This window comes from Methylocystis sp. (genome assembly GCF_021731785.1).
In the GTDB taxonomy this organism is placed as follows: Bacteria; Pseudomonadota; Alphaproteobacteria; order Rhizobiales; family Beijerinckiaceae; genus Methylocystis.
This window is the reverse complement of sequence record NZ_JAKFWS010000012.1, coordinates 57672-115342: the sequence shown is the minus strand read 5'-3', so window position 1 is coordinate 115342 and position 57671 is coordinate 57672. Positions and strand designations below refer to the sequence as shown.

49 protein-coding genes and 1 riboswitch (2 of these 50 cut by a window edge) are annotated in these 57671 nt (G+C 64.6%); of the genes, 23 read left to right on the top strand and 26 right to left on the bottom strand.

Translation table 11 applies throughout. From position 1 onward, the window contains the following. Positions 1–168: the end of a hypothetical protein gene (locus tag QZ964_RS02605; RefSeq protein ID WP_292528535.1), read on the top strand. 240 nt of this gene lie to the left of the window's left edge; 168 of the gene's 408 nt are visible here — the last part of the coding sequence; the start codon falls outside the window, past its left edge; its stop codon occupies positions 166–168. Between the two features lie 113 nt (positions 169–281). Then, entirely contained in the window at positions 282–419 is a 138-nt protein-coding gene (locus tag QZ964_RS02600; RefSeq protein WP_292528534.1) for a hypothetical protein, read from the top strand. Between the two features lie 3 nt (positions 420–422). Here the strand turns inward: QZ964_RS02600 and QZ964_RS02595 are convergent, their stop codons facing one another. Together QZ964_RS02595 and QZ964_RS02590 are read right to left on the bottom strand one after the other, a co-directional pair. Beyond that, the gene (locus QZ964_RS02595) at positions 423–1628 is read right to left on the bottom strand and encodes an O-succinylhomoserine sulfhydrylase (protein WP_292528532.1); all 1206 of its coding nucleotides are present in this window, start codon (positions 1626–1628) and stop codon (positions 423–425) included. 76 nt (positions 1629–1704) lie between these two features. After that, positions 1705–1783: riboswitch (SAM riboswitch) on the bottom strand. Between the two features lie 102 nt (positions 1784–1885). After that, the gene (locus tag QZ964_RS02590) at positions 1886–3379 is read right to left on the bottom strand and encodes a vanadium-dependent haloperoxidase (protein ID WP_292528531.1); all 1494 of its coding nucleotides are present in this window, start codon (positions 3377–3379) and stop codon (positions 1886–1888) included. Between the two features lie 169 nt (positions 3380–3548). On the opposite strand from QZ964_RS02590, the gene QZ964_RS02585 reads away from it, so the two are divergent. Further along, positions 3549–4706 carry a 2'-deoxycytidine 5'-triphosphate deaminase gene (locus QZ964_RS02585; protein WP_292528529.1) on the top strand — a complete coding sequence of 386 codons (1158 nt, stop codon included), beginning with the start codon at positions 3549–3551 and terminating at the stop codon, positions 4704–4706. 4 nt (positions 4707–4710) lie between these two features. After that, complete coding sequence (locus tag QZ964_RS02580; RefSeq protein ID WP_292528527.1) at positions 4711–5712, top strand: c-type cytochrome; 1002 nt, start codon at positions 4711–4713, stop codon at positions 5710–5712. Positions 5713–5781: 69 nt separating this feature from the next. On the opposite strand, the gene QZ964_RS02575 is transcribed toward QZ964_RS02580, so the two are convergent. From QZ964_RS02575 to QZ964_RS02550, 6 genes are all read right to left on the bottom strand, one after another. After that, on the bottom strand, positions 5782–6534 hold the full coding sequence (locus tag QZ964_RS02575) for an MBL fold metallo-hydrolase (RefSeq protein WP_292528525.1): 753 nt from the start codon (positions 6532–6534) through the stop codon (positions 5782–5784). 26 nt (positions 6535–6560) lie between these two features. Next, entirely contained in the window at positions 6561–7895 is a 1335-nt protein-coding gene (locus QZ964_RS02570; protein ID WP_292528523.1) for a TldD/PmbA family protein, read from the bottom strand. Between the two features lie 3 nt (positions 7896–7898). After that, positions 7899–9434, bottom strand: coding sequence for a TldD/PmbA family protein (locus QZ964_RS02565; protein WP_292528521.1), 1536 nt, complete (start codon positions 9432–9434; stop codon positions 7899–7901). Between the two features lie 61 nt (positions 9435–9495). Continuing rightward, positions 9496–10185 (bottom strand): RluA family pseudouridine synthase, encoded by a 690-nt coding sequence (locus QZ964_RS02560; RefSeq protein ID WP_292528519.1) that lies wholly within the window; start codon positions 10183–10185, stop codon positions 9496–9498. 35 nt (positions 10186–10220) lie between these two features. Next, complete coding sequence (locus tag QZ964_RS02555; protein WP_292528518.1) at positions 10221–10988, bottom strand: SGNH/GDSL hydrolase family protein; 768 nt, start codon at positions 10986–10988, stop codon at positions 10221–10223. A 172-nt stretch (positions 10989–11160) separates the two neighbouring features. After that, the gene (locus QZ964_RS02550; RefSeq protein WP_292528516.1) at positions 11161–12240 is read right to left on the bottom strand and encodes an acyltransferase; all 1080 of its coding nucleotides are present in this window, start codon (positions 12238–12240) and stop codon (positions 11161–11163) included. Positions 12241–12523: 283 nt separating this feature from the next. On the opposite strand from QZ964_RS02550, the gene QZ964_RS02545 reads away from it, so the two are divergent. After that, a complete protein-coding gene (locus QZ964_RS02545) occupies positions 12524–13324 on the top strand; it encodes an enoyl-CoA hydratase-related protein (protein WP_292528515.1) in 801 nt (266 codons plus the stop codon). A gap of 45 nt (positions 13325–13369) precedes the next feature. Here the strand turns inward: QZ964_RS02545 and QZ964_RS02540 are convergent, their stop codons facing one another. Further along, positions 13370–15073, bottom strand: coding sequence for a hypothetical protein (locus tag QZ964_RS02540; protein WP_292528513.1), 1704 nt, complete (start codon positions 15071–15073; stop codon positions 13370–13372). Positions 15074–15212: 139 nt separating this feature from the next. Between QZ964_RS02540 and QZ964_RS02535 the strand changes: the two genes are divergently transcribed. Both QZ964_RS02535 and QZ964_RS02530 read left to right on the top strand, forming a co-directional pair. Continuing rightward, positions 15213–15749, top strand: coding sequence for a histidine phosphatase family protein (locus QZ964_RS02535; protein WP_292528511.1), 537 nt, complete (start codon positions 15213–15215; stop codon positions 15747–15749). Positions 15750–15778: 29 nt separating this feature from the next. Then, complete coding sequence (locus QZ964_RS02530; protein ID WP_292528510.1) at positions 15779–16882, top strand: hypothetical protein; 1104 nt, start codon at positions 15779–15781, stop codon at positions 16880–16882. Here the strand turns inward: QZ964_RS02530 and QZ964_RS02525 are convergent. Both QZ964_RS02525 and QZ964_RS02520 read right to left on the bottom strand, forming a co-directional pair. Further along, positions 16846–17640, bottom strand: a complete 795-nt coding sequence (locus tag QZ964_RS02525) for a hypothetical protein (protein ID WP_292528509.1) — start codon at positions 17638–17640, stop codon at positions 16846–16848. The two genes, QZ964_RS02530 and QZ964_RS02525, sit on opposite strands and share 37 nt — an antisense overlap. A gap of 74 nt (positions 17641–17714) precedes the next feature. Then, positions 17715–18044: a DUF6477 family protein gene (locus tag QZ964_RS02520; RefSeq protein WP_292528507.1), complete on the bottom strand. Its 330-nt coding sequence runs from the start codon at positions 18042–18044 to the stop codon at positions 17715–17717. Between the two features lie 121 nt (positions 18045–18165). On the opposite strand from QZ964_RS02520, the gene QZ964_RS02515 reads away from it, so the two are divergent. Together QZ964_RS02515 and QZ964_RS02510 are read left to right on the top strand one after the other, a co-directional pair. After that, a complete protein-coding gene (locus QZ964_RS02515) occupies positions 18166–18510 on the top strand; it encodes a chromosomal replication initiator DnaA (protein WP_292528505.1) in 345 nt (114 codons plus the stop codon). Further along, positions 18507–19352 carry a DUF6456 domain-containing protein gene (locus QZ964_RS02510; protein ID WP_292528504.1) on the top strand — a complete coding sequence of 282 codons (846 nt, stop codon included), beginning with the start codon at positions 18507–18509 and terminating at the stop codon, positions 19350–19352. Before QZ964_RS02515 ends, QZ964_RS02510 begins: the two co-directional genes overlap by 4 nt. A 107-nt stretch (positions 19353–19459) precedes the next feature. Here QZ964_RS02510 and QZ964_RS02505 read toward each other — a convergent pair whose 3' ends face one another. Continuing rightward, positions 19460–19882, bottom strand: a complete 423-nt coding sequence (locus QZ964_RS02505) for a SufE family protein (RefSeq protein ID WP_292528502.1) — start codon at positions 19880–19882, stop codon at positions 19460–19462. A 138-nt stretch (positions 19883–20020) separates the two neighbouring features. Between QZ964_RS02505 and QZ964_RS02500 the strand changes: the two genes are divergently transcribed. From QZ964_RS02500 to QZ964_RS02460, 9 genes are all read left to right on the top strand, one after another. Beyond that, positions 20021–20617 (top strand): LemA family protein, encoded by a 597-nt coding sequence (locus tag QZ964_RS02500; RefSeq protein ID WP_292528500.1) that lies wholly within the window; start codon positions 20021–20023, stop codon positions 20615–20617. Positions 20618–20619: 2 nt separating this feature from the next. Continuing rightward, positions 20620–21471 (top strand): serine O-acetyltransferase, encoded by an 852-nt coding sequence (gene cysE, locus QZ964_RS02495; protein WP_292528498.1) that lies wholly within the window; start codon positions 20620–20622, stop codon positions 21469–21471. A 135-nt stretch (positions 21472–21606) separates the two neighbouring features. Then, a complete protein-coding gene (gene gshB, locus QZ964_RS02490) occupies positions 21607–22584 on the top strand; it encodes a glutathione synthase (RefSeq protein ID WP_292528497.1) in 978 nt (325 codons plus the stop codon). Next, entirely contained in the window at positions 22581–25391 is a 2811-nt protein-coding gene (locus QZ964_RS02485; protein ID WP_292528494.1) for a [protein-PII] uridylyltransferase, read from the top strand. Before gshB ends, QZ964_RS02485 begins: the two co-directional genes overlap by 4 nt. 66 nt (positions 25392–25457) lie before the next feature. Continuing rightward, positions 25458–26042: a nucleotide exchange factor GrpE gene (grpE, locus tag QZ964_RS02480; RefSeq protein WP_292528492.1), complete on the top strand. Its 585-nt coding sequence runs from the start codon at positions 25458–25460 to the stop codon at positions 26040–26042. A 14-nt stretch (positions 26043–26056) separates the two neighbouring features. Then, positions 26057–27061, top strand: coding sequence for a magnesium/cobalt transporter CorA (gene corA, locus QZ964_RS02475; RefSeq protein ID WP_292528490.1), 1005 nt, complete (start codon positions 26057–26059; stop codon positions 27059–27061). A 126-nt stretch (positions 27062–27187) separates the two neighbouring features. Beyond that, complete coding sequence (locus tag QZ964_RS02470) at positions 27188–28699, top strand: Do family serine endopeptidase (RefSeq protein WP_292528488.1); 1512 nt, start codon at positions 27188–27190, stop codon at positions 28697–28699. Between the two features lie 174 nt (positions 28700–28873). Further along, positions 28874–29557, top strand: a complete 684-nt coding sequence (locus tag QZ964_RS02465) for a response regulator transcription factor (RefSeq protein ID WP_292528486.1) — start codon at positions 28874–28876, stop codon at positions 29555–29557. Further along, positions 29541–30953, top strand: a complete 1413-nt coding sequence (locus QZ964_RS02460) for a HAMP domain-containing sensor histidine kinase (protein WP_292528485.1) — start codon at positions 29541–29543, stop codon at positions 30951–30953. The genes QZ964_RS02465 and QZ964_RS02460 overlap by 17 nt, the downstream gene beginning before the upstream one ends. Here QZ964_RS02460 and QZ964_RS02455 read toward each other — a convergent pair. Both QZ964_RS02455 and pepN read right to left on the bottom strand, forming a co-directional pair. Beyond that, entirely contained in the window at positions 30845–33286 is a 2442-nt protein-coding gene (locus QZ964_RS02455; RefSeq protein WP_292528483.1) for an ATP-binding protein, read from the bottom strand. The genes QZ964_RS02460 and QZ964_RS02455 overlap by 109 nt on opposite strands. 126 nt (positions 33287–33412) lie before the next feature. After that, positions 33413–36049, bottom strand: coding sequence for an aminopeptidase N (pepN, locus tag QZ964_RS02450; protein ID WP_292528481.1), 2637 nt, complete (start codon positions 36047–36049; stop codon positions 33413–33415). A gap of 137 nt (positions 36050–36186) precedes the next feature. On the opposite strand from pepN, the gene QZ964_RS02445 reads away from it, so the two are divergent. The 3 genes from QZ964_RS02445 (at position 36187) to QZ964_RS02435 (ending at position 42029) form a co-directional block, all read left to right on the top strand. Continuing rightward, entirely contained in the window at positions 36187–37506 is a 1320-nt protein-coding gene (locus QZ964_RS02445) for an efflux RND transporter periplasmic adaptor subunit (RefSeq protein ID WP_292528479.1), read from the top strand. A gap of 9 nt (positions 37507–37515) precedes the next feature. Continuing rightward, positions 37516–40662 carry a CusA/CzcA family heavy metal efflux RND transporter gene (locus tag QZ964_RS02440; RefSeq protein ID WP_292528477.1) on the top strand — a complete coding sequence of 1049 codons (3147 nt, stop codon included), beginning with the start codon at positions 37516–37518 and terminating at the stop codon, positions 40660–40662. Positions 40663–40877: 215 nt separating this feature from the next. Then, positions 40878–42029: a TolC family protein gene (locus QZ964_RS02435; RefSeq protein WP_292528475.1), complete on the top strand. Its 1152-nt coding sequence runs from the start codon at positions 40878–40880 to the stop codon at positions 42027–42029. A gap of 24 nt (positions 42030–42053) precedes the next feature. On the opposite strand, the gene QZ964_RS02430 is transcribed toward QZ964_RS02435, so the two are convergent. After that, the gene (locus QZ964_RS02430; RefSeq protein WP_292528474.1) at positions 42054–42932 is read right to left on the bottom strand and encodes an alpha/beta hydrolase; all 879 of its coding nucleotides are present in this window, start codon (positions 42930–42932) and stop codon (positions 42054–42056) included. A 173-nt stretch (positions 42933–43105) separates the two neighbouring features. Here QZ964_RS02430 and QZ964_RS02425 point away from each other — a divergent pair, with 173 nt between their 5' ends. Continuing rightward, on the top strand, positions 43106–44071 hold the full coding sequence (locus QZ964_RS02425) for an acetyl-CoA carboxylase carboxyltransferase subunit alpha (RefSeq protein WP_292528472.1): 966 nt from the start codon (positions 43106–43108) through the stop codon (positions 44069–44071). A gap of 159 nt (positions 44072–44230) precedes the next feature. Further along, on the top strand, positions 44231–45478 hold the full coding sequence (locus QZ964_RS02420) for a murein L,D-transpeptidase family protein (protein WP_292528470.1): 1248 nt from the start codon (positions 44231–44233) through the stop codon (positions 45476–45478). Positions 45479–45715: 237 nt separating this feature from the next. On the opposite strand, the gene QZ964_RS02415 is transcribed toward QZ964_RS02420, so the two are convergent. The 11 genes in view from QZ964_RS02415 to QZ964_RS02365 are tightly spaced (at most 6 nt apart) and all read right to left on the bottom strand, a layout consistent with a single transcriptional unit that may run on beyond the window. Then, positions 45716–47128, bottom strand: coding sequence for a cobyrinate a,c-diamide synthase (locus tag QZ964_RS02415; RefSeq protein ID WP_292528468.1), 1413 nt, complete (start codon positions 47126–47128; stop codon positions 45716–45718). After that, positions 47125–47889 carry a precorrin-4 C(11)-methyltransferase gene (cobM, locus tag QZ964_RS02410; protein ID WP_292528467.1) on the bottom strand — a complete coding sequence of 255 codons (765 nt, stop codon included), beginning with the start codon at positions 47887–47889 and terminating at the stop codon, positions 47125–47127. The genes QZ964_RS02415 and cobM overlap by 4 nt, the downstream gene beginning before the upstream one ends. Beyond that, entirely contained in the window at positions 47886–48302 is a 417-nt protein-coding gene (locus QZ964_RS02405; protein WP_292528465.1) for a cobalamin biosynthesis protein, read from the bottom strand. Before QZ964_RS02405 ends, cobM begins: the two co-directional genes overlap by 4 nt. Then, positions 48281–49483, bottom strand: coding sequence for a precorrin-6y C5,15-methyltransferase (decarboxylating) subunit CbiE (gene cbiE, locus QZ964_RS02400; protein WP_292528463.1), 1203 nt, complete (start codon positions 49481–49483; stop codon positions 48281–48283). Before cbiE ends, QZ964_RS02405 begins: the two co-directional genes overlap by 22 nt. Beyond that, complete coding sequence (cobJ, locus tag QZ964_RS02395) at positions 49480–50232, bottom strand: precorrin-3B C(17)-methyltransferase (RefSeq protein WP_292528461.1); 753 nt, start codon at positions 50230–50232, stop codon at positions 49480–49482. The genes cbiE and cobJ overlap by 4 nt, the downstream gene beginning before the upstream one ends. Continuing rightward, positions 50229–50993, bottom strand: coding sequence for a precorrin-2 C(20)-methyltransferase (locus tag QZ964_RS02390; RefSeq protein WP_292528460.1), 765 nt, complete (start codon positions 50991–50993; stop codon positions 50229–50231). Before QZ964_RS02390 ends, cobJ begins: the two co-directional genes overlap by 4 nt. Further along, a complete protein-coding gene (locus tag QZ964_RS02385) occupies positions 50990–51622 on the bottom strand; it encodes a precorrin-8X methylmutase (RefSeq protein ID WP_292528457.1) in 633 nt (210 codons plus the stop codon). Before QZ964_RS02385 ends, QZ964_RS02390 begins: the two co-directional genes overlap by 4 nt. After that, positions 51619–52899, bottom strand: a complete 1281-nt coding sequence (gene cobG, locus QZ964_RS02380; protein WP_292528455.1) for a precorrin-3B synthase — start codon at positions 52897–52899, stop codon at positions 51619–51621. Before cobG ends, QZ964_RS02385 begins: the two co-directional genes overlap by 4 nt. Further along, positions 52883–56371 carry a cobaltochelatase subunit CobN gene (cobN, locus tag QZ964_RS02375; RefSeq protein ID WP_292528453.1) on the bottom strand — a complete coding sequence of 1163 codons (3489 nt, stop codon included), beginning with the start codon at positions 56369–56371 and terminating at the stop codon, positions 52883–52885. The genes cobG and cobN overlap by 17 nt, the downstream gene beginning before the upstream one ends. 6 nt (positions 56372–56377) lie before the next feature. Beyond that, a complete protein-coding gene (gene cobW / locus QZ964_RS02370) occupies positions 56378–57412 on the bottom strand; it encodes a cobalamin biosynthesis protein CobW (protein WP_292528451.1) in 1035 nt (344 codons plus the stop codon). Then, positions 57409–57671, bottom strand: partial view of a CbtA family protein gene (locus QZ964_RS02365; RefSeq protein WP_367119203.1) — the 3' portion only. It continues 382 nt past the right edge of the window; only the last 263 of its 645 coding nucleotides appear in the window; its start codon lies off the right edge, out of view; its stop codon occupies positions 57409–57411. The genes cobW and QZ964_RS02365 overlap by 4 nt, the downstream gene beginning before the upstream one ends.

Genomic DNA, 57671 nt, shown 5'->3' with positions numbered 1-57671 from the left:
CTCTGCCAGGCGTTTTGCAGCGGTCTTGCGCCTCTTGCGGCGCGGCCCGGCCCGATCGGCGCGACGCCCGTCCCGAGCTTCAAGCTCGCGCGGACGGTGGCGGACTGCGTCGCGCCGACGCCCCGTCCCAGCCCAGCTCACCGCCCGCGCGCGCCGCCGGCGGCTTAGCTTGTGTGGCGAACGGCTCGCGTCGGCGTCGAACCTCTTCTCGCGCCGCCGCCGTGGGCCGCCGCGTCGATTTTTTCGCATTTCCGCAGCGAACGCTTCTCGAGGGCATACTGATGAACGAACTGATCACCGGCGTCGTGCTTGAGACGCTTAGCGCCATACTCGCCGCATCCTACTTCGTCGCCGAATGCGCGATGCAGGAAGCGAAAATTCCAGTCCGAAAAGAAAGACGGGCCAGCGCGCCGCGGTGATGCTCAGGCGCGCGCGGCGGCCCAAAGCCCCCGCGCGAGATCGTCGATGAGATCATCGGCGTCCTCGAGACCCACCGAAAGACGCAGCAGACCGTCGCCGATGCCGAGCGCGGCGCGCGCCTCCGGCGTCAGCCGCTGATGGGTCGTCGTCGCCGGGTGGGTGATGAGGCTTTTCGCGTCGCCGAGATTGTTTGAAATCTTGATCACGTCGAGCGCATTGGCGAGGCGGAAGGCGGCGGCCTTGCCGCCCGCCATATCGAAGCTCACTAGCGTGCCGCCCCCCGACATCTGGCGGCGCGCCAGATCGACCTGGGGGTGATCGGCGCGGAACGGATAAAGCACGCGGCTGACGGCCTTCTCTTCGGCCAGGAAGTCGGCGATCCTAGCGGCGCTTGCGGTCTGCTGGGCGACGCGCAGCGGCAAGGTTTCCAGCCCTTTAAGCATCACCCAGGCGTTGAACGGCGACATTGCCGGTCCGGTCTGGCGCAGAAAATTGTGGACGCTCTCTTCGATCAGCGCCTGCGAGGCCAAAATCACGCCGCCAAGACACCGGCCTTGGCCGTCGATGTGCTTGGTTGCCGAATAGACGACGACGTCGGCGCCGAAGTCGAAGGGCTTCTGCAACAGCGGCGTCGCGAAGACATTGTCGACGACGAGCTTTGCGCCGGCCTCATGCGCAATGTCGGCGATCGCCTTGAGGTCATAGACCTCAAGGCCCGGGTTGGTCGGGCTTTCGAGAAAGAACAGCTTCGTTTCAGGACGGACGGCCGCCTTCCATTGTTGGAGGTCGGCCCCGTCTACGAGCGTCGAAGGGATTCCCAGCCGCGGCAGCAGGTCCTCGACGACATAGAGGCAGGAGCCGAAAAGCGCGCGCGCCGAAACCACATGGTCGCCCGCCTTGAGCTGGGCGAGCAGGCTTGCGGTCACCGCCGCCATGCCGCTCGCCGTGGCGCGGGCGGCGTCGGCGCCCTCCAAAAGGCACATGCGCTGCTCGAACATCGCCACGGTCGGGTTCGAAAACCGCGAATAGATGAAGCCCGGCTCGTCGCCCTTGAAGCGCGCCTCGGCCGCCTCCATCGTCGGATAGACGAAGCTCTGCGTGAGGTAGAGCGCCTCCGACAGCTCGCCGAATGAAGAGCGCTGCGTCCCGCCATGCACGAGTTGCGTCGCGGGTTTGAGCGGCCTGCGCGGCGGGGCGTCGGCGGACATTGGTTCTCCCTTGGGCGCAGTCGCGCCATTCCCTTGATGCGCGCCGAATGGCGCAGCTGCGCAAAAAGCGGGGTTTCCTTGGGGAGACCCGGCCTTTTAGCGCGTTGTTTTTCGTGGCGGCAAGCCGGCCGGCTCAAATAACCACGTCGATCCGCAAAATTGCCGATCGGCCGGACTCTGTCAACAGACAGCCCGACCGACCCCTCCTAAGAGGAAGGATGTGGCGCCGCGAGCGACGCCACTTCGTTTTTGCGCAGCTAAGGAACGGCCGGCAGATTGATCGGCGTCACCACCCCTTGCGCAGCGGCGCTCTTCGTCATTCCGTTCTCGAAGATGTTCTTTGCGATCGCCCGGCCGATCGGCACGCCGCCTACATTGGACGAATCCGTGAGAATGTCGCTCGGGTTCGCGACGCTTTCGTCAATGCCGTCGAAGCGCCAGTGAACGCCCAGGTAGACCCGGCTCACGGAGTTGTCGAACATCGCTTGCAGCAGCGAGTCATAGTGGCGCCGGTGGAGCGCGCGATACGCGCCATCTTCGTTTATGGCGCGTCCGTCAAGCTCGTCGGATACAAGGTTGAAAGCGAGATTGTCGGCCGCGGTCGGGGCCACGCCAAAAAACCTGCGGGTAATTTCGAAACAGGCCGCGCCAAACGTCGCATGCCCAGAAGGATAGGCGGGGAACGGCGGCGTGAAACTGCGCTTTCCGGGCTCATTGGTCCGGGGCGCGCCGAGCGGAAGCCACCAAGGATCACAACGCCGATGGAGGTGATATGAAACAATGTCTCTGTTGTACCAGAAACTATTATCATATTCACGGATGCCGAGGATGGGCCGCCAAAACTGATAGCGATACTTCCAATACCAGGCGGCTATGCCTGCATCGCCCATCGCGACATTGATCAGCGCCAGTAGGCGCGCCGATGCGGCCGCACGATCCGATCCGGTGATATTGCGCGCGATGATGTCGCGCACGATCTGGTTATAAAGTCGCGGAGGCGTGCCGATCTGCGAAGCGCCGTCGTAGGCCCAGTAAAGGCCGACGATCGTTTCAAAAGGCGAGCGCTGACTTATGGTGACGCCTGGCGTGCCGGGGGTCGGAGTCTTACTACCCTTCACGCGGACTTCATCATGCGCTTTGTTATATGCGGCCGCGCGCGGCACGGGATGCGCGGCCTGCGGCGGGATCGCGGCCGCCGAGAAGAGCGTGACGGCGCCCCATTTCGGTCCGAGCAGCCCCTGGGTGAAATCGGTGGGATCTTCGCGATGGCGCCAATAGGCGTCGATTGGATCGACCCCGCCGGAATCTGCCGATCCATCGTTTTTGCGGGCCGCCACAATCGATGCGCCGACCTTGAAGCCGAAGTCGAAAGCGGGATTGCCGGCGCCGAACTGAAATCCTCGCAACATGTCGTCCACGAGCGTGCGGAAATCGGGGTAAAGCGCGGTCAATGTCGCGGCTGCGGCGCCAGAAACGGCTGCGCCTTCATTGTCGGCGCTCCACGGCTGGGGAGCGTGTGGCGCGACATTGGAATATGCGTTGATCGCGCCGGACAAACCTGCGAGCGCCGAGCCAATCGGCGGCCGCCCGGTCAGCCCGAAAAAAGCGTCATGCATCGCTAGGTGAATGATGGCCAGGGCGCGAGAACTTGCCGTTGGACCGCGGTTGTTCTTAGCGTTCATCCTGCCCGTGTGATCGCGCCGATTCATCTCCAAAGCGACTGCGTTCCAAAGCATTACGTAATCGCGCATAATGCTGCCTCCCGAAAGTTAGAAATCGAACGGTAATCACGCTCGTTTGAAATGATGTTGCGCGCTTCGCGCACAGGGCGCGTCATGCGAATGAATGATCGTTATGCTTTTAGGCTTGTCGATTGCGGAGTAAGCTCCCGCCATTTCACGAAACACGGCTAGGACAAAAATGAACGCGCCCGCCGCGCCAATCGAAGATCGCGCGAATCAAACTCTCGTCACGGCCGCCGCCGGCGTGCTCTCCAGCCGGCAGATTCAGGCGATGGCCGACGCCGGCCAAATCCGCCTTGTGGCGCCTTTGGCGCATGGGCAGATTCAGCCGGCCAGTCTCGATCTGCGGCTCGGCGCCAAGGCTTACCGCGTGCGCGCGAGCTTTCTGCCCGGCAAGCATCGCAGCGTCGACGAACTCCTCTCCGCGCTGAAATATGACGAGATGTCGCTGGAGGGCGAGGGCGCCATTCTCGAGCGCGGCTGCTTCTATGTCGTGCCGCTGATGGAAAGCCTCGCGCTTGATGATTCTGTCGTCGGCGCCGCCAATCCGAAAAGCTCGACGGGGCGTCTCGACATTTTCACGCGGCTGATCACGGATCGCGGCGACCGCTTCGACGAGGTCGCGACCGGATATTGCGGGCCGCTCTACGCGGAAGTATCGCCGCGCAGCTTTTCGGTGCGCGCGCGCATGGGGTCGCGGCTCAATCAATTGCGTTTTCGCGGCCAAGCGCCCGGCGAAACTCTAAGCGGCGCGTTGGGCGATGCGGCGCTAGCGGCTTTGCACAAGAAGTCGCCGCTCGTCGACGGCCCGCTCAATCTGCGCGACGGCGTCGTGCTGCGTGTTGCGCTCGACGCGGACGCCTTCGGCGGCGTCATCGGCTATCGCGCGCAGAAGCACACCGACGTGATCGATGTAGATCGCATCGGCGCCTATCGCATCGACGACTACTGGGACCGCTTGCCGTCGCGCGACGGAAGGCTGATCCTCGATCCCGGCGACTTCTACATTCTCGCGTCCCGTGAGCGACTTGCCATTCCGCCCGATCTCGCCGCCGAAATGGCGCCGATGGACGCTGCGATCGGCGAGTTTCGGGTGCATTACGCCGGTTTCTTCGATCCAGGCTTCGGCGCCGGCGCGGACGGGCGACCGTGCGCCCGCGCCGTTCTTGAAGTCCGCTCGCGTGAAGTGCCCTTCATCCTCGAAGACGGCCAGTTCATCGGCCGCCTCGTCTATGAACGTATGGCCGAAACCCCAGAGGCGCTTTACGGCCAAAGCGGCGTATCGAATTATCAGGGGCAGGGGCTCAAGCTCTCGAAACATTTCATGATGGAGTGATCTGATGCGCAACGCGCATATTGGCGGCGCGCTCTTCGCGCTTTCACTCACGACAATCGTCGCCGCCGAAGAGATCGGCGCATCGAGCCCGACGTTCTGGTCGGTTCCGCAAGTCGACGCTCTTCCCTACGACGCCCGCAGCCGGCTCATCCGCAAGGGGCGCGATCTCATCACCGCGACATACTCCCATATCGGTCCGGACATGCCCGACCCCGCGCAGCGCTTTGCGGGCAATAATCTTGCCTGCGGCAACTGCCATCTCGATGCCGGCGTGAAGAAATTCGGCCTGCCGCTCTTTGGGCTCGCCGAGGACTTTCCCGCCTATAGCGCGCGCACGGGCGCCGAGATCACGCTACAGGAGCGCATCAACTCCTGCATGACGCGCAGCATGAACGGCCGGCCTTTGCCGGCGTCTTCCGAACCGATGCGCGCCATCGTCGCCTATATCCAGTTTCTGTCGAAGGGCGTGCGCAAGGATGAGAAGCTTTCGGGACTCGGCGCTGGAACGATGCCGGAACTCGATCGCGCCGCGGCTCCCGCGCGCGGACGCGACATCTACCAGTCGCGCTGCATCGGCTGCCATAACGTCGACGGCGCCGGCGTGCAGAACAGCCTACCCGGTCATGGCGCCGGCTACGCCTTTCCGCCGCTCTGGGGATCGGACAGTTTCAACGACGGCGCCGGCATGGCGCGGCTGATCACGGCGGCGAATTTCATCCATTCCAACATGCCGGACGGCGTCGATTATCTGCATCCACGGCTCTTGCCAGAAGAGGCTTGGGACGTCGCGGCGCTGATGATCTCAAAGCCGCGGCCGCATCGCGCCGGGTTGGAAAAGGATTTTCCCGACCTTTTGAAAAAGCCGATCGATACGCCTTACGGTCCCTACGCCGACGGCTTTTCTGAGCAGCAGCATAAATTTGGGCCTTATGGGCCAATTCGCGCGAAGCTGAAGGAAATCGAGAAGGAAAGGGGGGAAGTGCGCAATCCAAACAGCGGGCGGTGAATTAGATTTTACCCGCCCCGGCGCTCGGCGCTGACCCTTCCTTTTCAGGAGAGGGTACGTGCGGCGGACCTAGATTATACCCTTCCCTTTTTGATGGCCGCTTTTCGCTGCAAGCGCCGCTTCAAGATAATCTGCGAGCCGCGAAAGAAGGTCGGCGCAATCGCCCTCATAACTCGAGCCGTGCATCACTGCGAGGCGACGGGGCTCGAGCGTCGCAAGCATGCGAATCGTCGGGCCTGTCGCCGGCGTCAGCGAGGTGGCCTGAAATGCGTCCTCCGCCGCAATCGCGGCTTCGAGCACGCTTTCCGTGACGAGCGCCGGCCCTTGGCCGATCTGCGTGAAGAGATCGCCGCAAAAGAGGGTGCGGGTGGTCTCCTCATAGATCAGCCCCGATTCCCACGCATGCGGAACATGCGGCGTATCGATGTAGCGCGCGCGCCTTCCGCCGATGTCCATGGTCTCGCCGTCGGCGAGCGCGCGCGGCGGCCGGTCGGCGAGATCGTTGAGCGACACCATGCAGGCCGTTTGGCCGTGAACCACTTGCGCCCGCGGTGCAGCAGCGAGCCAGAGATTCATTGCGCCGCATTCATCGGCTTCGACGTGGCCGAAAGAAATCCAGCGCAGCCGCTCAATCGGCATGATCGCGCCGAACGTCTTCGATACCAGCGGAAACAGCGAACGTGGGCCGCAATGAAAAAGGAGCGGCTCATCCGCGTCGATAAGGAACTGGTTAAAGGTGAAACCGGCCGGGGCGGCGATCTCCGGCGCAAAAGTCGAAAAGCGATAGATGCGTTCAGCGATTTCGTCGACCTTCGTTTCCATGCTTAACCTCAGATGCTGATCGCCTTCTATATCCCGCTCGACTTCGACGAGAAATTGAAGCCTTCGACGAGCATCGTCGGCGCCGCCGGCGCGCCGCCTTCGCCCGCCGCGCGCCAGGTCCGGCGCGTTGGACCGAGCGCCTTAATGTTGGCGAAGAGCTCGCCCAGTCGCTGATTGAAGCGCATGTTGCGCATCGGCGCGACGATGCGCCCGTTTTCGATGAGAAAATTACCGTCCCGCGTGAGGCCGGTGAGCAGCAGGCTCTTGGGTTCGACGACATTGGTGTACCAAAACCTCGTCACCAGAACGCCACGCCGCACCGAGCGGACCATGTCGTCGATCGAAGCATCGCCGCCCGACATCACGAAGTTGCGCGCGAAAGGAATTGGCTCAGCGCCCGTCTTCTGCGCCCAGGCGCGCGACCGATAGAGCGTCGCAACAACGCCATTTTCAACGAAGGCGCGGGCGCGATGCGGCAGGCCTTCGAAGCCGACCGCGGCTTCCGGCGCCAAGGGATCGGCGGGATCGACCCGGATCGTGAGCTTTTCGTCGAACAGCTTTTCGCCGATCGGCGCGCCGCCGCCAGGACGCGCAAAGAAGCTTCTGCCCTCGTCCGCCGCGCGCGCCTCCATCGCTCTGATAAGCCAAAAGGCGAGTTCGGCCGTGGCGTCCGGCTCGAGAACCACCGTATAGGCGCCAGGTTCGAGATCGACAGGGGTTGCGTCATGCGCGCCCTTGGCGCAAGCGACGCGCGCGATTCGTTCGGCGTCGAGACGATCGGCGAAGAAGTGATGCGCGCCTGCCCAGCCCGACCAGGCGTCGGCGCGATTGCGCGCCGTCGCTGATAAATCGATCTCGCTACGCCGCTCATAGGCGAAGAGGCCTGCGCTTGTGGCGAAGGCGCCGAACCGCCTTGCGGTCGTCGCGCAGCCGAAGGTGTCGACGCCGATTCGGGCGCCTTCCTCGATGACCCGCGCCGAGGCGTCGGCGAGCGCGTCGAGGCGCAAGTTCGCGGTCGCCTCGTCATAGCGGTTGGAGAAGCCGTAATTCTGCGGGCCGAGCGGCCCGACATAATCGGGATCAACAGGCAACATGCGCGCGATCTCTTCCGAGCGCGCGACAGCGGTCGCCAGCGCCTCGTCGTCGAAACGGGAGATGCTGCAGGCGCCGATGCGCCCGCCAATATGTGACGAGATGCGCAGATTGGCTTCCGCGCTCGCAAGATTGGTCGTGGCGCCGCCGCGCGCGAAGCGCAGACTGTGGTCCAAGCCGCCCTGAATCTGCACGGTGCAGGCGTCGGCTTTGGAGCGCGCAAGAACCTTGTCGGCGATCGACTTTGCGTCGTCTGAAGAAAGAAACATGCGCTATGCGTCGTCGCTCGTATTCAGCACGCGCACGTTGCGAAAGAGCGCCGGTGGGCTGCCATGCGAGACCGGAGCCAGCTGCACTGGCTCGGCCTTGCCGCAGGTGAAGGTGCCGTCGAGATGATAGGCGCTCGCGTCGCACAGGCCTGATAGAGAATTCCAGAATTGCGTGGTGCGCCCCTGATAGGCGCCATCGCGCAGCAGAGCGCCAAGCTTGCCGTTCTTGATCTCATAAAAGAGCTGTCCGCCGAACTGGAAATTGTCGCGCTGCTGATCGATGCTCCAACTGCCGGCCCCGACGACGTAGATTCCATTCTCTACGTCGCTGATGAGATCATTGAAGGCGCATTTCTGAGGGTTCGGCTTGAGAGAAATATTCGGCATGCGCTGAATCGGGAACGTCGTCGGGCTGTCCGCATAGGCGCAGCCGTTCGAATGCGACAGGCCGATGAGATGCGCCTGTCCCAGCGCCATCTGGAAATTCTTAAACACGCCTTCTTCGACGATGCAAAATTCGGCAGCCTCGGCAGGGGCCCCGTCGTCGTCATAGCCGATCGTGGCGAGCGCGCCGGGTTGGGCGCGGTCGGCGACGATCGTCATCAGCTTCGAGCCGAACCGCAATTCATTGAGCATATGGGGTTTGATGAAGCTCGTTCCGGCGAAATTCGCCTCCCAGCCGAGCACGCGATCGAGTTCGGTCGAATGGCCGACGGTCTCATGGATCGTCAGCCACAGATTCGTCGGGTCGATTACGACGTCGTAATCGCCCGGCGTCACCGTCTTGGCGTCAAGTTTCGCGCGCGCCTGTTCGCCCGCCTGCGCGGCCTCCTCGATCAGGCCGGCGCCGACGACATAGTCCCAGCCGGCCCCGCGCGCCGGCGTAAGGCAGTCGCGCGTCGCGAAACGGCCGCTCGCGCGATCGATGGCGGTCGCTTGAAAGTTCGGCGCGACGCGCGTGCGCGTCTGATGAATTCGGCTGCCAAGGCTGTTGGCGAAGAATCGCTCTTCGCAGGCCGCCGAGAGCGACGCCGAACAAAAATCCGCGCCATGATCGCGCGCGCTGGCGATGATCGAAAGCAGCAGGTCGGCTTTTTCGCCAGGGGGCACGTCGAATGGGTCGACGCCCATGGGCATGATCCATTCGGCCTCACGGGCGGGCAGGCGCTCGAGCTCGATCGGCTGGAATTGTATCCGCTTCACGGCGCGGGCGTTCTCCAGCGCCCGCTCGACGCCGTTGCGCAGACTGAGCGGATCGAGCCGGCGCGCGCCATAAAATCCCCAGCAGCCGTCGAGCAGCACGCGCAGGCCAAACCCCTGCGAGGCGCGCTCGTCGAAACTCTCCAGCCGGTCGTCCTTGGCGAAGGCGTATTCGCGCCGCGTTTCGCCGATCCTGAGGTCGGCGTAGTCGGCGCCGCTTTGCCGCGCGGCGGTGAGCGCAAGATCGGCGAGATCGTAGAGCAGCGCGCGGTCGAGCGCAAAGGCGCTACGGCTCCGGCAAGAGGAATCCAACGGTGAATGCGTGGCGGCCGCCGCCATGTGTCGCTCCAGACTGCCCCGAATATGTTGGGCGCTTCAGCCGGGATTTGCAATCGCTGCGTTACGGGTTCGCTTCGCCGCGCCAACCGCAGTCGGCGAGCGCATCTGACATATGTGTGGGCGGCGCGGCGACAGCTTCGACGGGCGGCTTGCCGTCCTGCATCGGTACGCTCACTGCGCGCGCATGAAGATGTAGCGGCCCTGAATTCTCGCGTCGACCTGAGCCATAGATCGGATCGCCGAGAATCGGCCAGCCCATCGCTTGCGCATGCACGCGAATTTGGTGCGTGCGGCCGGTGTGTGGTGCAAATTCGATCATGGCCAGCCCTCCGTCGGCGCTTCTGCCAAGCACGCGCCAGGATGTGCGCGCCGGCAAGCCAAGTGGGTCCGGCCGCATCCACCAGCCGCGCGCTGCGTCAAGCCGTCCGAGCGCTAGGTCGATCTCGCCTTGCTCGCCCGCCGGCGCGCCCTCCACCACCGCCCAATAGGTCTTGCCCACGCGGCCAGCTTTGAACAGGCTGCCGAGACGTTCCAGCGCTTTGCGATGGCGCCCGAGAACGAGGCAGCCGGAGGTGTCCTTGTCGAGCCGGTGCGCCAATGCTGGCGGTCGCGGCAGGCCGAAGCGGAGCTGATCGAAGGCGTCTTCAAGACTCGGGCCGCCTTTCGGGCCGCGATGCACGGCGACGCCCGCCGGCTTGTCGATGATCAGCATCAGCCCGTCACGGTGAAGCAGGCGAGAGAGGAGGTCCATGACCGGCTTATAGCAGGGCGACGCGATAAAGAGCGCTAGGTACCCGCCCGCTTGTCCTTTCCGAGCGAAACCGCGCCGCCGATAAACGCGCCATATTTGTGGAAATATTCGTCGGTCAGATGCACGCCGTCGGCGGTGTAGCGCCGCTCGTTTCCCTCGTATCTGTCGATGAAATCGTCATATTCGATCACGTTGAGTTCGGGATGGTCGCGCCAAAGCGCGACCCGATAGAGGTCGTTCACCTGCAGCTGGCACTCATCATAGAAGCAGCTCAATATGGAGCGCTTGACGGCGCTGTAGAGATTGGGCGGTTTGAATCTGCGCTCGTTGACGCGCGGGATCGAAATGATTTCAACGTCATCGACGTCGGAGAAATACTCGACGAGCTTTTTCGTATATTCGACATAGGCCGATGCGCCGACGTGCTGGATTTCATCATTGACGCCGTTCATGAGAACGACTTTGTCGGGCGTCTTATCCGCAAAAAGGCGATAGAGGTTCTCTCTTGGAAATTTCTCGCGTAGTTCAGAATAGAGCAACCGCGAGTTTCGGCCCGCAAAGCCGATGCTGCAGGCTTTGACGCCGCGACCTTGAAGCCGCTCGGAAACGGCGCGCGGCAGTTCGGGCAGCAGCTTGCCGTCGGAGGCCCAGGACTCGCCGACGACAAGGATGTTGTAGTCGCCGTCGCCGCCGTTGACCGTCGCGCAGTCAACCGAGGGCTCATCCGAGCGCTTGAGGCTGAGAAGCGATAGACCGCCTGTGACGGCCAGAACAAACGCCAGTCTCTGCGCGCCCGGGAACATGGGGCACCCATAGCCCGCTGACTGGACTCGCGCAAATTTCGCGACGTGGCGTGGTTGGTCGGCTTCGCGCCGGGCCGTCCGAACCTTCCTAAAGCGCCCAGATCAGACCGCGGTTTGACGGAATCGCGCGCGGGCGGACAAATTCATCGATCTCAAAAGGCTGGGGCGCGCTCTATGCGAAATGCCCAGGTCCTCGGTTTCGCAGCGCGCTCGATGCGATCGCCGACATGACGCCCGCGGGCGCCGCCAGAGGCGGCGGCGAAGGAGTCAGAAGCCGGCCGGACACCCAGGCGGCCCGCAATTTATTGATCGGCCGATCGAACAGGCACCAGATCAGGTAGGACGCGACGAGGATGATGACGAATGCCTCGGAGCAGAGCAGAATTCGATCAGTGTAGGACCCTTCGCCGGTTTTGAGCGCGCCGATCACCGACCAATGCAGCAGATAGAAAATATAGGAGAGTTCGCCGAACATTCTGTCGGTCGAAGCGCTCGGCTGCCGCGTCGTGTAGAGCGCCCAGGGCGTCATCATCACCGCGATCAAAAGATTCGTCTTATCGCTGAAGGCGAGCAGCTCTTGCTTTTCGCCGAGCATAATGTCCTTGGCGAAGATCAGCGAGCAGAGGAATATCGTCGCGAGCGTCGTGAACAACGCGCGATAGGCGAAGCCGCGATCGGGCTTCAATTCGTGGCTCGCCGCCGCGACGCCGATTCCAAAAAACAAAAGGAAAGGCGCAACCGTGGCGGATCCGCCGAGCCAAGGCGCGCCGGCCGAGATCAGAAGGCAAATCAGCAACAGATGGATGTTCTTTGAAATGAGAAAAATGATCGCCGGCGCGATAAGATAGAACTGCAATTCCACGTCCAGCGACCAGCCGGGAATGTTCGCCTGGAACGGCAGCGTGCTGTAGCCGAGGATCATGATGTTGGAGAAGAGCTGATGAATCAGCCCGCCGAAGGCGACGGGCGCGTCGCCGCGCCAGAGCAGCAGCGCCCAGGCGATCGCAGAACAGAGAGCGAAAACCGGCGCGATGCGCCACACGCGCGAAACGAGGTAGGTAAAATAGGCCGACGTCGTTCTCGAATAGGTGTTCTTCCACATCGCCGCGACCCAGTAGCCGCTCAGCACGAAAAAAATCAGCACGGCCGACATACCGAGGTTGAAACTGGTCGTGTGGTGAAGAAAGACGGCGAAGGCTAAAGTCAGCCGCAACGCTCCCGGAGACGCGAATCTATCCGTTCCCATCGCCATTGCCGCTCCGATTCTTGGGGGAGGTTTCATGACTAAGCGCCGTCGAGATTATCTCGATCAAGCGTGCGGAATATTGTGGCATGAGGTCGCGGGAGGCTGTGGCGCGCCGCGGCATTCGGTCGCGCATCGCAGCATGGCGGGCGCTGGCGCGTCGCGCATGGGCGGCTCGTCGCTTTGCGCGTCCGTGGTCTTGGCGTGTTTGGCATGTGTGATCTAATCGCTCAGTTCTAGCCAGGCTGAACAAGCGATCTGACGACGTTCGAAAATTTGCTCGCGAGGAACAATGGCGATTCTGTCTCCGACACCCAAGCTGCGCGTCACGGTGAATTTCGGCGTCGCGCGGCTCTACATCGACAATCCCGCCAAGCGAAACGCCTTCGACTTTGAGATGTGGCGCGCGCTGCCGTCGCTGATGCGAGACATCGACGCCGCCGAGGAGGCGCGCGTCCTTGTGATCAGCGGCGCGCCGGGCATGTCGTTTTGCGCCGGCGCCGACATCAGCGAATTCGCTACCTTGCGCGCGACAAGAGAAGGCGGGCGCGCTTATGAGAAAGCCAATGTCGAGGCTTTTGACGCGATTTCCAATCTGTCCAAGCCGACGATCGCGGCGGTGTCGGGATTCTGCATGGGCGGCGGCTTCGGAATCGCTGCGGCTTGCGATCTGCGAGTGGCCGATGCGCATGCGGTTTTTGCGATTCCGGCGGCGAAACTCGGCGTCGGCTATCCGCCGGCGGCGATGGCCTATGTCGTCGCCGCGGTCGGGCTGCAACTGGCGTTCGATCTCTTTTACACCGCGCGCCGCCTGACCGCCGCCGAAGCCCAAGAGCGCGGCTTCGTCAGCCGGCTGTCGGCCCCGGAAAGTTTCGAAGGGGGCGTGCATGCGCTCGCCGAAACGATCGCCGCCGGCGCGCCTCTGACCTTGCGCGCCGCCAAGGCGGCGATCCGCGCCGCGGGACGATTGCCGGGAGCGCCGTCGCATGAACAGTGCGAAGCTCTGGCGAGCGCCTGTTTCGACAGCGCCGACTATATGGAGGGACGCGTCGCCTTTCTCGAGAAGCGCGCGCCGAATTTTTCGGGGCGCTGAAGTCCTTCGGGTCTTGAAGCAGGCTGCGCGCGCTCTGGCGCATCATCATCGGTCCGCGCTCGCCTCGACTTCGAGGCTCTCCAGAATTTCGCCGGGCTTTCGCGTCAACACATCAAGCGCATTGACGCCTTTTGGGGCCACAATACGTAGATGCAAGCGCTTCGGCTTCTCGATATAGGCTGAAACCGCTTCGGCTAATCGTCTGGCGTTGGCGCCGGCGCCGACGAGCGTGGCGATCGCCGTCGCCGCGGCCTTGGCGTAATCGGTCCGCGCCTTGTCGACCGAAGTTTTCTGCTCTTTTGCTTCCAAAGCCAGCACGCGATCGACGAGACCACCGCCTTCGAGCGCGACATCGAGCGACTTGATCGACGTTGCGAGCGTCGCCGCGCGCGAAACAATTGGCGACGACGAGAATGCCGCGCTCGACACATTGCCGAAGAGCGCCGAGAGGCGCGCCGCGCCCATGTCCTTCGCGTCGATCGCGACAGGCCCTAACGCCGCTTCGGACGTCGTCTCGCGCCATTCGCCGGCGGCGAGTCCGGAGAGCGCAAGTTCGCGATAGCCCAGCGCCAGGAAATGCGCCGTCGTCTGCGTTTCGCCGCGTGCCGCGAGATCGACGACGAAATTGTCGATGCTGCCGGTGAATTTCGTCGGCGTCGTTTCAAGATAATTGCCGAATGTCGCGCTGGCGTTGTCGACGCTGAATTTAATTCGCGACGTTTCGCCGGTCTGGGGATCGGGCAAATCGGCGGCGGCGCCGTGCATATCGAAGCGCGCGAGCCTGGGATAGGCGCCGCCCTGCAAAACCGGGGCGAACTGCAATTCATTCAGCGTCAATCGCTTCACCCATAGATTGCCGCCGTCCGATGCGGCGAGCGAAAAATCTTCAATAAATATTTCCCCGGCGCCGGCGCCCGCAGCTTTGCGGATGCCAAAGCGCGCGATCTTCGACGTAAACGGCCTTGCCGCGGGGTCTCCTTTGCCGGTCGCGGCGACATTGTCGATGTCGATCGATGCGGCCTCAAAAGATTGGAGCGCGTCGAGGAGATCGCGCATCAGCGTGGCGTCGTCCTCTGGTTTCGCTACATCGAGCTTCTCCAATCGCTCGACGAGTTTACCAGCGGGCGTCTGCAGCGCGCGTCCGCGCGCGCCCGCAATCTTCAAGCGGCCTGTTGTCATGACCAGATTGGCGCCGGCATCTTCGAGACGCGTCGATTCGACGACTTCCTCGTCGACCAAAGGCGTCAACGGCGTGTCGGCCTCGTTGAGGGTTGCGCCGAGACGTGCGATCGCTGCGAAATCGACGCCTTTCGCGGCCGAGACGCCCCAATAAAGGCGCTGAACGCCGCCTTTTGCGGATTCGATCGTCTCTTCGCCGCCGTCGGCGCGCATGATCGCCGCACGCCCGGAAACGACATTCTCAAATTCCAGCTTGCGATAGGCGGCGCGCGCGACGCGCGACTCATTGCGGCTTTCGCTCGACATCGCCGGCACGGCGATTCGCCGCGCCGAAACCCGCGCGAGCCGCGCCGCGACATTCGCGTCGCCGTTCAAGAACAACGTGGCCAGTTCCGCGAACGGCAGGCCTGCGTCTTCAATTTCAATGTGCGGGATACGATAGGTCGTCGCGCCGATCGTGAAGACGATATTGTCGAGCGTCAGCGGTTTCTCGCCGGCGGCCCGCGAAGAAAAAGCGATGCTCGCGAGCGACAGCGACGTAACGACGCCGGCGACGATGGACCTGCGCATCGGAAAGCCCTGATGAGGCGGAGGCACAGGAGGTTGCATGGGGCGCTCTTAAGGTAAAGAGGCGCGTGCTTTCGTCGCAGCCGGAATTCGGCGCGGCGCGCCGAGTGGCGGCGCGGCGGCGGCGTGATAGAGAGACGGCATGCGTCGACTCCTGCTCCTGCGTCATGGCAAGGCCGACCGGCATTCAGCCGGCGGCGACCGCGAACGTCCGCTCGTCCGTCGAGGCATGGAGGACGCTCGCAGAATGGGCGAGTTCCTGCGCGACCAGGAATTTGCGCCGGACCTCGCCGTGGCCTCCAACGCCCGTCGGGCCAAGCAGACGCTCGATCGGGTGCTCGACTCCTTGCCACGCCATGTCACCCATCTGATCGAGAATACGATCTATCTTGCAACTGTCGATCATCTGGTCGAGATTTTGCGGCAGACTCCGGACAAGGTCGCGACGCTGCTCGCCGTCGGCCATAATCCTGGCTTCGCCGAGCTTGCGTATTGGCTCGCCGGCTCGGGCGAGGCGGATGAACTGGCGCTGATGCGCGCTAAATTCCCTACGGCGGCCCTGGCGGTGCTCGACTTCGAGATTGATCACTGGTCGGAGGTTCGCAAAGGCGGGGCCCGCCTCACGCGCTTCGTGACGCCGGGCATTCTGCGGGGCGAGGAGACCGAAGACCCCGACTGATTTGGTTCGCAACCCTTGGACGGACGGCCATGCTGATCGAAGCGCTCCTGACGATGCTGGCCGTTGCGGCGCCTCAAAAGCCGCCCGCCGTCTTCGCTGCGCCGGCCTCGGCGCTGGCTGCGGCGTCCAGCCCTGCCTATCGGCCGGAGGCGCGCGCCGTGGACAATTGGCGCGTCGAAAGCGCGCTGGCGCTGGAAATGGCGCCTGTCGCTGCAGTCCGCCGCGCGGTCGGCGCCGAGGAGGGCGAGCCGGCCCGCTGCGTCAAGCTCAATAATTACTGGTGCATCAAGAGCGCCGGGTGGAGCGGCGAAATCGCCGCCGATTCGGACGGCCATGTCGCTTTCGCCTCGGCGGAGGAGGGCGCCGCCGTCGCGGCGCTGCTGCTGCGCCGCTATTATGTCGACTACGGACGGCGCACCGCGCGGGCCATCGTCGAGCGCTGGGCGCCGGCGCAATGTTTCCTCGTCGGCGCCCTTGCCGGCATGCCGGCGTCGCGCGCGGGCATTGCGAGGATGCCGCCGCAGCGCATCGTGACGATGGGGCTCGCGCCGCGCGGCATTCGCAACACGCTGCGCGCCCGCTGGCTGGCGGCGCATGGTCGCGGCGGGGTCAACTCGAAGACGGCGCGGGCGCCTCTTCGAGCGCCGGTCGACCTGATGCCGGCGCCTTCGATAATGGCTGGAGTTTCCGAGCTTCCGGCGCGGCGCGAGAAGTTCGCCGAGCTGATCCGACCGGCGCCCCAGACGACCATCGCCGACCTGGCGCCGACGCCGGCGCCACGGCCGGCGCCCGACACGGGCGTTTCGAGCTGCGGCGGAGAACGCGCGCGGATCGCCAATTATGCGGCCAGCATCGCGCAGGGCGTCGTCGGAGGCCCCGACGAGGATCTGGGACTGTTCACCGCCGCCGGCCTGCCGACCGAAAATCTCGTCAAGGCGATGGCGAATATGGCGGCGGTCGAGATCGGTCCGGGGCGGCCCCGCGACGCGCTGATCCGCGTCGCCGTCGCGCAATTGCGACGGACGCTGGAGAAACCCGGCGACACCGGCTCCGTCACGCCGTCTGCCCCGTCGCAGACGCAGTCGACGCCAGCGGATCAGGAGCGCGCCATCAGCTCCAGCGCGAGGCCGTAGACTTTGGTGCGCGCCGGCTCGGGCAGGGTCTTGAGCACTTCGAAATAGGTCTGTCCGGCGCCGCACATCCGCGCGTCTTCAAGCGGCGGATCGGGCATCTTGCCGTCGAGCAGCGCGTCGATCTCGACCTTGCCGAGGCCCCGCGCCGTAAGCGCGTTCTCCAAAACGCGGAAGTCGGCTTCGGTCGGCGCGGCGCGTTCGATGTGTTTCGCCTGTCCGCTGACGATCGCCTCGAGCCCGGCGAGCGCCATGTCCGAGACGATCTGGCGGCGCGAGGCGGCGAATCGCTGGAAGTCGAGGTTGGTTGCGCCGTAAAGGAAGGCGACGCACATGCGCTTGTCTTCCCGCGCCACCGCCTGCAGCACTTCGAGCTGCTTTTCAAAGACGCGGGCGATGGGCTCCGGCTCGGCTTTCGCCGCGAGCGCGCCGTGCGAGGTTCGGATGCGGCGGACCGCCTCGGAAAGATAATAGTCGACGCTCTGCTCTTCCTTCGTCTTTGCGAGGCGGGCGGCGAAATCATTGATCGCCGCCTCGTAATCGGCCGTGAAGGTCTCGCGGAGGCGTGCGAAATAGCGGGCATAGTCCGGCGTCGAGGCGATAAGGGTTTCAATCTGCTGGCGCGCGCTTCCCTTGTCGATTGACGCGCCGGCGCTCGCCATATGCGGCGCCGGGTGGAGGGCCATCCACGTCAAGCCGACGCCGGCCCCAACCGCAACGAGCGCCGCAGCCGACAGCGCCAGAATTTTCTCCAGATACATCGCCGGCCTTTGCGTCTGCCCTTGAAAGCGCGAAGCTTAAAGCATTGCGCAGGCGGGCGGAAGCGCGGCTGTCGCTAGACGCGCTTTAGCAGCCGACGGAGCCGCGCGGTCTCGGCGCGATGGGCGACGAGCAAGCTGATATGCCGATTGAGATCGTAGCTCCAATGACCGCGCCGCGCCCGTTCGGCGCGCATCGCGCGCTCAAGTTCCTTGAGCGTCGCGCGCACCGCGTCCGGCGATTCGCTTGCGATGATTTCGGGCGACAGGCGATGGAATCGCGCCAGCGCGCTGGCGCGATCATAGCCCTTTAGCCCGGCAGCGAGCGCCGCGTCGAGGGCGACGCCGGCAGCTACTGCGAAGCGGGCGGAGCGGTCGTCTGGCTGTGAAATCGGCGTGCGCGTCATGGCTCATCCTCCATGACGTTAAGAATGCTCTCCCTCAAACGCATGAGGATAAGCATTTTATCCCTTAAATAGGAATATATTCCGAAATAGGCTACTGGCTTCACCCAAGCTGGAGGCATCGATGTTTCCCCGTCCCATGCCGATTCCGGGGCTCAGCGCCGCTGCGGCCGCCGCCGCTCAAAGCGAACCCTTCACCGATCTTTTTTCGTCGCGCCGCTCCCGGCCCTCGGTCGCTCGCGCCCGTCAGCTCGCCGTCGATCTCCACCATGTCGCGCTCGGCACCAGCGTTTCCGCCTGCGCCAGGGCTTTCGCGCGCGACCGCGCCACCGTTCGCCATGCCTGCGCGACGATCGAAGATCTGCGCGACGATCCGCTGTTCGACGCCGGCGCCGCCCGGCTCGAATTCGCGCTCGCCGCCCAGCGCGACATGATCTGCGCGCTCCTTGCGCAAGGCGGCGCGCAATGAAGAAGAACGCGAGAAACCCGGGAAGCGAGGAAACCGGCCGCGTCATGCGCCGACTTTTGCAGGCGCTCAGCGAGCCAGGGGCGCGCGCCGCGCACAGCGGGCTCGAAGCCTCGACGCTGGTCGTGCTCGCCGCGAGCGACGGCGTCACTGTCGTGCGCGCGCGATTTGCGGCGGCGGCCGGCGACGCCGCTCTCGCCGAAGGGCTCGTCCGATGGGAGGTCGAAGGCGAAGCGCGTCGGCTGGCGCTGACCGACGCCGGCCGCGCCCATCTTCGTCGATTATCCGCGCCCGAGATCGAGCAGGCCGAACCCTTTCGCGCGCAGCATGCATGCTATGCGCTGCGCCCGCTCGAAAAGGGCGCGCGTCCGACGCTCGTCAATGAAGCGGAAAGCCCGCTCGCCTGGCTCGCCCGGCGGAAGGACCGGGAAGGGCGATCCTTTCTCGACGCCGCGCAGCTTGAAGCCGGCGAGCGTTTCCGCCGCGATATCGAACAGGCGCAGCTATTGCAGCGCGTGACCGCGAATTGGGAGGCCTCGATCAACGCCACGCGCCGCGGCGCCGTCTCCGAGGTCGCGATCGATGCGCGCCGGCGCCTCGCGCGCGCCTTCGACGCCGTCGGACCTGAAATGGCGGGCCTCATGACCGACGTCTGCGGCTATCTGAAGGGCATGGAGATCGTCGAAAGCGAGCGCGGCTGGCCGCCACGTTCGGCGAAAGTCGTGCTCAGAATCGCGCTCGATCGACTGGCGCGCCATTACGGGCTTGCGGTCGAAGCGCGCGGCAACGACCGCGCCGAGGCGCTGCTGCATTGGGGCGCGGAGGATTACCGGCCGAGGATGTGAGGCCCAGTCCGTCATGGCCGGGCTTGTCCCGGCCATCCACGCCAAATTCAGGACTAATCGTGGATGCCCGGCCCAAGGCCGGGCATGACGCGATAGAGTTTGCCGCGCTACGCCGCCATCGCCTCGCGGGCTTCCCTCTTAATTCGCTCAACCATCGAGCGCAGGCCGTTGGCGCGCTGCGGCGTCAGATGTTCGGCGAGGCCCAGCTCCTTGAACAGCGGCGCGGCGTCGGTTTCGACGATTTCCTGCGCCGGCCGTCCCGAATAAAGCGCCAGCGTCAGCGCGACGAGGCCGCGCACGATATGCGCGTCGCTGTCGCCGCGAAACGAGAGCGTCGTGCGTCCCTCAGAATCGCGCGTGCGCGTCGTTTCGAGCCACACCTGGCTGGCGCAGCCGCGCACTTTGTTGGCGTCGGTATAGGCGTCTTTCGGCAGCGGCTCGAGCGTGCGGCCAAGCTCGATGAGATAGCGATAGCGGTCCTCCCACTCATCGAGCAGTTCGAAATTGCCGATGATCTCGTCGATCTGCATCTTGTCCCGCATCCTTCCGGCGAAGCCGCATTCTACCTCATTTCGGCGCCAGGCCGCGCCCTTTCCTTGGCGCGGGCCACGCCTTACATTTCCGCGCGATGACCGTCGGCGCGCCGCGCCGCTCTCCAGGAGTTTTATATGAGCGACTTTTCCCGTTGGCGCGCCGTGGCCGCCGCGATTTTTCTTAGCCTGGGTCTTTCGGGCTGCGGCTACAACACGATTCCGACGCTCGAAGAAAACGCCAAGGCGAAATGGTCGGACGTGCAGTCGCAATATCAGCGCCGCGCCGATCTCATTCCCAATCTGGTCGAAACCGTGAAGGGTTACGCCAGGCAGGAGAAGGACGTGCTGACCTCCGTCGTAGAAGCCCGCGCCAAGGCGACCTCAGTCAAGGTCGATGTAGGCTCGCTAACCGACCCCGAAAAGATGAAGCAGTTTCAGGAGGCGCAAAATCAGCTGACGGGCGCGCTCGGCCGGCTGATCGCGGTCAGCGAAGCCTATCCGGATCTGAAATCCAACCAGAACTTCCTCGCCCTGCAGTCGCAGCTTGAAGGCACCGAGAACCGCATCAATGTCGCGCGGCGCGACTACATCGAGGCGGTGCGGGAGTTCAACACCTCGCTGCGCACCTTCCCGACGCTTCTCTGGGCGAAGACCTTCTTCGCCGGAACCAAGCCGATGGCGGAGTTCGCGGCGGCCGGCGCGGCGCAATCGCCGCCGCAAGTGAAGTTTTGAGAATGGATGTCGGCGCGCCGAACGAAGACTTCAGCGCGTTTTCGGCTGAGGCTGAAGCGGTGTGGGCGCATATGCGCCGCGAAGCCGAGGAGGCGCTGCGACTCGATGCGTCGCTGACGCCGCTGATGCTCGGCGCGATCCTCAACCGAACATCGCTTGAAGAGGCGGTGGCGCATCGCATCGCCGCCAGGCTCGGCGCCTCGGCGATCGACGCTGAGACGATCGCCGACGCCTTCCTGCAGGCGGCGGCCGACGATGAGACGATCGCGGCGGGTTTCCGCGCCGATCTCGCCGCTTATGTCGAGCGCGATCCCGCCTGTGGGCGGCTGATCGAACCGCTGCTCTATTTCAAGGGATTCCATGCGATCCAGTCGGCGCGGCTCTCCCATGCGCTGTGGCGCGGGCGGCGACATGACTTCGCCTATTATATCCAGAGCCGCGCCTCCGACGCGCTTGCTGCCGATATCCATCCGGCCGCGCGCTTGGGCAAAGGGCTGTTCCTCGATCACGGCACGGGCTTCGTCGTCGGCGAGACGGCGGTCGTCGACGACAACGTTTCGATTCTGCACGGTGTGACGCTCGGCGGCACCGGCAAGGCCGCGGGCGACCGTCATCCCAAGGTCCGCTGCGGCGTGATGATCGGGGCGGGCGCCAAAATCCTTGGCAATATAGAAATCGGCGCCTGCTCGCGTATCGCCGCAGGCTCGGTGGTGCTGAAGTCGGTTCCGCCGAATTCGATCGTCGCCGGCGTTCCGGCGAAGGTGGTCGGGATCGAATCCCGCACCGAGCCGGCGCGCGACATGGACCAGCTGCTGCGCGGCCTCGCTTATGATTCATTCGATTACGTGATCTGACCCTGGGGCGCCCGGCCGAGGGCCGGCGCCCGGCCAAGGGTTGCGCAGGGCCGCGATTCTCCTGCTATGTGTCGCCCGAAAGGGCGGCCCGTTCCTAAAGGGCGCCGGACGGCGGCGGCCGCGGCAGGGGGATCGATGCTCGAGATAGCGGTCCAGATGGACCCGTTGGAGCGCATTAATTTTGCTGGCGATTCGTCCTTTGCGCTGATGCTGGAGGCAAAGCTCAGGGGACATCGCCTGTGGTTTTACACGCCCGATCGCTTGTCGCTCGAAGGCGATCGGCTGACGGCGCGCGCGCAGCGCATCGACGTTTTCGACGATGCCTCCCGCTATTACACGCTCGGCGAGGCGACCGAACTCGAACTCGGCGCCATGGACGTCGTGCTGCTGCGCCAAGACCCACCGTTCGATCTCGCCTATATTACCTCCACGCATTTTCTGGAGCGGCTCGCGCCGAAAACGCTCGTCGTCAACGACCCGGCGCATGTCCGCAACGCGCCTGAAAAAATCTTCGTGATGGAGTTTAGCGATCTGATGCCGCCGACGTTGATCACCCGCGACCGCGCGGCGATCGAGCGCTTTCGCGCCAAGCATGGCGAGATCGTCATGAAGCCGCTCTACGGCCATGGCGGCGCCGCGGTGTTCAAGGTCGGGCGCCGCGATCCGAACTTCGGTTCGCTCTTCGACATGTTCGCGACGACGTTTCGCGAACCTTGGGTCGTGCAGCGCTTCCTGCCGGAGATCGTGAAGGGCGACAAGCGCATCCTTCTCATCGACGGCGAGGCGATGGGCGCGATCAACCGCATTCCCGCCGATGACGACATCCGTTCGAATCTGGTGCGCGGCGGCGCCCCGGCGGCGTCAGAACTTGATACGAGAGAGAAGGAAATTTGCGCGCGGCTGGCGCCGGAACTCAAGCGCCGCGGATTGGTCTTCGTCGGCATCGACGTGATCGACGGCTGGCTCACTGAGATCAACGTGACCTCGCCGACCGGATTGCGCGCCTTAAAACGCGTCGGCGGGCCTGACCTCGCGCCGCCGCTGTTCGACGCCATCGAGAGGCGTCTGCGCGATCAGCGCGCATCGGGCCGGTCGCCGGACCTTGCGTCATGAACGAAGTCGCCCCGATCGGCGTTTTCGCCGGGCTTAATCCCAACGAGCAGTTTCGCGGTCTGCGAGAGGCGCTCGCGCCCGAGGTCGCGGCGATCTGCAAAAGAGAGCGCGGCCATGGGCGACGCACCGCGATTGTCGAATTGTTTCGCGCCGCCTTGGCGGAAGGACGCGAGATCGCTCGCGTGCGGCTCGAGGCGCGCGGCTCGGGACTGGCCTGTGCGAGATTGCTCTCCGCGCTCGAAGACGAGTTGATCGGCGCCATCTACGACTATGTCGTGCGCTATGTTTACGTCGTCGACAACCCGACCTTCGCCGAGCGTCTTGCCGTTGTCGCGGTCGGCGGCTATGGGCGCAGCGCGCTCGCGCCCGGCTCCGATATCGATCTTCTGTTTCTCGTCCCTTACAAACAGACGCCCTGGGGTGAGAGCGTCATCGAGGCGATCCTTTATATTCTTTGGGATCTGCGTCAGAAGGTCGGCCATGCGACGCGCTCCGTCGCCGAATGCATGCGTCAGGCCCGCGCCGACATGACCATTCGAACGACGCTGCTCGAAGCGCGCTGCATCCTCGGAAATGCCGAGCTGTTCAGCGAGTTCCGCGAGAGCTTCGACCGCGAGATCGCCCGTTTGGATACGCGCGAATTCGTCTCGGCCAAGCTCGCCGAACGCGATTCGCGCGTGATACGGGCCGGCGCGTCGCGCTATCTCGTCGAGCCGAACGTCAAGGAAGGCAAGGGCGGCCTGCGCGATCTCAATACGCTGTTCTGGATCGCCAAATATGTCTACCGCGTGCGCGAGCCGAACGAGCTTGTCGCCGCTGGCCTGTTTACCGCCGCGGAGCTCAGTCTCTTCGAACGTTGCGAAGAGTTTCTGTGGCGCGTGCGCTGTCATCTGCATTTCGCGACGGGACGCGCCGAAGAACGGCTGGCCTTCGACGTGCAAACGACGATCGCGAGGAGGCTCGGCTATCACGACCGCAGCGGACTGTCGCCGGTCGAGCGCTTCATGAAGCATTATTTTCTCGTCGCCAAGGAAGTTGGCGATCTCACGGCGATCGTCTGCGCGGCGCTCGAAGAAAAACAGGCGAAGCCGCGCGCCATTTTTGAGCGCTTCCTGCAGCCGTTCCGGCGCCGCCGCAGCCGCGCCCCGCAAGGCGATTTCATTGTCGATCACGATCGCATCAGCATCGTCGACGCCGACGTCTTCAAGCGCGATCCGGTCAACATCATCCGCCTCTTCTGGATGGCTGATCATCACGGCCTGCCGCTCCATCCCGACGCTTTGCGCGCGGTGACGCTGTCGTTGCGCCTGATCGACGCCAATTTGCGCGCCAACAAAGAGGCCAATCGGCTGTTTCTCGAAATCCTGCTGTCGCGCAACATGACCGAAATCACGCTGCGGCGGATGAACGAGTCCGGCGTGCTCGGGCGCTTCATCCCGGAATTCGGCAAAGTCGTCGCGATGATGCAGTTCAACATGTACCATCACTACACGGTCGACGAGCATCTGCTGCGCGCGGTCGGCGGATTGTCCGATCTAGAAGCCGGGCGCATGCCCGAACATCAACAACTCGTCGACGAAATCCTGCCGACCATCATCAACCGCAAGGTCCTTTATCTGGGTCTCTTCCTGCACGACATCGCCAAGGGCCGAAAGGAGGATCACTCCCGCGCCGGCATGGAGGTGGCGCGTACGCTGTGTCCGCGGTTGGGATTCACGCCCGGCGAGACCGAGTCCGTCGCCTGGCTGGTCGAACATCATTTGACCATGTCGAGTTTCGCGCAGAGCCGCGATCTCTCCGACCGCGTCACGATCGAGAATTTCGCCGCCATCGTTCAGACGATGGAGCGGCTGAAGATGCTGTTCGTTCTGACTGTCTGCGACATCAACGCCGTCGGGCCCGCCGTGCTCGACGCCTGGAAGGCGCAGCTGCTGCGCGTGCTCTATTGGGAGACCGAGGTCGTGCTCGGCGGCGGCCATTCGGCGGTCGATCGCAAGAGCCGCGTCGCGGCCGCGAAAGAGGAGTTGCGCGCGGCGCTCGCGGCGTGGAGCGACGACGAGTTCGACGTCTACGCCAAGCGCCACTATCCGGCCTATTGGCTCAAGGTCGACGTGACGCGCAAGGTCCGCCATGCGGAGCTGCTTCGCCAGATGAACGGCGCGCTGGCGCCGCTGGCGACCGCGGTCGAACTCGACAGGACGCGGGGCGCCGTAGAATTGACCGTCGTCGCGCCAGATAACCCGCGCGTGCTGTCGATCATCGCCGGCGGCTGCGCAGCGGGCGGCGCCAATATCGTCGACGCGCATATCTTCACCACGGTGGACGGCCTGGCGCTCGACACGATCTTCTTCTCGCGCGCCTTCGGCCAGGATGAAGACGAGATGCGTCGCGCCCGACGTATCGCCGACCTTATCGCCAGAGCGCTGCGCGGCGAGGTTGTCGTGTCCGAAGAATTGAAGGCGCGCGCGAAAGCGCGCCTGCCGACCGACGCCTTCTCGGTCGCGCCGGAGGTTGTCGTCGATAACAGCCTCTCCAATGTCTACACGGTGATCGAGGTCTCGGGATTGGACCGCGAAGGGCTCCTTTTCGAGCTGACCAACGCGATCTCTAGGCTCAACCTCAATATCGCTTCGGCGCATATCGTGACCTTCGGCGAGCGCGCCGTCGACGCCTTCTACGTGACCGACTTGACCGGCGCGAAAATCGCCTCGCCGCAGCGTCAAGCGGCGATCAAGCGCCAGCTCCTGGATGTGTTTGGCGGCCAGGGCGCCCGCGGCCAGAAAACGCCCGCGGCCGCAGCGACTTGATTTTGGCGTTTCGCGCGCAGATATCGGGGCCTTTACGAGAACGATGGTGACAGCATGAGCGATCCAATGAATGCGGACAAAAAGGCTGACGCGAAGAAAAATCAAGGCGCAGCGGAGCCCTCGTCCCTGTCGCAGCCCTCGGCGGAATCCGACATTGCGCAGCCGGAACCTTTCACCGAACTCGAAAATCTTTACGCGGAAAATGCCGGCTTGAAGGACAAGCTGCTGCGCGCGCTGGCCGAAGTCGAGAATGTGCGTCGCCGCGCCGAGCGCGAGGTCGCCGACGCGAAAGCCTATGGCGTCGCCAATTTCGCGCGCGAGATGCTGTCATTTGTCGACAATTTGCGCCGCGCGGTCGAGAGCGTGCCCGAGGGGTCGCGCGCCGACCCGGCGGTGGCGTCGCTCGTCGAAGGCGTCGAGGTGATGGAGCGCGATTTTCTAGCGCGGCTCGCGCGCTTCGGCGTCAAGAAGATCGAAGCGCACGGCGCGCGTTTCGATCCCAATCAGCATGAAGCGCTGTTCGAAATCCCCGACGAGACGCAGCCTGCGGGCGCTGTGGCTCAGGTCGTTGAGCAAGGCTATATGATCGGCGAACGCGTGCTGCGGCCGGCCAAGGTCGGCGTGACGCGCAGCGGATCGAAGCCGTCCTGACGCTGGGGGACGGCATGGACGAACCCGCGACGGCGTCAAAGCCCCAGGAAACCGGCGTGGTCGCGGCGGCTGTGTATCATGGCGGCCGCAAGATCGCCGACATCGAGATCGACGAGGCCGGCGAGTGGGCCAAGCGCGAGGGCCATGTCGTCTGGATCGGCCTCTACGAGCCGTCGAAGGCGCTGCTCGAGCGCGTTGGGCGCCAGTTCGCGCTGCATCAGCTCGCGATCGAGGACGCGTTCAAGGCGCACCAGTTCCCTAAAGTCGAAGAATATGAGGACAGCATCTTCATCGTCGCGCGCACCGCGCAGATGGTCGATGGCCACATCGCCTTTGGCGAGACGCATCTTTTCGTCGGGGTCGGCTATGTCGTGAGCGTGCGCCATGGCGCTTCAAGTTCTTATGCCCATGTGCGCGAACGCTGCGAAGCGCGCGCGGAGCGTCTCTCTGAAGGCGAGGACTTCATCGTCTACGCCATTCTCGATTTCATCGTGGATAATTACTTCCCGGTGCTCGACGCCATCAACGACGAGGTCGAGGACATCGAGGACCATGTCATCACGACGACAATGGGCAAAGTCGAGATCGAGCAGCTCTACACGATGCGGCGCGACCTGCTACATCTTCGCAACGCAGCGGCGCCGCTTTCCGACGTCTGCCGCCGTCTGGAGCGCAGCGACATTGTCGCCATCGATCCGGTCATGCGGCCGCATTTTCGTGACGTGCGCGACCATCTGCGCCGCGTCGAGGAGCGTATCGACACGATGCGCGAGACCCTCGCCTTCGCCTTCGAGGCGAGCCTTATGAACGCGCAGATACAGCAGACCGACATCGCCCGTCGTCTCGCGGCGTGGGCCGCGATCCTTGCTGTGCCCACCGCTATCGCCGGAATTTACGGCATGAACTTCGAGCATATGCCGGAGCTTAGCTGGAAATACGGCTATTACGTCGTCCTGGGCGCGACGGCGACGATTTGCGCCTATCTCTACTACCGGCTACGCCGCGCCGGCTGGCTATAGGGCCGCCTTACCAAAGTTTCATCTCGCCGCCATTGGCCGGCAAAGTGATGATCTCCATCTTCTACTCGCGGCGACGTTGCGCTTCTCCTCCGCGGAACGTCGCTCAGAGATGGAGATTTTCGAAAAATGCCTATCGCAATCAATCCTCGCGACCGCGCCGTCGAAGCGCCGCGCCGTGCGTCCCGACTGGCGCTGATGGGCGCGGCGGCGGCGTTCGCGCTGGGCGCCGCCATCGGTCCGGCGCCGCTGAGCCCTGCCTATGCCGAAGCGCCGCTTTCGGGATCGGTCACTTCCGCCGCGCCCGCATCTTTTGCCGACATTGTCGAGCGCGTGAAGCCCGCTGTCGTCGCCATCAAGGTCAAGGCGATGGAAGATGCGCAGGGCGGCGGCGTCTTCGAGATGCCCGACATCTCGCCCGACGACCCGATGTATCGTTTTTTCAAGCGTTTCGGAGAACAGGGCCAAGGCCGCCCGCAGAAACACATGACGATGTCCCAGGGCTCGGGATTTGTGATCAGCCCTGACGGCTATGTCGTCACCAACAACCATGTCGTGGACCACGCCAATGAAGTCGAGGTCGCGCTCGATGATGGCCGGACGCTTCCGGCGAAGGTGATCGGCACGGACAAGCGCACCGACCTGGCGCTGCTCAAGATCAACGACGGCCAGAAGCTGCCCTATGTCGAGTGGGGCACGACGGCGCCGCGCGTGGGCGATTGGGTCATCGCCGTCGGCAACCCGTTCGGCCTCGGCGGCTCGGTGACCGCCGGCATCGTCTCGGCGCGCGGACGCGATATCGGCGCCGGGCCTTATGATGACTTCCTGCAGATCGACGCGCCGGTCAATCGCGGCAACTCAGGCGGCCCCGCGTTCGACGCGCACGGCAATGTCATCGGCGTGAATACGGCGATCTACTCGCCGTCAGGCGGCTCGATCGGCATCGGCTTCGCCATTCCGACGGAAGTGGCGAGGGACGTGATCGCCGCGCTCAAGGAAAAGGGCTCGGTGTCGCGCGGCTGGATCGGCGTCAAGATTCAGAATGTGACGCAGGAAATCGCCGACAGCATGGGGCTGAAGTCCGTGAAGGGCGCGTTGATCGCGCAGCCCCAGAAGGGCGGGCCGGCTGAAGAGGCAGGCCTTAAGGCGGGCGACGTCATCGTCGCGGTCAATGGCGAGAAGATTGAGACATCACGTGATCTTGCCCGTCGCATCGCCGCCCTTGGCCCCGGCAAGACGGCGGACATCGCCTATCTGCGCTCGGGCGCCGAAAGGACCGTGAAGCTCAAACTCGGCACATTGCCCGACGAGCAGGAAGCGCGCGCCGACGACGAAAACTCCGGGCGCAGCCAGGAACTGTCCAGCCTTGGAATCGAGGTCGTGCCGGCGACCGAAGTGCGCGGCGCAGGCCGGGAGGGGATCATCGTGACAGATCTCGACCCCTCTGGCGCAGCCGCACAAAAGGGATTGCGCAGGGGCGACGTGATCGTCGAGGCCGGCGGACAGCCGGTCAGCTCCAGCCGCGACCTCGCCGCCGCGCTCGATGCCGCTCGAAAGGACGGGCGCCGATCAGTGCTGCTGCGCGTGAAGTCCGCGGACGGGGCGAAATTCGTCGCCGTTCCCGTGAAAGGCGCCGGTTAAGCCGGTTTAAGGAACTTCTTGCGTTGAGGCTGACATACTGCACCCGCCCGCAGCCGGTCTCCGCAATGAAGAGCGTCGGGCAGAGCCAGTCCCCTCCTGGCTCCCGAACGCGGGGCAGGCTGGCGCACAATGCGCCAGCCTGCCGTTTTTTTGCGATCTCGGATATAGAGAAACATGCGCATTCTCATTATTGAAGACGATAACGAAGCGAGCGAATACCTCGTCAAGGCATTCCGCGAACAAGGGCATGTCGCCGAACATGCCGCCGACGGACTCGCTGGCTACGGCCGCGCGAGCGAGGGCGACTATGACGTGCTCATCGTTGACCGGATGCTGCCCAAAATGGACGGGCTGTCGCTGATCTCAGGCTTGCGCGAGCAGGGCGTCGAAACGCCAGCTCTCATACTTTCGGCCCTTGGCCAGGTCGACGACCGGGTAAAGGGGCTGCGCGCCGGCGGCGACGACTATCTGCCGAAGCCTTACGCATTCTCTGAACTATTGGCGCGCGCCGAGGCGTTGGCCCGCCGCCGCGTCGGCCCCAAAGGCGAAGAAACCCAATATCGCGTTGGCGATCTGGAGCTCGATCGCTTATCGCACAAGGTGACGGTCGGCGGTCAGGACGTCGCGCTTCAACCCCGCGAGTTCCGGCTGCTCGAATATTTGATGAAACACGCAGGCCAGGTGGTGACCCGCACGATGCTGCTCGAGAATGTCTGGGATTATCATTTCGATCCGCAGACAAACGTCATCGACGTGCATATTTCGCGCTTGCGCTCCAAGATCGACAAAGGTCGTGAGAACCCGCTTCTGCATACGATCCGTGGGGCTGGGTATATGATCCGTGACGGCGCTCGGTAAGCTTTTCCGAACGACGGCGTTCAAACTGTCGATCGCCTATCTTGTGCTGTTCTCGATCGGGGCGGGGCTCGTGCTCGCGCGTGTCGGCGCGCGCGTCAAGGAGGTGCTCGACGAGCAGATCGAGCAGACGGTTGACGCCGAAATCCGGGCGCTTTCCGAACAGTATTCGCAGGGCGGCCTGCGCCAGCTGGCCAGCGCGGTGGAGCGCCGCGTGCGCGCGCCGGGCGGTTCGCTCTATCTGCTCTCGAGCCATTCGGGAGACGTCATCGTCGGCAATATCGAGGCTCCAGCGTTCACGCCTTCGGGCGGCACGGAACTCGTCGAGACGACCTATGAGCGACGCGGCGAGCCGGGCGTCAAGCATCCGGCTCTGTTGCGGCTGTTTCTGCTTCCGGGCGGCTTTCGCCTGCTCATCGGCCATGACATCGAAGACCACGAAGTGCTGCGCGGCATATTGCGCAGCGCGCTGGGCGTTTCGCTGTTCTGGCTGGTCCTCGTCGGCTCGCTTGGCGGGCTGTTCGTTTCGTATCGCATGCTTGAGCGCGTCGACGAGATGTCGGCCTCGGCGCGCCGCATCATGGCGGGCGACATGCACGAGCGTCTCGCGGTCTCTGGCGCCGGCGACGAACTCGACCGTTTGGCGGAAAATTTCAATGCGATGCTCGAGCGCATCAGCGGGCTGATGGCCGGCTTGCGCGAGGTTTCGGACAATATCGCGCATGACCTCAAGACGCCGCTGACCCGGCTGCGCAACCGCGCCGAGGCGGCGTTGCGGGCGGGCTCAAATGACAGCGAGCATCGCGAGGCGCTGGCGGCGGTGATCGAAGAGTCCGACAATCTAATCGGCGTGTTCAACGCCCTGTTGATGATCGCGCGCGCCGAGGCCGGCTATTCGAGCGACCATATGGCCGCCTTCGACGCCGACGCCGTCGTGCGCGACATCGCCGAGATGTACGAGCCGGTCGCGGAAGAGCAGGGCGTGCGTCTCGACGTCACGGCGCAGGACGGACTGAAGATAACGGGCAGCCGCGAACTGCTTGGGCAGGCGCTCGTGAACCTTGTCGACAATGCGTTGAAATATGGCGCGACGGGGAGCGATCGGCGCATCGCCGTCGAAGCCGGGCGCGTCGGCGACCGCGTCGAGATCGTCGTCTCCGATCGCGGGTCCGGCATTCCGCCATCGGATCGCGAGCGGGTCGTCGGGCGTTTCGTGCGGCTTGAGAATTCGCGTTCGCGGCCGGGCTCAGGCCTTGGCTTGTCGCTCGCCTCGGCGGTTGCCCGCATGCATCAAGGCGCGTTGCGTATCGAAGACAATGCGCCCGGCTTGCGCGTCGTGCTGTCGTTGCCGGCAACGCGGATCACGGCAGGCCCGCCGGCGCGCATCGAGCGCGCATAATGAGAGACCTTTCCCGGCGCGCCCGGCGGCTCGGTCAGGCGCGTCCTCAACGGGGTCACGGTCGCGGAGGCGGCCCATAGCCGCATCATCACGATCGTGCCTTCTCCCAGACGCGAGCGGAAGCGCAGCGCGCCGCCATGCAGTTCGATCAGGGCGCGGGCGATGGCGAGGCCGAGTCCAGATCCGCGCATGCCGTTTTCCATTAAATTCGCGCATTGCTCAAAGGGCTTCCCGAGCTTGGGAATGGCGCGCGGGTCGACGCCGCGTCCGGAATCCTCGACATAGACGTCAATCGCGCCGCCATGCGCGCGCGCGCGCACCCGCACCACTTGTCCTCTTTCGCTGAATTTCACGGCGTTGGAGAGAAAGATGCTTAGCGTCTTGACGATCGCGGTTTCGTCGCCGACGCAGCGCAGATTCTCGGCTGCGTCGGCGACGATCTCGATGTCCTTGAGATTGGCGCGCGACCGCCAGACGCCGACAGCTTTGCGCATCGCCTCGGCGACGTTGATTTCACGCTCAGCGAGCCGGACAAGGCCCGCTTCAAGGCGCGACATGTCGAGGATGTCGGACAGCACTTCGTTGAGATAGGCGCCGCCCTGGCGTATGCCGCTGCAATATTCCAGATATTTCGGCGAGCCGAGCGCGCCGAAGGGCTCCGCCTCCATCATCTCCGAAAAGCCGATGATGGCGTTGAGCGGCGTGCGCAACTCGTGGCTCATATTGGCGAGGAATTCCGATTTCGCCATATAGGCGGCTTCCGCTTCCGCCTTCTGATGATGATACTGCTCGGCGAGCGTCGCGAGCTGCTGCGCCTGGATTTCGAGCGTCTGCCGCGAACGGGTGAGATCGGCGACGCTCGCCGTGAGGCGACGTTCCGACTCGCGCAGCTTTTCCTCATTGCGCTTGAGCGCGGTGATGTCGGCGCCGACAGACACATAGCCGCCGTCCTTGGTGCGCCGCTCATTGATCTGAAGCCAGCGTCCGTCGACAAGCTGCGCCTCATAGGTGCGGGCGTCGGGAGACGGGCCGTCGGGCGGGGCGATCTCGGTTCTGATCAGCGGCGCGGTGGCGTGGCTCATGACCTGTCGATAGCTCGCTCCAGTCGTCGCGGCGTCCGGCGAGAGGCCGTGCAGGGCCAGAAATTTCGAATTGCAAGTGACCAGGCGGTTCTTGGCGTCCCACAGCACGAATGCTTCCGAGATGGCGTCGATGGCGTCGCGCAGGCGCAGATTGGCCATCTTGGTATATTCGGCGAGCGCGCGCTGCTCGGAGATGTCGACGGCGATGCCGACGAGATGCTTGCCGGCTTCGCGACCCTCTTCGACGATCTGCGCCCGCGCGCGCAACCAGATCCATTCGCCTTCAGCGTTCTTCAACCGAAACTCGTGATCGACGCTATTGGTGCGCGAGCATGCGATCATATCGGCGATCGTTTGGAAGTCGCCGTCGTCGGGATGAAGAATCCCGCTCAATTCCGCGAAGGAGAGAAAGCGGCGCTCGGCGGTCAGCCCCAACATCTCATACATGGAGTCCGACCAATAGATCCGGCCGCGGGCGATGTCCCACTCCCAAAGGCCGCACCGGCCGCGCGACAGCGCCGTCTCGAGGCGCCTGCGGATCAGCGCATTGGCGCGTTCGACCTCCTGACGACGGCGAGTCTGGCGGAAATAGGCTAGGGCGATGAGGACCAGCAGCAGCGTGCCGCCGGCGAAAAGCAAGGCATAGCGCGAAGCGACGGCGCGCCACTCGCCGAGCACACTGTCGACGGGATAGATCATCGCCACCTGGCCGAACGGCGCCGGCAGCTTCCTTACGCTCACCAGAGCGGGAACGCCTTCGGGCAGAATGACGCGCATCACGCCGGCGTTGTCGGCGAAATCGACGAGCGCCTGCTCGGCGCCGAGCGCTCGCGACAGCGTTAGGTCCTTGGCGGAAATGGGGGGAATCGCCGCGGCGATCCGGCCGCGCTCGTCCGTCACCAGAATGCGCCGGCCTCGCGACAGCGCGCCTTGCGGCACAAGCTGATCAAGCGGCGCTGCGAACGGCTTTTGTGCATCGGTCGTCAACTTGTCGCGCAGGTCGAGCGAGACGGCGCGCGCAAAAAGCTCGAGGTCGTCGACGGCCTGTTCGACCAAACGATCCTGCATCGCGCCGGTCAGCGACACGACAAAGGCGCCGAGAGAAACGAGGCAAACCGCGCAGGCGGCAAACGCCAATGGTCGCAACCAGGCGAAGTCCTTCAGCCCCTTTGAGTCATCCTCGTCGAATCGATACGCGCCCCACACCGTATGGGCGTGAGTCTTCACGCGGGCAGCGGGAGCGCGCGCCATCGAAAGCCTCCAAAATGATTGTGATGCAAACGCGGCTGTACGCCCGAATCACCTTCATTCGAATCTCTCGCGGCGCAATTGTCCAGACCTTAACGCGAAGTTAACGAAACTTTTTTTTCGACGGCCTTAGCCGAGCGCCCGAGTGGCGATGTCGCGCAGGTCGGCCGAGAGGTTCTCCTGCGCGACGACGCGTTTGAGCCGAGCCTCGATAAGGTCGCGTCGTCGCGATTCCATCGTGCGCCAGGAACGCAACGCCGAGAGCAGCCGGGCCGATATCTGCGGATTCTTCGGGTCGACTTGAAGCACGACGCTCGTCAGCAACTCGTATCCGGAACCGTCCAGCGCGTGAAAGCGGGTGAGATTGCCGTTGGCGAAGGCGCCGATCAGCGCCCGCACACGATTGGGATTGCCGATTGAGAAGTCGCGATGGGTCATCAAGCCCAACACGCGCTGCGTCGTCGCCTCTTCCGGAATCATCGCTTGCAGTGAGAACCATTTGTCGATGACGAGCGCGTCTCCGGCGTATTGCGCATAGAAGCGGGCGAAGGCCTCCTCGCGCGCATGGCCGCCCAGAAGCGCCAATGTCGCGAGCGCAGCGAGCTTGTCGGTCATATTCCCTGCCGACTCGAACTGCGCCATGGCCAACGTCCGCCCTCTCTCGGAGTCGCCCGCGGCCAGGAGATCGAGCGCCACGTTGCGAAGGGCGCGACGGCCTGCGCTCGCAGCGTCCGGCGTATAGGCGCCGGCGTCGGCAAAGCGCGCGTAGATCGCGTCGAGATCCAAAGCCAACGAGCGGCCGATTTCGGTGCGAAGCGCCATGCGCGCGTCAAACAGAACGTCGGGATCGACGTCGGTCGCCTTTTCGCGCGCGAGGTCGATGTCCGATGGCAGCGACAGCGCCTGCGCGACAAGCGCCGGATCGTCGTCAGCCCTGGCCAGCAGCGATCGCAGCGCCTCGGCCAGCCCCTGCGCATCAAGCGCGCCGGTTTCGAGCCGGCCGAAAATTGCCCGCAACGCGAGACTTTGCGACGCCTGCCAGCGATTGAACGAGTCATCGTCAAAGGCAAGCAAGCGCTCGAGATCCTCGCTCGTGGGCGCAGGCTCGAGACGCACGGGCGCGGAAAAGCCGCGCAGAAGCGAAACGACCGGCCGCGACGGGATGTCGCGAAAACGGATGACGCGCTCGGCGGAGTCGAGTTCGATCAAGCCGCGGGCGCGTTCAGCCGGCGTCGCGTTATCGCTGACGAGATCGAGTTTTTGTCCATTCTCGCCAAAGAGCGCGAGGGTGATCGGAATGACGACGGGCTTCTTCTCGCTTTGACCCGGCGTCGGCGCTGTCTCCTGACGGAGTTTCAGCGCGAATGTTTTGGCGGTCGAGTCATAGTCGCCCGAGGCGGTCACGACCGGGGTGCCCGCCTGACTGTACCAAAGCGCGAATTGCGTCAGGTCGCGGCCTGACGCCGCGGCGAAGCAAGAAAGAAAATCTTCGACCGTCGCGGCCGTCCCGTCGAAGCGTTCGAAATAGAGGTCCATGCCGAGGCGAAAAGTTTCGTCGCCGATCAGCGTTTTCAGCATGCGGATGATTTCCGCGCCTTTCTCGTAAACGGTCGATGTGTAGAAATTGTTGATCTCGTGATAGACATCTGGACGCACAGGATGCGCGAGCGGACCCGCGTCTTCGGGGAATTGTGCGAGACGCAGGCCGCGCACGTCGCCGATTCGCTCCACGGCGCGCGAACGCATGTCCGCGGAAAACTCCTGGTCACGGAATACCGTCAGGCCTTCTTTGAGGCAAAGCTGAAACCAGTCGCGGCAGGTGATGCGATTGCCTGTCCAATTGTGGAAATATTCATGCGCGATGACGCCTTCGATGCCGGCGTAATCGCCATCGGTCGCGGTGTCGGGAGAGGCGAGCACATATTTGTCATTGAAGATGTTGAGGCCTTTGTTCTCCATCGCGCCCATGTTGAAGTCCGAGACGGCGACGATGTTGAAGACGTCGAGATCGTATTCGCGGCCGAATTTCTCTTCGTCCCACCGCATCGAGCGCTTCAGCGCCTCCATCGCGTAGCCGGCGCGCGCTTGCTTGCCGTGTTCGACATAGATCGCCAGAGCGACGTTGCGTCCCGACATCGTCGTAAAACTGTCGCGCACGACGCCGAGGTCGCCGCCAACCAGCGCGAAGAGATAAGAGGGTTTGCGGAAGGGATCGCGCCAAACGGCGTAGTGGCGATCGGTTCCGGCGATGTCGCCGCGCTCTCCCGGATTGCCGTTCGACAGCAGGATCGGCGCGTCGCTCTTGTCGGCTTCGATGCGCGTCGTGTAGACGCTCAACACGTCCGGCCTGTCGAGAAAATAGGTGATGCGGCGAAACCCTTCCGCTTCGCACTGCGTGCAATACGCCGAGCCGGAACGATAAAGACCCGAAAGCTGCGTGTTGCCGCTCGGATTGAGCTCGGTTTCGATTTCGAGCGTAAAGGGCGCGTCGGGAACCTTGGCGAGAGTCAAACGATCGGACGTCGCCTCAAAGTCGCCAGGGACAAGCGTCGCGCCGTCGAGCTTGACGCCAAGCAGGGTCAGATCGTCGCCATCGAGCACGAGCGGCGCGCCGGGATCGCCGGGCGGATTGCGGCGCAACGTCAGTCGCGCGACGACTCGCGTATGTGTCGGATGCAATTTGAAGTCGAGTTCGACCGAATCGATGGCGAAATCGGCAGGACGGTAATCGGCGAGGCGAATCGCGGCGGTCGAAGGATGACGCATATCGTCCTCAGGGCTCGAGTGACGGTTTCTGCGATGATTATAGAACCTGCGCGCTCATTGGCCACGGCCGAAGCCAGTGAAAACACTGGCGCGCGACTGTTTTTTCTGGAAAATCTCCGGCAGGAGGCCGAATTGCCTTGAGCCAGTCGCCGCATCCGGGCAAAATCAGCGCCGTCGCGGCCCCGGAGCATCCGGTGGCCGTGTTTGCGCGCGTCGCTTTTGGCGTGTGCCGCTTCGCCTCTAGAACGATCCCGCTGGCCTCGACAGCGGAAGCAGACGGACGGCCTGAAAAGCGAAGGTTCATGATCAATCACATGCGGCGGGCGCTTGTTTCCTTTCTTCGCCTTCTCGCTTTCGGCGGCCTTCTGACTTTTGGCGCCGCCGCCACGCAAGGCGCGCCCGCCGAGACTCAGAACAACGTCCAGCCGATCCTCGTGAAGATCACAGAGGACCAGATGCGCGTCGCCGGCGTCGAAACTCAGCCCGTCGAATCGGAGTCGGGGATGGGCGAGCTTGTCGTGCCCGGAGTCGTCTCCGTGCCGCCGCAGCAGTTGCGTATCGTCGCCACGCCGGCCGCCGGCCTTGTCGAGACCCTGCTTGTCGCGGTCGATGAGGACGTGAAGCAGGGCGCGCCGATCGCCACATTGAAGTCGTCGGAGCTGGTCGAGGCGCAGCGCGCTTTCCTGCACGCTGTTTCGGACGCCAATCTCGCGGGCGAGAAACTGCGGCGCGACGAGCAGCTGTTCAAGGAGCATATCATTGCCGAGCGCCGGTTGATCGTGACGCGCGCCGAAGCGACCCAGGCGCGTTCGGCGCTCGAAGAGCGCCGGCAAATTCTCGCGCTTGCCGGGATGACCGATCAGGAGATCGAGGCGCTTCAGCGCGACCGAAAGCTTGCCAGCTCGCTCGTCGTGCGCGCGCCGATTTCCGGCACCATCCTCCAGCGCCATGGAACGACGGGCGAGCGCGTGCAGGCTTCGGCGCCTCTCGTCACCATTGCGCGGCTCGATCCTATTTGGGTCAATCTGCAAGTGCCTCTTGGCCGCGCCGCAACGCTGGACAACGTCGATCGCGTCTATCTGCCTTCGGCGGGGGTAGACGGCAGGCTGATTCGTATCGGCCGCACGGTCGATGCGGCGACGCAGTCGGTTACGGCCGTGGCGGAGTTTCGACCGGGACGCAGCTCGCTGCGTCCTGGCCAGGCGGTACAGGCGATCCTGCGCGTTACGGGCGGCGGCGTGGCGCAGTGGCGCGTTTCCGCCGACGCGCTGGTAAACTTTAAAAACCACAATTGGGTGTTTGTACGTGCGCCCGAAGGCTTTGTCGCGACCCCTGTAACGCTACTTTCCGAAACGCCGCAGTACGCGTCGGTGCAGGGCGCGCTTAAAATCGGCGAGCGCGTGGCGACGCGCGGCCTGCTGACCTTGCTCGCTGAACTGGCCGAAGCCGAAAGGTGACGACACGCCATGCTTGAAAGGCTGATCCGTGCCGCGCTTCAGCAGCGGCTGCTCGTCTTTCTCGGCGCGCTCGGTCTCGCCGCCTGGGGCGCGGTCAGTTATTTCAAGCTGCCGATCGACGCCTTTCCGGATGTCGCGCCGGTGCAGGTGCTGGTCGCGATGCGCGCGCCGGGCCTCACGCCGGAGGAACTCGAGGCGCGGGTCACCGTGCCGATCGAGCTTGCGGCGAAAGGCATTCCCAACCTCATTCGCATGCGCTCGACGACGCGTTATTCGGTGACGCTGATCACCTTCGAATTTTCGGAAGGGACGGACATCTATTGGGCGCGCGCGCAGGTCAACGAGAGATTGGCGCAGGCGCAAAGTCAGTTGCCGGACGGCGTTTCCGGCGGCCTTGCGCCAATCGTCACGCCGCTTGGCGAGATGGTGATGTTCACCATTGTCGGCGGCGATCTCACGCCGACCGAGCAACGCACGCTGCTCGACTGGACGATACGTCCCGCCATCCGCGGCCTGCCCGGCGTCGCCGACCTCAACGTGCTGGGCGGCTTCGTGCGCACGTTCGAAGTCGCGCCGTTCCCCGCCGCCATGGCGTCCCGCGGCGTCACCGTGGAGATGCTCCAGTCGGCGCTTTCCAACAATAATAAGAACGACGGCGCCGGGCGCGTGCGCGATGGCGAGGAAGCGTTGCTGGTGCGCGCCGAAGGCCGTCTGCGATCGCTCGAGGAGATACGGTCCGTGGTCATCGCCGTGCGGGACACCGGCATCGTCCGCGTCGGCGACATCGCCGAAGTGCGCAATGGCGCACTGCCGCGCAACGGCGTCGTCGTGCGCAACGGCGAGGGCGAAGCGGTGTGGGGTCTCGTGCTCGGCCTTCGCGGCGCCGACGCGCGCATGGTCGTCAATGGCGTGAAGGCGCGACTGGCCGAAATCGAGCCGACTCTGCCAAACGGCGCCAAGATCGAAATCTTCTACGATCGCAGCGAATTGATCGGCAAAGCGGTCTGGACCGTGCAGAAGGTGCTGATCGAGGCGATCGTCCTCGTCGTTATCCTGCTCGTGCTGTTCCTCGGCGATCTTCGCGCCGCGATCGTCGTGTCGGTTATTCTGCCGCTCGCCGCGCTGTCGACATTCGGCATCATGCGCTGGTGGGGCCTCTCGGCCAACATCATGTCGCTCGGCGGCCTTGCGATCGCCATCGGCCTTCTGGTCGATTGCGCGGTCGTCGTCGTGGAGAACGTCGAACATCGGATGGCGAACGCGCATGACGTCAGTCTGTCCGATCGCATCTTCATGACGCTTGAGGCGACTCGCGAGGTCGCCGTCCCGCTGACCTCCGGCGTCATCATCATCGTCACGGTGTTTCTGCCGCTGCTGTCTCTCGAAGGGCTGGAGGGACGACTGTTCGCGCCAGTGGCGCTGACCATCGCCTTCGCGCTCGGATCGGCGCTCGTGTTGTCGCTCACCGTCGTGCCGGCGCTCAGCGCGACATTGCTGAAGCCCGGCCATGCCGACGAGCCCTGGCTGGTGCGCAAGCTCGCCGCGATTTATGTGCCGCTGCTCAAGCGCGCGCTCGACAAGCCCTTAATTGTCGGCGGCGCCGCGGTCCTTGGCCTTGTCGTCGCCTTTGCCGCCTATGCGCGCATCGGCCAGACCTTCATGCCGGTGATGAACGAGGGCACGCCAGTCATCACCATCCGCAAACATCCGACGATCAGCGTCAATATGGCCGCGGAAACCGACATGCGGATTCAGCGCGCGATCATGGAGCGCGTGCCGGAAGTCAAGGGAATGATGGCCCGCGCCGGCGCTGACGAGCTCGGCATCGATCCCGTCGGCCTCAACGACACCGATAATTTCCTGACGCTTGCGCCGCAAAGCGAATGGCGCGGCAAGGATATAGATTGGCTGATGGGCGAGATTCGCGCCGTGCTTGATAGCATGCCCGGCATTTCCTACGCCTTTTCGCAGCCGATCGACATGCGCGTTCAAGAAATGATCATCGGCGCGCGGGGCGACGTCGTCGTCAAGATTTTCGGCGACGATATCGATGAGCTGAACCGCCTCACCCGTGAGGTCGCGGCGACCCTGCGCAAGATCAGGGGCGCGCGCGACGTGTTCGGCCTGCAGAACGATGGCATGCGCTATCTGACGGCGCGCGTCGACCGGCTGGCTGCCGGGCGCTTTGGCCTCAACGCCGGCGATATTCAGGACGCGCTGCGCGTCTGGGTCGATGGCCAGCCGGTCGGCATTGTGCTGGAAGGGCCGATCCGCACGCCGCTTGTCATCCGCGGCTCGGAAATCTCGCGCCGCTCGTCCGTCGACTTCGCGCGGCTGCCGATGGTTTCGTCCGAAGGCAAGGTCGTCGAACTGTCACAACTCGCCGACGTGCGCGTCGAGAACGGACCGATCCAGATCATTCGCGAGGAAGGCCGTCGCTTCGCCACCGTGCTGGCGAATGTGACTGGACGCGATCTTGTCGGATTCGTCGACGAAGCCAAAAAAGCTGTCACAAAAAACGTCAAGACGCCGCCGGGATATCGCTATCAATGGGGCGGCCAATTTGAAAACCAGCAGCGCGCTTCGGCGCGACTGGCGATCGTCGTGCCGATTGCGATGGCGCTGATTTTCCTCTTGCTTTATCTGACCTTCAACTCGGTGCTACAGGCGACGCTGGTGTTCTGCAACGTGCCCTTCGCGGCGATCGGCGGCATTTTGGGTCTGTGGCTTTCGGGAGAATTCATGTCGGTGCCTTCGTCGGTCGGCTTTATCGCGCTTGTCGGCATCGCCGTGCTCAATGGCGTCGTGCTCATCTCCTACATCAACAAGCTCGTCTCCGAAGGCACGCGCACCACGCGCGAAGCGGTGTTAGAGGGCGCGCGCCGGCGCATGCGGCCCGTGTTGCTCACCGCGACGATCGCCGCCTTTGGCTTGATTCCGTTCTTGTTCGCGCATGGGCCGGGCGCCGAGATCCAGCGTCCGCTTGCGGTGGTCGTCATCGGCGGGCTCATATCCGCCACAGTGTTGACCCTAATTCTGCTGCCAATCCTCTATGATCGAACCGCTAACATCGGCATGGTCGTCCGCCAGAAGTTCAGTGCGCGCGCGATGCGTCGGGCCATGGCGACGCGCCCGCGGGAGGACGCTCGCGCATGAGGCCGAGCGCGGTTCTCGCTGCAATCTTCTTGTTTGCATTCGCTTTGCTTTTCGAGGCGAGCGTCTCCGCGCAGGAGCAGGAAGATTCGCCCGAGACGCACATCACAGCTTCGGTCAAACCGTCGCCGAAGACAGCGTCTCAGAGATCGCCCAAGAAAGCTCGTGTTAAGGCGTCGACCAAGCGAAGCGGCGGCGTTTTGGCGAAACATCTTGAGATGGCTGTCTTGATTGATGCGCAGAGCCGTTCGCTCGAAGCGCAGTTTCGCGCTATCTCGGCGCGCTATGCGACGGCCAATTCGCTCACGCCAGGCTCGCCTTACGTCGCAGGCTATCAGCGTAACTCGGCCGCCGGCAATTTACGCAATTACAATGAAACCGAGCTTGAGGCCGGCATGCCGTTGTGGCTGCCTGGACAGCGGGACGCCTTCGCGGGCACGGTCACCACCGGTCTCTTGGAGGTGGAAGAGCGCTTGGCGCTTCGCCGACTGGAAGTCGCCGGGGTTTTGCGCGACGCGTGGTGGACCGCGCAGCGCGCGGCGCGCGATGTGTCGGTGGCGCGAAATCGCGTCGCCACCGCGCGCGACATCGGCGCGGACATGACTCGTCGCGTCGAGCTTGGCGACGCCGCCCAGGCCGATGCGCTGCTCGCAAAGAATGAAACGCTCGCCGCCGAAACGGAGCTGGCGCAGTCCGAGGGCGCAGTAAAAGTCGCGCGGATCACCTACCTGTCCTTGACAGGCGGCGCGCCGCCCGAGGGCGCGCTGGAGTCGGCGCGGCCGCCCATCGACATTGAGGAGCACCCAGCGCTGCGCACGCCCCTTGCGGCGCTTGCCCGCGCGCGCGCCCAGGCGGAACTTGTCGACGCGACGCCCATCGACAGCCCGGAGATCGGCATTTTCGGCCGGCAAGAGCATAATGATCAGTATGCGACCGACCGTTCGCTCGATCCTTCTGAGCGTATCACCAACCAACGCACGGATGCGACCACCCTGGGCGTCCGCATACGCATTCCTCTGCCGACCCTCGGGCGAAACGAGCCGAGACGCGCCGAAGCGCTCGCCGAGATGGATCGCGCCACAGCCGAATATGAGCGCGCCAAGCGAGTCGTGTTGGCGGAAATAAATGCGGCGCGCGAAACGCTGGCGGCGGCGCAGCGCGCGGCTAAACTGGCCAACAGCCGTCTCACCGTCGCCAACGATCAGTTCGAACTGTCGCGCAAAGCGTTCAAGCTCGGCGAGATCAGCGCCTTCGACCTTTATCGCGTGCGCCAGATTCAACTCGAGGCGCAACGCATGCAGGCGAACGCCGAGATCAACGTTGGCGTCGCGATCTCCAGGCTCAATCAGGCCCAGGGTTACGCCCCTTAACGCAATCAACCCGCGCCGCGACGTCTAAGGACATTTGCGCACGAAATCGGCGATGCGCGAAATCGTCGGCTGATCGAGCAGCAGCGGCGCATGGCCCTGGCCTTCGACCACCGCCTGCTCCAGGCGTGGCGCGCGCCTTGCCATCTCGGCGAAGACCTCGGGCGAGAGAATATCCGAGTTCGCGCCACGGATGACGAGCATTGCAACGTCCGACAGGGCTGCGAAGTCGTCCCAATGTTCCTCGGGAGGAACGTCGGGCTCGACAGAGTCGAGCGTATGCGACAGTTCCGGATCGTAGCGCAGCAGAACCTTCCCATCTTTCTCGATGAAGGTGAGACGCGCGTAGTCGTCCCATTCCTGCGGCGACACGCCGGAAAAATCGACGCCCGCCGTCATTCGCATCAGGGCGATCGCCTCGCGCATCGAGGGGATCGGCGGCAGCTTCCCGACATAGCGCTTGATGCGAAGCAAGCCGGCGTGTTCGATCTTCGGTCCGATGTCGTTGAGCACGGCGGCGCGAACGACTCCCGGCCGCCGCGCCGCGATACGCATCGTGTGCAGACCGCCGCGCGACGTGCCGATAAAGACCGCTTGCGCGATTACGGCGTCGGCGAGTTGAGCCGCGATGTCCCCTTGCTCGACGTTAAAATCGTAGCGGCGCCAGTCCTGATCCCAATCCGACCGGCCGCGCCCGCGATAGTCGAGAGCTGCGACGCGCCGGCCGTCGGCTTGCAGCGCTCTGGCGATGCGGTCGAAATCGTCGGCCGAACGGGCAAGCCCCGGCAGACAGACGACCGGCAGCCGTTCTCCGCCGCCCGCCGGCGCTGGATAGTCGAGATAATGCAAGCGCAGGCCGTCGGCGGCGCGCATGAATCGGCTAATCGGCTCGTGCGAAGACGCCATGGAGCGACCATTCCTGCCTGTGACACCGCCCAGTTCGTCCGCCACAATTACCGCATGAGGCTCGCAGCGCAACTGCGCCGCCGGCGCTTTCCCTTCCTTGACTTAAGGTCCGGTTGCGGCGAGTTTGCGCGCGCCTGCAAGAGGTCTCTCGGCCAAGGAAAATCGCCCACTCAATGCGCTCCTATCTCGATTTTGAAAAGCCGGTCGCCGAACTCGAAACCAAGGTGGACGAGCTACGTGCGCTGGCTGAAAACGGCGAGGCCGTGTCGATCGGCGAGGAGCTCAATAAGCTCCAGGCGAAAGCCGCCAAGGCGCTCGCCGATCTCTATGCCGGCCTTACCCCCTGGCAAAAGATTCAGGTCGCAAGGCATCCGCAGCGTCCGCATTTTTCCGATTACGTTCAGCAGCTCGTCGACGAGTTCACCCCGCTCGCCGGCGACAGGCTATTCGGAGAGGACGCGGCGATCGTCGGCGGCTTCGGGCGCTTTCGGGGCGAGCCGATTTGCGTCATCGGCCAGGAGAAGGGCTCGGATACGGCCGGCCGCCTGCATCACAATTTCGGCATGGCGCGGCCAGAGGGTTATCGCAAAGCGGTCCGCCTGATGGAGCTTGCCGACCGCTTCGGCTTGCCGGTGGTCTCGCTCGTCGACACGGCCGGCGCTTTTCCCGGCATCGACGCCGAAGAGCGCGGCCAGGCTGAAGCGATCGCCCGCTCCACCGACGTGTCTCTCTCGCTTGGCGTGCCCAATGTCGCAGTGGTGGTTGGCGAGGGCGGCTCCGGCGGCGCAATCGCGATCGCCGCCGCCAACAAGGTGCTGATGCTCGAGCACTCAGTCTACACCGTGGCGTCGCCCGAAGCTTCGGCCTCGATCCTTTGGCGCGACTCCGGCAAGGCGCAGGAAGCGGCGACGAGCATGAAGATCACGGCGCAGGATCTGTTGAAATTCGGCATCATCGATCTGATCGTGACGGAGCCCCCGGGCGGGGCGCATCGCGATCCGGCGGCGGCCATCGGCGCGGTGGGAGAAGCGCTCGCCAGGGAGCTCGCGGACCTGGCGAATTTTTCGCGGGAGCAGCTGAAACAAGCCCGCGCCGAAAAATTTTTGGCCATAGGCCGGAAACTCGAAGATAAGCGTTAACGTAAATCCCGAAAGATTCGTCTTTACAGGCTGATACCCGCCGAACTCATGCTGATTCGGACACGTTCTTGTCCCATTGTTGGTTTTCCGTGGTTTCGCGCGGCGGCTTCGCTTTCGAAGCAATCGCGGCGCGGCGCCAGCGCCGTCAGAGGGGACAGGATGAAATTTCATGGCATAGCGCCGGCTCTCGGGCTTGCCGCTTTGGCCGGCCTCGCGCTTTCGGGCTGCAATCAAAGCGGTCTGGCGCATCGCTCGCTCGCGCCGATCCCCTCCGAGACCGTCGCCTTGATGGAACGGGTCGGCACGACCAAGGAAGCGCCGATGCTCATCCGCGCCTACAAGAAGGAGGCGGAACTCGAAATCTGGAAGATGCGGTCCGATGGCCGCTATGTCCATCTTAAGACCTATCCGATGTGCCGCTGGTCTGGCCAGCTTGGACCCAAGCGCCAACAGGGCGATCGCCAGGCGCCCGAGGGCTTTTATTCGATCGGCCCGGCGCAGATGAATCCGAATTCGAACTATTATCTGTCGTTCAACGTCGGCTATCCGAACGCGCTCGACCGCGCCCTGGGGCACACAGGCGGCGACATCATGGTGCATGGCGCCTGCTCGTCGGCCGGCTGCTTTTCCATGACCGACAATCAGATCGCCGAAATCTACGCCGTCGCTCGCTCCTCGCTCGCCGGCGGCCAGCGCGCAATCCAGATGCAGTCCTTCCCCTTTAAGATGACGGCGGAAAATCTCGCCAAGCATCGTCTCGATCCCAATATCGATTTCTGGAAGCAGCTTAAGGAAGGCTCCGACCATTTCGAGGTGACCCTGCAGGAGCCGCAGGTCGCCTTTTGCAACCGGCGCTATGTGTTCAACGCGGACGGCGCCGCGCATCTCGATCCCAACGCCGTCTGCCCGCCGCTGAAGCAGGATCCACAGATCGCTCAGGCGGTGGCCGAGAAGCGCGCGCAGGACGAGGCTAAGGTCGCCGAACTCGCACAAAACGGCGTGAGGCCGGTGCGGGTCGTTTACCAGGATGGCGGCCAGCATCCGAGCTTTGCGTCGCGAGTCTCCGAGGTCAGCCGGCCGGAGACGATCCTCCCGCCGACCGAAATCGTCCTCGACGAGAAACCAAGCCGAAGCGTCGGGAAAACGGCGGCCGCGCCTGCCGCCAAACCGCCGGTCGCGATCTTGGCGGCGGCGAAGGCCGTCGACGACAGCCGGCACGCCGTGCGCGTCATGGCGATGGCGACGGCGCATGGCGACCGAAATGATATGTCCGCGCTCGCCGCTTCAGACCCGAGCCCGACCAATAGCGTGAAAAAATGGTTGCGCCCGCATAGGGACGCATCGGCGAGCGATATCCCTATGCCGCCCGCCTCAATTGGCGTCAGGAGATCGGCAGCCGCGCATTAGGGCAAATCCGCTTAAAATTTCAATGCGTTCGAGCAAACTTGAAACCGCGCCTCCGGTGCGGTTTTCTTTTTAGCGGCGGGCCCGACCTGGCTGAAGCTTTTCCGTGTCAAAAAAATCTTGACGCTTGTGCGGCGCAGCAATATAACAGCGCAACGCAGCGAGAGCTGTCTCGCTTCGTAGCCCTCCTTGGGCGTTTCCTCCCTTGACTTGGGCCGCTGGTTCGTCCGGCGGCCCTTTTTATGCCATCAGATGGAAAAAAGAGCCGGAAACGCCGTTGCGCGCCAGACCGGCGGGGCGCGCGTCGTCGCTATAGGCGTCGCGCGCCAGAGCGAATGGCGCGCCCTCTTCGCGCAGGATCGTCGCATAGTGAAATTCATGCCCGCGAAGGGGCAAGCCGGCCGCTCCTAAGGGGTGGTCCGCCGCCAATTCGGCGTGGCGATAGCCCAGATGGAGCTTGCGCTTGGCGAAGCTCGTTTCCAGTTCGAGCAGTCCCGCCATTTCATGCTCTTCGCCCGAAGCGTCGGTCAGCGAGCGGCCGAGTACCATATAGCCGCCGCACTCGCCGTGAACCCACCGTCCGTCAGCAAAACGCCGCAACCCATTCATGAAGACTCGCGCCGCCGACAGCCGGCCGGCGTGCAGCTCCGGATAGCCGCCCGGCAGCCAGCAAAGATCGCAATCGCTGGGCGGCGCCTCATCGGCGAGCGGCGAAAAGAAATAGAGTTCCGCCCCCGCCTCGCGCCAGTTCTGCGCGAGATGCGGATAGAAGAAGGAAAAGGCGTCGTCGCGCGCGATCGCGATCCGCTGCGCGGGCGGCGGAGTCGCCACGACGCTTGTCATTCCCGACGCCCGCGAAGCGGGCGATCGGGAATCCAGAGCCGCGACAGGCGCCGCTGGCGTCATGCTGGATTCCCGATCGCTTCGCTTGCTCGAAGCGTCGGGAATGACATCGCCTGTTGCGGCGAAAGTCGCGCAAGCGACAATCGCCTCCACATCCACATGCGCTTCGACGAAATCGGCGAGGGCGTCGAGACGCGCATCAAGCTCCGGCGTTTCGCCCGCTTGGATCAGGCCGAGATGGCGTTCGGGCAGCGCCATATTCTCGTCGCGAGGCAGCGCGCCAAGCACGCGAATGCCAAGCGCCTCGATCGCCTCGCCGGCGAGTTTGCGATGGCGCTCCGAGCCGACGCGATTCAACACGACGCCAGCGACCTTTACGCGCGCGTCGTGTCCAGCGATCCCGCGGACAATCGCCGCCGCCGTTTGACCTTGGCCGGAAACGTCATGAACAAGTACGACCGGCCAGCCGAGCAAGGCGGCGATGTCGGCGCTGGCGCCGATTCCCGCCGCCCCGCCGGGCGCGCCGTCGAAGAGCCCCATCGCGCCTTCAGCGATCACGATGTCGGCGCCCGCGCTCGCCCGCGCCGCGAGACCAGCGATCACATCAGCATCCATCGCCCACGAATCGAGATTGACGCCGGCGCGGCCGGTCGCCGCCGCGTGAAAGGCTGGATCGATATAGTCCGGTCCGCATTTGACCGGCGCGACGCGCAAGCCGCGGCGCCTTAGCGCGCGCATCAGGCCGAGCGTCAGCGTCGTCTTGCCCGATGAGGAGCGGGCCGCGCCGATCAGCAGTCCGGGCGTATTCACCTTTCGCCTCTCGCCCGAAAGCGACGATCATAGTCCGCGTCGTAAAGCGCGCTTTCGCGGAAATCTTCGCTCGCGAGCGCCAGTCCGACGAGAATGAGCGCGGTGCGCTCCATCGGCGTCTCGGCTGTGCGCGCTTCGATGTCGGCGAGCGTCCCGCGCACAATGCGCTCGTCGGGCCAGGAGGCGCGATAGACGAGCGCAACCGGACAGCCGCCGCCGTAAAACGGCGTCAGCTCTTCGACGACCCGCGCGAGCGCATGAATGGAGAGATGGATCGCGAGCGTCGCGCCCGACTGCGCGAATGTCGCAAGTCTTTCGCGCTCGGGCATTGACGAGGCGCGTCCCGAGGTGCGGGTCAGCACCAGCGATTGCGCGACTTCCGGCAAAGTGAGTTCGCGCTTCAACGCCGCGCTCGCCGCCGCGAAGGCCGGGACGCCGGGCGTCATCGTATAAGGAATGTCGAGCGCGTCGAGGCGGCGCATCTGCTCTCCGACCGCGCTCCAGATCGAAAGATCGCCGGAATGCAGCCGCGCTAAGTCGAGACCGGCGCCATGCGCCTGTTGCATCTCAGCGATGATATCGTCGAGCGACAGCGGCGCCGTGTCGACAATGCGCGCGTCCGGTGGACAATGCGCCAGCACGCCGGTAGGCACCAGCGAGCCGGCGTAAAGGCACACCGGACTTCGCGCGATGAGATCGCGCCCGCGCAGAGTGAGCAGATCGGCGGCGCCGGGACCGGCGCCGATAAAATGCACGGTCATGAACTTTCCTCTTCGCCGCGTTTCGCCAGGGCGCAGGCGGCGAACGGCGTCGTGATGCGCGGCGCGACAAGACGGCTGTTCACGCCGGCGCCGACGAGCGCGGCGGCTTCGGCGACGCTGCCGACGCCGAACATCGCCTGCACGCGCGGCGAATGCGTTGCCGCAGTCGCCTTGCGGGCGCGCAACTCGGCGAGCGGCAGAAAGACGAGTTCAAGCCCAAGTTCGCGCGCGGCCTCGTGCAGCCCGGCTTCCCCGGCCTTGCTTTCGAGCGCGCAAAGCCTCGCATCGCTGAGATCGACGCCATACGTCATCGCGACGCGGCGCACGAGTTCGACAATATCATTCGCGGCGACGCCGCGTCTTGCGCCCAGCCCGAAGGCATATGTCGCGTTCATCTTTTTGTCGCTCGCCATTGCGTCACCGCCATTGCCGGATCGAGCGCATGAAAGCGGCCGATCGGACGCCCATGCGCAAACTGCAGATGCAACAACTCGCCGCCTTTCTCGCGATAAGCGTCGGTGAGGAGCGCTTGCGTCTCGATCGTCACGGCGTTGACGACGATGCGCCCAAAACGGGGCAGGGCACTCCAGGCTGCGGCGAGCGTCGCTTCGTCGCCGCCGCCGCCGATGAAGATCGCCTGCGGCGTCTCGAGTTCGGCGAGCGCCTGCGGCGCTTCGCCAATGACGACGCTGAGATCCGGAACGCCGAGTGACAGCGCGTTGCGCGTAATGCGCGCGGCGCGAGCGGCGTCGCGCTCGATGGCGATGGCGCGGCATGAGATATCGCTCAACATCCATTCGATGGCGATGGAGCCCGCGCCGGCGCCGATGTCCCACAGCACTTCGCCTTTGCGCGGCGCGAGCGCCGAGAGCGTCACGGCGCGGATGTCGCGCTTGGTGAGCTGCCCGTCATGCTCGAACCAATCGTCGGGCAAGCCCGGCGCAAGCGGAATGACCGCCGCGTCTCCGTCGGCTTCCACTTCAAGGGCGACCGTGTTGAGCGGCGCAATGTCATTGAGCGCGAATGCGTCGGCGCGCGCGTCGCGCACCCGCTCCTCCGCGCCGCCGAGCCGCTCGAGCACATAGAGGCGCGATCCGCCCATGCCGCGCTCGACGAGATGGCGGGCAAGGCGCGCAGGCGTCGACTCGTCCCAGGAGAGCGCGATAATTCGTGCGCGCGGCTGCAAATGCGGCGTCACCCGCTCAAACGCGCGGCCGTGCAACGAAAGCAGAGCGCAATCCTGCTGGCTCCATTTGAGCCGCGCGGCGGCGAGCGAAAACGCCGATGGCGCCGGAACGCAGAAAATCTCGTCGCGTGCGACATGGCGTCCGATGAGATTGCCGACGCCGTAGAAAAAAGGATCGCCCGAGGCGAGAACGACCGTCGGTCTGCCGCGCTGCGCAAGGATGCGCGGGATGGCGTCGGTCAGCGGCGAGGGCCACTGCAGGCGCTCGGCGGGCGCTTCGATCATCGCGAGATGGCGGGCGCCGCCGACGATCAACGAGGCCTGGGCGACGAGCGCGCGCGCCGCCGGCGTCAGCGCGTCGGCGCCGTCTTCGCCCAGCCCGATCAGCGACAGCCACGGCGCGCTCATGTCGCTTTCCGCGACGTATAGACCCAGTCGCGCGCGCCCTCGCGGGCAATGCGGCGCGTGCCGCTGGCGCCGATGACGACGAGCGTCGACATGTCGACCTTGTCGCCCTCGGCTTCGTCGAGCCGCGTCAGGATGATTTCCTCATTTTCGCGGCCGACGGATTTTGCGAGACCGACAAAAGTCTCGCCGGGAAGATGACGACGCAGCAGCGCGAAGGCGTCAGTGATGCGGGTCGGCCGCGCGCGCGACGCCGGATTGTAAAGCGCGATGACGAAATCGCCCTGCGCCGCATGTTCGAGCCGCTTGGCGATGACTTCCCACGGCTTGAGATTGTCGGACAGCGAGATCGCGCAAAAGTCATGGCCGAGCGGGGCGCCGAGCCGCGCCGCCGCCGCCTGCATCGCCGACACGCCGGGAATTACGTGAATGTCGAGATCGCGCCATTGGCGCGGTCCGCCATCGACTGCTTCGAACACCGCCGCCGCCATCGCGAAGACGCCGGGGTCGCCGCCAGAAACGACGGCCACGCGGCGGCCCTGCGCGGCGCGCGCCAGCGCCTCTTGGGCACGATCAATTTCGACGCGGTTGTCGCTTGCAAGTCGCGTCTGCCCTGCGCGCTCCGGCACGCGCGCGACGTAGGGCGCATAGCCGATAATATCCTGCGCCTCGTCGAGCGCCGCCTGCGCCTCGTGAGTCAACCAGCGCGCGCCGGCCGGACCCAAGCCGACAATGTAAAGCGCGCCGCTCAAGGGCGCCGGCCTCGCCCGGGCACCAGCGCCATCGAGAAATAGGGCGCTTCGTCGTCGCGCTTGTCGACGAAGCGCATGATCTTCTCGCCCGGCATCGCGCCGCGTTCGACATAGATTGCGCGATCGATGACGCCGGCGCGAGTCATGGCGCGACGCAGCTTGGCGAAATTGCCGCCAAGCTTCATCACCACCGCGGCGTCGGTTTCGGCGAGGCGGGACGCAAGTCTGTCTTCGTCGAGCGTCGCCGGCAGAACGGTGAGAATGTCGTCGCCCCAGGCCATCGGCTGGCGCGCCGCGGCGAAACATCCCGACATGCCAGACACGCCAGCGCAAATCTCGATACGAAAGCGCGCGTCAAGCCGCGCGAACATATGCATGAAGGAGCCGTAGAGCAGCGGATCGCCTTCGCAGAGCAGCGTTACGTCGCGACCGGCTTCAAGCTCGGCCCGAATGCGCATCACGCAATCTTCATAGAAGCGCTGAAGCGACGAGACATATTCCGGCTGATCGAAAGGAATCTCCGTCGTCACCGGATAGAGCAGCGCAATCTCTTGGCACCCCGGCGCGAGATAGGGCGCGGCGATCGCGCGCGCGTGGCTTTCGCGTCCGCGCTTGGCGAAAAAGGCGACGACTTTGGCGGTGCCGATGAGGCGCGCGGCCTTGACGGTCACAAGCTCCGGATCGCCGGGGCCGAGACCGACTCCGATCAGCGCCCCGAGCGCCGCGACCCCTTCACGCGATGTCGACGCGAGCGCGTTCATTCCTTTTCGCTCGCAAGCGCATTGATCGCGGCGGCGGCCATCGCGCTGCCGCCCTTGCGCCCCTTGACGATGACGAAGGGAATGCGGGCGTCTTGGCGCAGCGCTTCCTTCGATTCCGCCGCGCCGACGAAACCGACCGGCATGCCGATGATCGCCGCCGGCGGCGGCGCGCCTTCGTCGATCATTTCCAGAAGGCGGAAAAGCGCCGTCGGCGCATTGCCGATGGCGACCACCGCGCCTTCAAGCCGATTGCGCCACAGCTCCAGCGCCGCGGCGCTGCGCGTGTTGCCGATTTCGGCGGCGAGCGCCGGCACGTGCGGTTCGAGCAGCGTGCAGACGACCTGATTATCCGCGGGCAGGCGCGAACGCGTCACGCCGTGCGCGACCATGTTGGAGTCGCACAAAATAGGCGCGCCGTTCCGCAGCGCGTCGCGCGCCGCCGCCACGAAATCGGGCGAGAACTCGATGTCGTCGGCAAGCTCCACCATGCCGCAGGCGTGGATCATGCGCACGGCGATCATTTCCTGCTCGGGCGTGAATCGCGACAGATTCGACTCGGCGCGAATCGTCGCAAAAGAGCGCGCATAAATCTGTGCGCCCTCGTGGATGTAGTCGAAACGAGCGTTCATTGCGGCCTTCTGGCTGCGCGTACGGAAAGTTCGCGCATCACGGCTTCGAACGAGAGCGATCGGAAACGCGGCGCGCAGTCGGCGCCGCCATTTTCGATGAGATCGAAACCCTCTGCGCTGGCAAGCAGCGTGACAGGCGAGGCGCTCTGCCGGGCGCAGCCTTTGGCGCAGCCGGAAAGATGCAGGCCGACGCCGTCAGCGCCGACGATCTTTTGCGCAAGCGGCGCCAGATCCATGACATGCGCGCGGGTTTCGGCGACCGCCTGGGGACATTCCGGCGCGCCGGGACAGGCGATGACCGCGAGGCGCTGGTCGTCAGCCGAGGTGATGAGGTCATGGTCGTCTGCGCGCGAGACGATGCGTCGCGCTGCGGCTTCATTGCGTGTGACGATCAGCAAGGCGCGCCATGGCGTGAGGCGCAGTTCGCCTGTTCCCTCGCTCGCCGCAAGATCGGCGACCGCCGCGAGTTCGTCTGCGCGCCAGCGGCCGAAAGGCGCGCCGACGCCGGCGAAAGCGACGGCGCCGCAGCGTTGCGCGCCAAAAACATGCGCCCATCGCGCAGGCGCGCGCGCTTCCTTGCAGTCGCGCATCACGAGTCCGGCCGAGCGGGGCAGCGCGTCGGCCCCGAGCGCCTCGACCAGCGTGCGGACGCGCCTGAAGCTACTTGCATGATGGTCGCGCAGCTCCACGAAGGCGCGCGCCAAACGCAGCGCAGCGTCGAGCGTTCCGCTGGCGGCGACGAACACGGCGCGATCGGGGACGCCGGCGATACGGATCGCGATCCCTCGCTTCGCAGCCGCTTCGATGCGGATGTCGGCTTCGACCTCGGCGAGCGACAGTGGGCCGCCATCATCGAGCAGGAACAAAAATTTCGGCGGCAGCGCGCGCAGCGTCGCGTCTCGCTGCAGCTCGATGGCGAGTTCCGCCGCCATGGCGTTGGCGTCGAAAGCGCCGGGCGCCAGTCCGGCGAGCGGCGACGCAATGACATTCGTGACGCGTTCCGCATCGACATTCGGCGCGAGCATGCCGATCGCATCGAGCCTTTGCAGAGCTTGGGCGATCGTCGACTCGCTGATCCCGCGTAGCTGCAGTTGCGCGCGCTGCGAAAGGTCGATAAGGCCGTTGCCGCAGCTATCCGCGATGCATGCGATCTCGCGCGCCTGCGCCTCGGTCAGGCGAGAGCCGACCGCCTTGGCGCGGATCAGCAGGCCGTCGCCGCTCGGCATCGGCGCAAAGGCGCCTGGACACCAGCCTTTGATTTCAGGCCCTGTCTGCAAGACGCCCTCCCTCTTGGCGCTCAATATCGCTTAAGGCGTCGCGCACGCTGTTGCGCTGCGTCTTCCATAAGCCGCGCGCGAGCGCCTCGCTAAAAGCGCGCGCCACCGCCTCCAGCGCGCGGGGATTCTCTGCGGCAAGAAAATCGCGTGTGGCATCATCGCCCAAGGTGGCGTCAAAAGCGAGGTCGAATTGCGCCTCGCTGATGAGGCCGCTTGTCGCGGCGAAGGCATAGAGATTGTCGATCGACTCTGCAATCTCGCCGGCGCCGCGGTGGCCGTGCCGCATCTGGCCCTGCAACCATCGCGGATTGGCGAGGCGCATGCGCAGAACCCGCGCGATATCATCTTTAAGCGCGCGCACTCGCAACCGCTCGGGTCGCGTCGAATCGAGGTGCAGGAGATCGGCGTCGCCGCCGAGCAGGGCGTTGGCGGCGGCGAAGCCGCCCTCGTAATCGGCGAAGGCAGGTCCGATCAGAACATCGACCTCCGCCATGTCCTGAACATGGACATGCGCATCGGCTGCGGCGACGCGCGCGCTGAACGCCGCGACAGCCTCTTGGCTCTCGCCGGCGCGATCATAGGCGTGACTCGCGGCGGAAAGATACGCGCGCCCCAGATCGTCGCGGTCCGACCATTCGCCGCGCAGCACGCGATCGCTCACGCCAAGGCCGTAAGTTCCGTCAGCGGCGCCGAAGACGCGGCGCAGATCGTCTGCCGCCTTCAGTGGATTGAAGCCAGAGTCTTCATCGAGCGCCGCGACGGCGCGCACGGCGTCGTCGAAAAGCGCGACAAGATTTCCGAACATGTCGCGGAACAGCCCCGAGATTTGCAGGGTTACGTCGACGCGCGGAAAGTCGAGTCGCGCCTGCGGCAGAATTTCAAAGCCGATGACCCGCGCGCTGGCGTCGTCCCAGCGCGGCGCGACGCCGAGGAGCGCAAGCGCTTGTGCGAAATCCTCACCGCCGGTGCGGATCGTTGCGCTGCCCCACAGGTCGAGCATAATGTGGCGCGGGAATTCGCCATGCTGCTGCGCATGGCGCGTCATTATCTCGGCGGCGGCGCGGCGGCCGATGTCATAGGCGGTCTGCGTCGGCGCATGGCGTGGATCGATGCAATAGAGATTGCGGCCCGTCGGCAGGACGTCGGCGCGCCCGCGCGACGGCGCGCCGGCCGGCCCGGGCTCAATGAAGCGGCCTGCAAGCGCGGCGATAAGCGCCTCGCGTTCGGCGCGCGCGCAGGCGTCGCGCGTGGGATCGGCGTTTGAAATTTCTTGAGCGCGGCCGAAGACATGCAGTCCGTCGCCGATGCGCATCTCCTTAAGATCGCACATCCAGGCGTCGAGTCGCGTCAAGGTTTCGGCAATCTCCATCTCGCGCGAGACGCCGCATTCTGATGCAAGCCCGCTGCGCTCGGCTTCGTCGATGATGGCGCCGGCGATGAGTCGCGCGCGACGCGCGTCGAGCGCGCTCGCGGTCGCATATTCGTCGAGCAGAGTTTCGATCTTTGCCGCCGCGTCGAAGAGTTCGGCGTTAACAAGCGGCGGGGTCAGATGGCCGATCGTCACCGCGCAGGCGCGGCGCTTCGCCTGCGCGGCTTCGCCGGGATCATTGACGATGAACGGATAGATGAGCGGCGTCGGACCGAGCACCGCTTCCGGCGCGCAGGCCTCGGACAGCATGACCGACTTGCCGGGAAGCCATTCGAGCGTGCCATGCGCGCCGAGATGAATGAGCGCGTCGATCTTTCGCACATGTCGCAGCCAGAGATAAAAGGCCACATAGGCATGACGCGGCGGCCGCTGCACGTCGTGATAGGACTCGTAGCGCTCAGTGCGCGCGCCCCGATCGGGCTGCAGAGCGACGACGAGCTTGCCGGCTTCAACGCAGGAGAAGCGCAAGGCTCGGTCGACGACGGCGGGGTCATCCTGCGGCGCGCCCCATGCGTCGCTGACGCTTATGATGAAGTCGGTGGGAAGGGTTGAGAGCAACGCCAGATAGTCGTCGAGCGAAAAATTGACGACGAACTTCTGATCTTCAAGGCATCGCAACAAAGATGACGCGCGCTCCTTCTCCCGCTGGCGGGAGAAGGAGTCGTCGCAGAGCGACGACGGATGAGGGCCCTCACTCGACCTTGCGTCGCAAGGCCACTCTCTCCCGACGCAAACCGGGTGTTCCCGGTTTGCGCAATTCATGCTGAAGTCGGCAAGAGCCGACTTCAGTTCGGGAGAGGGGAGCGCGTTGTCGGCATCATTGCCAACGTCATACCCGGCCTCGCTTAGCGCCGAGACGATCTCCTGCACGCTCGCCTCCGCGTCGAGGCCAATGGCGTAGCCGCCGCGGCCGCGCCGCGCCGGATAGTCGGAGAGAATGAGCGCGAGGTTTTTTTCCTGATTGGGCTTGCGCCGCAACCGCGCCCAGTTCGACGCGAGCTCTGCGACGAAGTCGATGCGCGAACGCTCCGGCGCATGGCGCGTTTCGCTGAACTCCGCCGCAAGACGCAGCGGCGCTTCCTCCTTGAAGGAAATCGCGCGTGTGAAGATGCGTCCGTCGACTTCCGGCAAGACGACATTCATCGCGAGATCGGCGCCGTTCGCTCCACGCGTCGAAGCTTCCCAAGCTTCGCGCGAAGAGGTCGCGAGAGCGACCTGCAGCACCGGCGCATCTGCAAGATCGAGCACGCTTCCCTTGTCGCGACGCGCCGAAAAGGCGGTGGCGTTGAGGATGACGTCGGGCGCGAAGGTCTCGAGCGCGCGTGACACAAAGGCTTCGCTCTCGGCCTCTTTCAGGCTCGCCACATAAATCGTCTCGACCGCAAATCCGCGCTCGGCCAGCGCGTCGGCGAGCGCGACGATCGGCGCGGCGTCATCCGCGAGGAACATCGCACGATAGAAGACGATCGTCGTCCGCAACGCGCCGTCGGCGCGGCAGGCGGCGGCGAATCGCCCGGCGTTGGCCACGGGAACGCTCTCGCGCCACTGCGCTGGATGGCCGGCGAGAGTCGCGGCATGGCCGAGGAAGGAACGAAGATTGTCGGGACCGCCATCCTGAAAGAACCGCCAGATCCGATTGAGCGTCGCGTTATCGAGCGTTGAAGCGTGCTGCAGGCGCGCGTCGTCATGAGCGTCGCCGGGTGTGATCGCGAGCGCGATTTTCTTCGCGCGCGCGAGCGCCTCCAGTTGCTCGACGCCATACGCCCAATAGTCCTTGCCGCCGAGCAGCCGCACGACGATCAGCCGCGCATGTCGCGCGACAGTGTCGAGATAAAGATCGACGGAATAGGGGTGCTTCAACTGCGCCAGCGACGCGCAGCGCAGGCTTGGAAGTATCGCGGACCGTTGCTCATAGAGCCGCGCCAGCAGGCGCAGCTCGGAATCCGAAAAGGACAGAAATACGATTTCGGCGGGAGATTGCCCAAGGTCGACTGCCGCGCCGGCGTCGTCGAGACTGTGGAGATCGCGCGGGAGAAGATGCATGGCGCCTCACGGCAGCGCCAGCGTCGCGATGACGGCGTCGCGATTGAGGCCCTTTTCGCCGATAATCACGATACGGCTCATGCGACGTTCGTCGGGCTTCCAGGCGCGATCGAAATGATGCTCGACGCGCGCCCCGACGCCTTGCACGAGCAGGCGCATCGGCTTGCCGACGACTTCGACGAATCCCTTGATGCGCAGCACGTCATGGGCGCGCGCCGCTTCGGCGAGTCTCGCAACGAGCGCCGCCGGATCATTGATGGCCGAAAGCGACACGACGAAGCTGTCGAAGTCGTCATGGTCATGTTCCGCGTCGACGTCATGATGCGACGGACGGTTCGCCAGATCATCCTCCGCCGCTGCGGAAAGGCCGAGCAGCACCAGCGGATCAACCCGCCCTCCAGAGGCGCGCACGACCTTCGCGCCTTGCCGCGCGCCCCGCGCCAGACGATTGGCAACGTCGCGTTCTTCCGCGGCGTCGAGCAGATCGGTCTTGTTGAGGATGACGAGATCGGCGCAGGCGAGCTGATCTTCGAATACTTCTTCGAGCGGATTGTCGTGATCAATCGTTTGCGTCTCTTCGCGTTCCCGGGCGATCGCATCGAGATCATCGGCGAAACGTCCTTCCGCCACGGCCTTGCCGTCGATGACGGCGATGACGCCGTCGACCGTGAGCTTGGAGCGGATCGCCGGCCAGTCGAACGCCTTGACCAGCGGCTTCGGCAACGCGAGCCCGGAGGTTTCGATGATGATGTGGTCGGGACGCTTCTCATGCGCCAGCAGCGCCTCGATCGCCGGCACGAAATCGTCGGCGACGGTGCAACACAGGCAACCATTGGCGAGTTCGACGATGTTCTCTTCGGGGCAGTTGTCGATTCGGCAGGCGCGCAGAATTTCGCCGTCGACGCCGACGTCGCCGAATTCATTAATGACGAGCGCGAGACGCCGGTCCTTGGCGTTTTCGAGCACATGACGAATGAGCGTGGTCTTACCCGCGCCGAGAAAGCCGGTGACGATCGTTGCAGGAATTTTGGCGCCGCTCACGAGACCTCCCGTTCCCGCGACAGCAGTCGCCAGACGAGTCCGACAAGCGCGCCCGCAAGCGCCCAGCTGACCGCTTGCACCGCGAGCGAAGAGGCCGCGAAGCGCGCGGCAAGTTCGGCGGGCGCCGTGCTCTCGGGCGTAGCGGGCTGCGGCGCGAAGAACTGCGGCAGGATGATCAGCGCGACGCCGACGATCTTTGCCGCCGCTGAGTCGAGCCGTAGTAGAGCAAACAGTCCGGCGCCGGTCGCAAGCGCCGTCG

Bases quoted from the DNA above. Each gene is read 5' to 3' on its own strand.
- QZ964_RS02565 (WP_292528521.1), bottom strand. From the start codon at position 9,434: ATGGCGGCGGCCGCCACGCATTCACCGTTGGATTCCTCTTGCCGGAGC.
- QZ964_RS02385 (WP_292528457.1), bottom strand. From the start codon at position 51,622: ATGAACGCTCGTTTCGACTACATCCACGAGGGCGCACAGATTTATGCG.
- QZ964_RS02575 (WP_292528525.1), bottom strand. From the start codon at position 6,534: ATGGAAACGAAGGTCGACGAAATCGCTGAACGCATCTATCGCTTTTCG.
- QZ964_RS02590 (WP_292528531.1), bottom strand. From the start codon at position 3,379: ATGCGCGATTACGTAATGCTTTGGAACGCAGTCGCTTTGGAGATGAAT.
- QZ964_RS02600 (WP_292528534.1), top strand. From the start codon at position 282: ATGAACGAACTGATCACCGGCGTCGTGCTTGAGACGCTTAGCGCCATA.
- QZ964_RS02515 (WP_292528505.1), top strand. From the start codon at position 18,166: ATGTTTCCCCGTCCCATGCCGATTCCGGGGCTCAGCGCCGCTGCGGCC.
- cysE (WP_292528498.1), top strand. From the start codon at position 20,620: ATGGATGTCGGCGCGCCGAACGAAGACTTCAGCGCGTTTTCGGCTGAG.
- pepN (WP_292528481.1), bottom strand. From the start codon at position 36,049: ATGCGTCATCCTTCGACCGCCGCGATTCGCCTCGCCGATTACCGTCCT.
- QZ964_RS02390 (WP_292528460.1), bottom strand. From the start codon at position 50,993: ATGAACGCGCTCGCGTCGACATCGCGTGAAGGGGTCGCGGCGCTCGGG.
- QZ964_RS02500 (WP_292528500.1), top strand. From the start codon at position 20,021: ATGAGCGACTTTTCCCGTTGGCGCGCCGTGGCCGCCGCGATTTTTCTT.
- QZ964_RS02435 (WP_292528475.1), top strand. From the start codon at position 40,878: ATGGCTGTCTTGATTGATGCGCAGAGCCGTTCGCTCGAAGCGCAGTTT.
- QZ964_RS02595 (WP_292528532.1), bottom strand. From the start codon at position 1,628: ATGTCCGCCGACGCCCCGCCGCGCAGGCCGCTCAAACCCGCGACGCAA.
- QZ964_RS02545 (WP_292528515.1), top strand. From the start codon at position 12,524: ATGGCGATTCTGTCTCCGACACCCAAGCTGCGCGTCACGGTGAATTTC.
- QZ964_RS02440 (WP_292528477.1), top strand. From the start codon at position 37,516: ATGCTTGAAAGGCTGATCCGTGCCGCGCTTCAGCAGCGGCTGCTCGTC.
- QZ964_RS02510 (WP_292528504.1), top strand. From the start codon at position 18,507: ATGAAGAAGAACGCGAGAAACCCGGGAAGCGAGGAAACCGGCCGCGTC.
- corA (WP_292528490.1), top strand. From the start codon at position 26,057: ATGGACGAACCCGCGACGGCGTCAAAGCCCCAGGAAACCGGCGTGGTC.
- QZ964_RS02570 (WP_292528523.1), bottom strand. From the start codon at position 7,895: ATGTTTCTTTCTTCAGACGACGCAAAGTCGATCGCCGACAAGGTTCTT.
- QZ964_RS02580 (WP_292528527.1), top strand. From the start codon at position 4,711: ATGCGCAACGCGCATATTGGCGGCGCGCTCTTCGCGCTTTCACTCACG.
- cbiE (WP_292528463.1), bottom strand. From the start codon at position 49,483: ATGAGCGCGCCGTGGCTGTCGCTGATCGGGCTGGGCGAAGACGGCGCC.
- QZ964_RS02525 (WP_292528509.1), bottom strand. From the start codon at position 17,640: ATGTATCTGGAGAAAATTCTGGCGCTGTCGGCTGCGGCGCTCGTTGCG.
- QZ964_RS02530 (WP_292528510.1), top strand. From the start codon at position 15,779: ATGCTGATCGAAGCGCTCCTGACGATGCTGGCCGTTGCGGCGCCTCAA.
- QZ964_RS02550 (WP_292528516.1), bottom strand. From the start codon at position 12,240: ATGGCGATGGGAACGGATAGATTCGCGTCTCCGGGAGCGTTGCGGCTG.
- QZ964_RS02535 (WP_292528511.1), top strand. From the start codon at position 15,213: ATGCGTCGACTCCTGCTCCTGCGTCATGGCAAGGCCGACCGGCATTCA.
- QZ964_RS02540 (WP_292528513.1), bottom strand. From the start codon at position 15,073: ATGCGCAGGTCCATCGTCGCCGGCGTCGTTACGTCGCTGTCGCTCGCG.
- QZ964_RS02420 (WP_292528470.1), top strand. From the start codon at position 44,231: ATGAAATTTCATGGCATAGCGCCGGCTCTCGGGCTTGCCGCTTTGGCC.
- QZ964_RS02505 (WP_292528502.1), bottom strand. From the start codon at position 19,882: ATGCAGATCGACGAGATCATCGGCAATTTCGAACTGCTCGATGAGTGG.
- QZ964_RS02470 (WP_292528488.1), top strand. From the start codon at position 27,188: ATGCCTATCGCAATCAATCCTCGCGACCGCGCCGTCGAAGCGCCGCGC.
- cobM (WP_292528467.1), bottom strand. From the start codon at position 47,889: ATGACCGTGCATTTTATCGGCGCCGGTCCCGGCGCCGCCGATCTGCTC.
- gshB (WP_292528497.1), top strand. From the start codon at position 21,607: ATGCTCGAGATAGCGGTCCAGATGGACCCGTTGGAGCGCATTAATTTT.
- QZ964_RS02585 (WP_292528529.1), top strand. From the start codon at position 3,549: ATGAACGCGCCCGCCGCGCCAATCGAAGATCGCGCGAATCAAACTCTC.
- QZ964_RS02560 (WP_292528519.1), bottom strand. From the start codon at position 10,185: ATGGACCTCCTCTCTCGCCTGCTTCACCGTGACGGGCTGATGCTGATC.
- QZ964_RS02455 (WP_292528483.1), bottom strand. From the start codon at position 33,286: ATGGCGCGCGCTCCCGCTGCCCGCGTGAAGACTCACGCCCATACGGTG.
- QZ964_RS02425 (WP_292528472.1), top strand. From the start codon at position 43,106: ATGCGCTCCTATCTCGATTTTGAAAAGCCGGTCGCCGAACTCGAAACC.
- QZ964_RS02485 (WP_292528494.1), top strand. From the start codon at position 22,581: ATGAACGAAGTCGCCCCGATCGGCGTTTTCGCCGGGCTTAATCCCAAC.
- QZ964_RS02430 (WP_292528474.1), bottom strand. From the start codon at position 42,932: ATGGCGTCTTCGCACGAGCCGATTAGCCGATTCATGCGCGCCGCCGAC.
- grpE (WP_292528492.1), top strand. From the start codon at position 25,458: ATGAATGCGGACAAAAAGGCTGACGCGAAGAAAAATCAAGGCGCAGCG.
- QZ964_RS02520 (WP_292528507.1), bottom strand. From the start codon at position 18,044: ATGACGCGCACGCCGATTTCACAGCCAGACGACCGCTCCGCCCGCTTC.
- QZ964_RS02555 (WP_292528518.1), bottom strand. From the start codon at position 10,988: ATGTTCCCGGGCGCGCAGAGACTGGCGTTTGTTCTGGCCGTCACAGGC.
- QZ964_RS02465 (WP_292528486.1), top strand. From the start codon at position 28,874: ATGCGCATTCTCATTATTGAAGACGATAACGAAGCGAGCGAATACCTC.
- cobN (WP_292528453.1), bottom strand. From the start codon at position 56,371: ATGCATCTTCTCCCGCGCGATCTCCACAGTCTCGACGACGCCGGCGCG.
- QZ964_RS02405 (WP_292528465.1), bottom strand. From the start codon at position 48,302: ATGGCGAGCGACAAAAAGATGAACGCGACATATGCCTTCGGGCTGGGC.